55 protein-coding genes and 1 other annotated feature (2 of these 56 only partly in view) are annotated in these 57671 nt (G+C 41.3%); of the genes, 15 read left to right on the forward strand and 40 right to left on the reverse strand.

Annotation, left to right across the window (positions count from 1 at the left end; genetic code table 11):
• From MHI41_RS16095 to MHI41_RS16160, 14 genes are all read right to left on the reverse strand, one after another.
• Window positions 1-702 carry the 5' portion of a YvcK family protein gene (locus MHI41_RS16095; RefSeq protein WP_035389612.1) on the reverse strand. 258 nt of this gene lie to the left of the window's left edge, so 702 of the gene's 960 nt are visible here — the first part of the coding sequence; the start codon lies at window positions 700-702; its stop codon lies beyond the left edge, outside the window.
• The gene (rapZ, locus tag MHI41_RS16100; RefSeq protein ID WP_255234207.1) at window positions 703-1590 is read right to left on the reverse strand and encodes an RNase adapter RapZ; all 888 of its coding nucleotides are present in this window, start codon (window positions 1588-1590) and stop codon (window positions 703-705) included.
• Between the two features lie 39 nt (window positions 1591-1629).
• A complete protein-coding gene (locus MHI41_RS16105; RefSeq protein ID WP_008348133.1) occupies window positions 1630-2094 on the reverse strand; it encodes an 8-oxo-dGTP diphosphatase in 465 nt (154 codons plus the stop codon).
• Window positions 2095-2451: 357 nt separating this feature from the next.
• On the reverse strand, window positions 2452-3402 hold the full coding sequence (gene trxB, locus MHI41_RS16110; protein ID WP_024719880.1) for a thioredoxin-disulfide reductase: 951 nt from the start codon (window positions 3400-3402) through the stop codon (window positions 2452-2454).
• 234 nt (window positions 3403-3636) lie between these two features.
• Window positions 3637-5010, reverse strand: coding sequence for an NlpC/P60 family protein (locus tag MHI41_RS16115; protein ID WP_167403837.1), 1374 nt, complete (start codon window positions 5008-5010; stop codon window positions 3637-3639).
• 364 nt (window positions 5011-5374) lie between these two features.
• Window positions 5375-6835 (reverse strand): tetratricopeptide repeat protein, encoded by a 1461-nt coding sequence (locus MHI41_RS16120; protein ID WP_060781450.1) that lies wholly within the window; start codon window positions 6833-6835, stop codon window positions 5375-5377.
• A gap of 130 nt (window positions 6836-6965) precedes the next feature.
• Complete coding sequence (hisIE, locus tag MHI41_RS16125; RefSeq protein ID WP_076821147.1) at window positions 6966-7595, reverse strand: bifunctional phosphoribosyl-AMP cyclohydrolase/phosphoribosyl-ATP diphosphatase HisIE; 630 nt, start codon at window positions 7593-7595, stop codon at window positions 6966-6968.
• Window positions 7592-8350 (reverse strand): imidazole glycerol phosphate synthase subunit HisF, encoded by a 759-nt coding sequence (hisF, locus tag MHI41_RS16130; RefSeq protein WP_342494303.1) that lies wholly within the window; start codon window positions 8348-8350, stop codon window positions 7592-7594. The genes hisIE and hisF overlap by 4 nt, the downstream gene beginning before the upstream one ends.
• Window positions 8347-9084: a 1-(5-phosphoribosyl)-5-[(5-phosphoribosylamino)methylideneamino]imidazole-4-carboxamide isomerase gene (gene hisA, locus MHI41_RS16135; RefSeq protein WP_008348146.1), complete on the reverse strand. Its 738-nt coding sequence runs from the start codon at window positions 9082-9084 to the stop codon at window positions 8347-8349. The genes hisF and hisA overlap by 4 nt, the downstream gene beginning before the upstream one ends.
• Window positions 9081-9719: an imidazole glycerol phosphate synthase subunit HisH gene (hisH, locus tag MHI41_RS16140; protein ID WP_019743396.1), complete on the reverse strand. Its 639-nt coding sequence runs from the start codon at window positions 9717-9719 to the stop codon at window positions 9081-9083. Before hisH ends, hisA begins: the two co-directional genes overlap by 4 nt.
• On the reverse strand, window positions 9719-10303 hold the full coding sequence (hisB, locus tag MHI41_RS16145) for an imidazoleglycerol-phosphate dehydratase HisB (RefSeq protein ID WP_017368110.1): 585 nt from the start codon (window positions 10301-10303) through the stop codon (window positions 9719-9721). Before hisB ends, hisH begins: the two co-directional genes overlap by 1 nt.
• On the reverse strand, window positions 10300-11589 hold the full coding sequence (gene hisD, locus MHI41_RS16150; protein ID WP_050826641.1) for a histidinol dehydrogenase: 1290 nt from the start codon (window positions 11587-11589) through the stop codon (window positions 10300-10302). Before hisD ends, hisB begins: the two co-directional genes overlap by 4 nt.
• Complete coding sequence (gene hisG, locus MHI41_RS16155) at window positions 11586-12233, reverse strand: ATP phosphoribosyltransferase (protein ID WP_007500071.1); 648 nt, start codon at window positions 12231-12233, stop codon at window positions 11586-11588. Before hisG ends, hisD begins: the two co-directional genes overlap by 4 nt.
• On the reverse strand, window positions 12226-13401 hold the full coding sequence (locus MHI41_RS16160; RefSeq protein WP_017368113.1) for an ATP phosphoribosyltransferase regulatory subunit: 1176 nt from the start codon (window positions 13399-13401) through the stop codon (window positions 12226-12228). Before MHI41_RS16160 ends, hisG begins: the two co-directional genes overlap by 8 nt.
• Before the next feature lie 233 nt (window positions 13402-13634).
• On the opposite strand from MHI41_RS16160, the gene MHI41_RS16165 reads away from it, so the two are divergent.
• A complete protein-coding gene (locus MHI41_RS16165; protein WP_058213565.1) occupies window positions 13635-14426 on the forward strand; it encodes a C39 family peptidase in 792 nt (263 codons plus the stop codon).
• A 78-nt stretch (window positions 14427-14504) separates the two neighbouring features.
• On the opposite strand, the gene MHI41_RS16170 is transcribed toward MHI41_RS16165, so the two are convergent.
• The 8 genes from MHI41_RS16170 to hprK all read right to left on the reverse strand — a co-directional run bounded on the left by MHI41_RS16170 (window position 14505) and on the right by hprK (window position 20317).
• Complete coding sequence (locus MHI41_RS16170) at window positions 14505-15137, reverse strand: DsbA family protein (RefSeq protein WP_268449991.1); 633 nt, start codon at window positions 15135-15137, stop codon at window positions 14505-14507.
• A gap of 56 nt (window positions 15138-15193) precedes the next feature.
• The gene (locus MHI41_RS16175) at window positions 15194-15835 is read right to left on the reverse strand and encodes an NAD(P)-dependent oxidoreductase (protein ID WP_025208036.1); all 642 of its coding nucleotides are present in this window, start codon (window positions 15833-15835) and stop codon (window positions 15194-15196) included.
• An 87-nt stretch (window positions 15836-15922) separates the two neighbouring features.
• Complete coding sequence (locus tag MHI41_RS16180; protein WP_003213266.1) at window positions 15923-16351, reverse strand: Rrf2 family transcriptional regulator; 429 nt, start codon at window positions 16349-16351, stop codon at window positions 15923-15925.
• A 69-nt stretch (window positions 16352-16420) separates the two neighbouring features.
• Window positions 16421-16939, reverse strand: coding sequence for an acyltransferase (locus MHI41_RS16185; RefSeq protein WP_017368116.1), 519 nt, complete (start codon window positions 16937-16939; stop codon window positions 16421-16423).
• Window position 16940: 1 nt separating this feature from the next.
• Window positions 16941-17591, reverse strand: coding sequence for a pyrophosphatase PpaX (gene ppaX / locus MHI41_RS16190; protein ID WP_017357895.1), 651 nt, complete (start codon window positions 17589-17591; stop codon window positions 16941-16943).
• Window positions 17588-18532, reverse strand: coding sequence for a nucleoside recognition domain-containing protein (locus tag MHI41_RS16195; protein WP_025208037.1), 945 nt, complete (start codon window positions 18530-18532; stop codon window positions 17588-17590). Before MHI41_RS16195 ends, ppaX begins: the two co-directional genes overlap by 4 nt.
• Window positions 18533-18548: 16 nt before the next feature.
• Window positions 18549-19373, reverse strand: a complete 825-nt coding sequence (lgt, locus tag MHI41_RS16200; RefSeq protein ID WP_017368118.1) for a prolipoprotein diacylglyceryl transferase — start codon at window positions 19371-19373, stop codon at window positions 18549-18551.
• Window positions 19374-19384: 11 nt separating this feature from the next.
• On the reverse strand, window positions 19385-20317 hold the full coding sequence (hprK, locus tag MHI41_RS16205; RefSeq protein ID WP_003212943.1) for an HPr(Ser) kinase/phosphatase: 933 nt from the start codon (window positions 20315-20317) through the stop codon (window positions 19385-19387).
• Between the two features lie 176 nt (window positions 20318-20493).
• Here hprK and nagA point away from each other — a divergent pair, with 176 nt between their 5' ends.
• The 3 genes from nagA to MHI41_RS16220 are packed head-to-tail and all read left to right on the forward strand — an operon-like array spanning window position 20494 to window position 23153.
• Window positions 20494-21684, forward strand: a complete 1191-nt coding sequence (gene nagA, locus MHI41_RS16210) for an N-acetylglucosamine-6-phosphate deacetylase (RefSeq protein WP_342494304.1) — start codon at window positions 20494-20496, stop codon at window positions 21682-21684.
• On the forward strand, window positions 21684-22409 hold the full coding sequence (gene nagB / locus MHI41_RS16215) for a glucosamine-6-phosphate deaminase (RefSeq protein WP_019743405.1): 726 nt from the start codon (window positions 21684-21686) through the stop codon (window positions 22407-22409). The genes nagA and nagB overlap by 1 nt, the downstream gene beginning before the upstream one ends.
• A gap of 18 nt (window positions 22410-22427) precedes the next feature.
• On the forward strand, window positions 22428-23153 hold the full coding sequence (locus MHI41_RS16220) for a GntR family transcriptional regulator (protein WP_342494305.1): 726 nt from the start codon (window positions 22428-22430) through the stop codon (window positions 23151-23153).
• A 27-nt stretch (window positions 23154-23180) separates the two neighbouring features.
• Here MHI41_RS16220 and MHI41_RS16225 read toward each other — a convergent pair whose 3' ends face one another.
• The 5 genes from MHI41_RS16225 to MHI41_RS16245 all read right to left on the reverse strand — a co-directional run bounded on the left by MHI41_RS16225 (window position 23181) and on the right by MHI41_RS16245 (window position 29156).
• Window positions 23181-27035 (reverse strand): metallophosphoesterase, encoded by a 3855-nt coding sequence (locus MHI41_RS16225; protein WP_342494306.1) that lies wholly within the window; start codon window positions 27033-27035, stop codon window positions 23181-23183.
• Between the two features lie 94 nt (window positions 27036-27129).
• Window positions 27130-27516, reverse strand: a complete 387-nt coding sequence (locus tag MHI41_RS16230; protein ID WP_007500042.1) for a phage holin family protein — start codon at window positions 27514-27516, stop codon at window positions 27130-27132.
• Complete coding sequence (locus MHI41_RS16235) at window positions 27517-27711, reverse strand: PspC domain-containing protein (protein WP_008348183.1); 195 nt, start codon at window positions 27709-27711, stop codon at window positions 27517-27519.
• A gap of 6 nt (window positions 27712-27717) precedes the next feature.
• Window positions 27718-28809 (reverse strand): DUF4097 domain-containing protein, encoded by a 1092-nt coding sequence (locus MHI41_RS16240; protein ID WP_007500040.1) that lies wholly within the window; start codon window positions 28807-28809, stop codon window positions 27718-27720.
• A gap of 11 nt (window positions 28810-28820) precedes the next feature.
• Window positions 28821-29156 (reverse strand): membrane protein, encoded by a 336-nt coding sequence (locus MHI41_RS16245; protein ID WP_017357888.1) that lies wholly within the window; start codon window positions 29154-29156, stop codon window positions 28821-28823.
• A 197-nt stretch (window positions 29157-29353) separates the two neighbouring features.
• Here MHI41_RS16245 and MHI41_RS16250 point away from each other — a divergent pair, with 197 nt between their 5' ends.
• A complete protein-coding gene (locus MHI41_RS16250) occupies window positions 29354-29584 on the forward strand; it encodes a hypothetical protein (protein WP_342494307.1) in 231 nt (76 codons plus the stop codon).
• A 32-nt stretch (window positions 29585-29616) separates the two neighbouring features.
• Here the strand turns inward: MHI41_RS16250 and uvrA are convergent, their stop codons facing one another.
• From uvrA to MHI41_RS16265, 3 genes are all read right to left on the reverse strand, one after another.
• On the reverse strand, window positions 29617-32493 hold the full coding sequence (uvrA, locus tag MHI41_RS16255) for an excinuclease ABC subunit UvrA (RefSeq protein ID WP_342494308.1): 2877 nt from the start codon (window positions 32491-32493) through the stop codon (window positions 29617-29619).
• 7 nt (window positions 32494-32500) lie between these two features.
• The gene (gene uvrB, locus MHI41_RS16260) at window positions 32501-34486 is read right to left on the reverse strand and encodes an excinuclease ABC subunit UvrB (RefSeq protein ID WP_035389639.1); all 1986 of its coding nucleotides are present in this window, start codon (window positions 34484-34486) and stop codon (window positions 32501-32503) included.
• A gap of 290 nt (window positions 34487-34776) precedes the next feature.
• On the reverse strand, window positions 34777-35022 hold the full coding sequence (locus MHI41_RS16265) for a CsbA family protein (protein WP_008348197.1): 246 nt from the start codon (window positions 35020-35022) through the stop codon (window positions 34777-34779).
• Between the two features lie 285 nt (window positions 35023-35307).
• On the opposite strand from MHI41_RS16265, the gene MHI41_RS16270 reads away from it, so the two are divergent.
• The 8 genes from MHI41_RS16270 (at window position 35308) to MHI41_RS16305 (ending at window position 46508) form a co-directional block, all read left to right on the forward strand.
• A complete protein-coding gene (locus tag MHI41_RS16270; RefSeq protein ID WP_342494309.1) occupies window positions 35308-37833 on the forward strand; it encodes a PEP/pyruvate-binding domain-containing protein in 2526 nt (841 codons plus the stop codon).
• Window positions 37834-37923: 90 nt separating this feature from the next.
• The gene (locus tag MHI41_RS16275) at window positions 37924-38496 is read left to right on the forward strand and encodes a TetR/AcrR family transcriptional regulator (RefSeq protein WP_008348201.1); all 573 of its coding nucleotides are present in this window, start codon (window positions 37924-37926) and stop codon (window positions 38494-38496) included.
• 40 nt (window positions 38497-38536) lie between these two features.
• Window positions 38537-39871, forward strand: coding sequence for an MFS transporter (locus MHI41_RS16280; protein WP_342494310.1), 1335 nt, complete (start codon window positions 38537-38539; stop codon window positions 39869-39871).
• Window positions 39872-40139: 268 nt separating this feature from the next.
• Window positions 40140-41123 carry a YncE family protein gene (locus MHI41_RS16285; RefSeq protein ID WP_073412842.1) on the forward strand — a complete coding sequence of 328 codons (984 nt, stop codon included), beginning with the start codon at window positions 40140-40142 and terminating at the stop codon, window positions 41121-41123.
• Window positions 41120-41806: a response regulator transcription factor gene (locus MHI41_RS16290; RefSeq protein ID WP_025208049.1), complete on the forward strand. Its 687-nt coding sequence runs from the start codon at window positions 41120-41122 to the stop codon at window positions 41804-41806. The genes MHI41_RS16285 and MHI41_RS16290 overlap by 4 nt, the downstream gene beginning before the upstream one ends.
• Window positions 41803-43221 carry an ATP-binding protein gene (locus MHI41_RS16295; protein ID WP_025208050.1) on the forward strand — a complete coding sequence of 473 codons (1419 nt, stop codon included), beginning with the start codon at window positions 41803-41805 and terminating at the stop codon, window positions 43219-43221. Before MHI41_RS16290 ends, MHI41_RS16295 begins: the two co-directional genes overlap by 4 nt.
• Window positions 43222-43369: 148 nt before the next feature.
• On the forward strand, window positions 43370-45484 hold the full coding sequence (locus tag MHI41_RS16300) for a glycosyltransferase family 39 protein (protein WP_282833371.1): 2115 nt from the start codon (window positions 43370-43372) through the stop codon (window positions 45482-45484).
• A 31-nt stretch (window positions 45485-45515) separates the two neighbouring features.
• Window positions 45516-46508 (forward strand): glycosyltransferase family 2 protein, encoded by a 993-nt coding sequence (locus MHI41_RS16305; RefSeq protein ID WP_046344569.1) that lies wholly within the window; start codon window positions 45516-45518, stop codon window positions 46506-46508.
• 48 nt (window positions 46509-46556) lie between these two features.
• Here MHI41_RS16305 and MHI41_RS16310 read toward each other — a convergent pair whose 3' ends face one another.
• Together MHI41_RS16310 and MHI41_RS16315 are read right to left on the reverse strand one after the other, a co-directional pair.
• Window positions 46557-47906 carry an amino acid permease gene (locus tag MHI41_RS16310; RefSeq protein ID WP_008348215.1) on the reverse strand — a complete coding sequence of 450 codons (1350 nt, stop codon included), beginning with the start codon at window positions 47904-47906 and terminating at the stop codon, window positions 46557-46559.
• Between the two features lie 75 nt (window positions 47907-47981).
• Window positions 47982-48206: a binding site (T-box leader), on the reverse strand.
• 91 nt (window positions 48207-48297) lie between these two features.
• Window positions 48298-48972, reverse strand: coding sequence for an NAD(P)H-dependent oxidoreductase (locus tag MHI41_RS16315; RefSeq protein WP_008348217.1), 675 nt, complete (start codon window positions 48970-48972; stop codon window positions 48298-48300).
• A 221-nt stretch (window positions 48973-49193) separates the two neighbouring features.
• Between MHI41_RS16315 and MHI41_RS16320 the strand changes: the two genes are divergently transcribed.
• Entirely contained in the window at window positions 49194-49559 is a 366-nt protein-coding gene (locus MHI41_RS16320) for a winged helix-turn-helix transcriptional regulator (RefSeq protein ID WP_008348218.1), read from the forward strand.
• Between the two features lie 9 nt (window positions 49560-49568).
• On the opposite strand, the gene MHI41_RS16325 is transcribed toward MHI41_RS16320, so the two are convergent.
• From MHI41_RS16325 to MHI41_RS16335, 3 genes are all read right to left on the reverse strand, one after another.
• Entirely contained in the window at window positions 49569-50741 is a 1173-nt protein-coding gene (locus MHI41_RS16325; RefSeq protein WP_008348219.1) for a PDZ domain-containing protein, read from the reverse strand.
• Window positions 50742-50824: 83 nt separating this feature from the next.
• Window positions 50825-51178 (reverse strand): swarming motility protein SwrAA, encoded by a 354-nt coding sequence (locus MHI41_RS16330; RefSeq protein ID WP_007500014.1) that lies wholly within the window; start codon window positions 51176-51178, stop codon window positions 50825-50827.
• A 344-nt stretch (window positions 51179-51522) separates the two neighbouring features.
• A complete protein-coding gene (locus MHI41_RS16335; protein ID WP_048001937.1) occupies window positions 51523-52971 on the reverse strand; it encodes a S41 family peptidase in 1449 nt (482 codons plus the stop codon).
• A 153-nt stretch (window positions 52972-53124) separates the two neighbouring features.
• Between MHI41_RS16335 and MHI41_RS16340 the strand changes: the two genes are divergently transcribed.
• Window positions 53125-53865 carry a sulfite exporter TauE/SafE family protein gene (locus tag MHI41_RS16340; protein WP_017368130.1) on the forward strand — a complete coding sequence of 247 codons (741 nt, stop codon included), beginning with the start codon at window positions 53125-53127 and terminating at the stop codon, window positions 53863-53865.
• A gap of 48 nt (window positions 53866-53913) precedes the next feature.
• Here MHI41_RS16340 and MHI41_RS16345 read toward each other — a convergent pair whose 3' ends face one another.
• From MHI41_RS16345 to MHI41_RS16365, 5 genes are all read right to left on the reverse strand, one after another.
• A complete protein-coding gene (locus MHI41_RS16345; protein ID WP_342494311.1) occupies window positions 53914-55176 on the reverse strand; it encodes a peptidoglycan DD-metalloendopeptidase family protein in 1263 nt (420 codons plus the stop codon).
• A 114-nt stretch (window positions 55177-55290) separates the two neighbouring features.
• On the reverse strand, window positions 55291-56181 hold the full coding sequence (gene ftsX, locus MHI41_RS16350) for a permease-like cell division protein FtsX (RefSeq protein ID WP_024719915.1): 891 nt from the start codon (window positions 56179-56181) through the stop codon (window positions 55291-55293).
• Window positions 56174-56860, reverse strand: a complete 687-nt coding sequence (gene ftsE / locus MHI41_RS16355; RefSeq protein ID WP_008348229.1) for a cell division ATP-binding protein FtsE — start codon at window positions 56858-56860, stop codon at window positions 56174-56176. The genes ftsX and ftsE overlap by 8 nt, the downstream gene beginning before the upstream one ends.
• Window positions 56861-57242: 382 nt before the next feature.
• On the reverse strand, window positions 57243-57572 hold the full coding sequence (gene cccB / locus MHI41_RS16360) for a cytochrome c551 (RefSeq protein WP_007500002.1): 330 nt from the start codon (window positions 57570-57572) through the stop codon (window positions 57243-57245).
• A 48-nt stretch (window positions 57573-57620) separates the two neighbouring features.
• Window positions 57621-57671, reverse strand: partial view of a YitT family protein gene (locus MHI41_RS16365; RefSeq protein ID WP_060781471.1) — the end only. 798 nt of this gene lie beyond the right edge of the window; the window shows 51 of its 849 coding nt (coding positions 799-849); its start codon lies beyond the right edge, outside the window; the stop codon is at window positions 57621-57623.

Consider the following 57671-nt stretch of genomic DNA (forward strand, 5'->3'; position numbering starts at 1 on the left):
ATGATCAGCTGCACTGTAGGAAAGCGTTTCCCCCGGCTGTGTCATGACATTGCAAATATAGACTTTTTTCGCCTTAGATCGAATCACTTCTTCTCCAATATGCGGTACAAGCAGGTTGGGCAAAATACTGGTATACAAGCTGCCAGGTCCAATAACGATTAAATCAGCCTCTCGAATGACTTGAATGGATTCTGGGAGCGGCTCAATCGTATCGGGTGTAAGAAAGACTCGTTTAATCCTTTCACCGTAGGTCGGGATCTTTGATTCTCCTGTCACCACTTGCCCGTTTTCTAATTCCGCATGAAGAACAACACTTGAATTCGCTGCTGGCAATACTTTTCCTCTCACATTTAAGACCTTGCTCATTTCTGTGACGGCATGAAAAAAATCACCGGTTATATTCGTCATAGCCGCAAGAATGAGATTGCCGAGAGAGTGGCCTGTTAAGTCATTTCCTTTATTAAAACGGTGCTGAAATAAATCTTCTACAAGCGGTTCGACATCAGAGAGTGCCGCAAGTACATTTCGAATATCGCCTGGAGGCGGAATATTCAAATCATGTCGCAGTCTGCCTGAGCTGCCTCCATCATCAGCTACCGTCACAATAGCGGTAATATCCACTGGCTTTGTTTTTAGCCCTCTGAGCAAAACAGATAAGCCAGTGCCCCCGCCAAGAATGACCACCTTTGGAAGTGTCGTCATCTATTTTCTGCTTCTCTTTTCAATGTCCCGGTGAGTGACATGAGTATAGTAGTCATTTTTAAAATACTCCGATAAGTAGTTCGCTAGCGTCACTGATCGGTGCTGTCCGCCTGTACAGCCAATGGCAATAACAAGTTGGCTTTTTCCTTCTCGTTTATAGGACGGAAGCATAAAGCTGAGAAGGTCGATTAATTTCTCCGTGAACTTTTGCGTTTCACTCCACTTCATGACATAGGAGCGTACTTCTTCATCATTTCCGGTCTGTGGACGCATACTCTCAATATAGTAAGGATTCGGCAGAAATCTCACATCAAATACAAGATCAGCATCAATTGGCAGACCGTATTTAAAACCGAAGGACATCACATTCACTGTAAACACCTGCCCTTGGCTCGTGGCAAAGTGTGCGACAATTTTTTCTCGAAGCTGTTTCGGTTTTAAATCCGATGTATCAAAAATCATTTGAGCCCGGCCTTTTAACTCCTCTAACAGCTCACGCTCCATAGCAATCCCTTCAAGCGGCAAACCTGTTGTCGCAAGGGGATGAGAACGTCTCGTTTCTTTATATCTTGAGACAAGCACCTTATCGTTTGCATCTAAAAATAGAATCCTTGGTGTGATCCAGCCGATATCACTCATCTCATCTAAGGCAGCAATTAAGCTATCAAAAAATTCGCGGCCGCGCAAATCCATCACAAGGGCCACCTTGCTCATCTTCGAATTCGAATCCTTCATAAGCTCTAGAAACTTCGGTAAAAGTGATGGCGGTAAGTTATCCACACAAAAGTAACCTAAGTCTTCAAAGCTTTGGATGGCAACGGTTTTCCCCGCACCTGACATCCCTGTAATAATCACAAGCTGAATATCATCTTGTTTGTGCGTATTCATGCCTGCTCCCTCTCCTTCTTTATGAAAACGGTTCATTTATTAGTCTCCTTGAGGATCTAATCGATAAGCAATCAGCTCAAAATCTGGTGTATACGTAAAAGTGCCGTGGAGAAGTCCTTTCCCTTTCAACATGAAGTCAAGAATATGAGAATCTCCTGGAGCCATCGGCAAGCTGGGCACATCTTTTACATCATGCCATTTTAAAATGCCTTCCTCCGACTCTGATACGTTTTTTCCTGTAAAGGAATCTGCCATAAAGGTGAACATCATCCACTCTTGAACGATTTGATCGCCTTCTTTTATGATAAAGGTAAACACGCCTTTTAGCTGCGGATTTAAAATATAAATGCCTGTTTCTTCTCTAAATTCTCGAACGACTGAATCCTTGACCGATTCTCCGCTCTCCATTTTGCCGCCAGGTGCTACCCACCAGCCTCGTCTTGGCTTTTGCAGCAAGAGAACTTGATCTTCGTGATGCAGCACACAATTGGTTACTCGTTGCATCAGCTGTCACCTACTCTTTTATGTCTTTTTCTTATTATACAGGTTCATCATGACTCCCACAATGAACATGCCCGTTCTTCACTGAAAACAGACAGGTTTTCGTATGAATATGGCGACGGGCACTTTCTCTATTCTTTATTTTACAACATGTAACGGTTCTCCATGCGTCATTTGTGAACATCTCGTGAATTTCTGATTTTAAGCAAAAAAAAGGACACGGATTCACATCCGTGCCAAACATGTATTCCTTATAAAAGGGGGTCAATTACTAGTTTCATCATAACGGATAATTGTTTCACCCGTGTTACATTCCAGTTAAAAGCCCGTGACGCAATATTAAGGATTTACGACAGCTGTTTATTTCATTGCTTTTAGCTTTTCAGCAAGCTCTTCTACATAATGCTGTGCACTCTGTGCTGCAATACTTCCATCACCTGTTGCTGTGACAATTTGACGAAGGGTTTTTTCACGAATGTCGCCAGCTGCGAAGATTCCTTCAACTTTTGTTTCCATTCTTTCGTTTGTCTCGATGTAACCCTCTGCATTTGTAATTCCAAGATTTTCAAATGGTTTAGACAGCGGCAGCATACCGATGTAGATAAAGACGCCATCTGTTTTGAAGTCTTCTTCCTCACCTGTCACGGTATCAATTAATGTCACACTGCCGACTTTCCCGTTTTCTTCATTGATTTCTTTAACGGTTTTGTTCCACATAAAGTCGATTTTTTCATTATCAAATGCACGTGCTTGTAAGATGCTTTGGGCACGCAGTTTGTCGCGTCTATGGACAATAGTGACTTTAGACGCAAAGCGAGTGAGGTAAACACCCTCTTCTACTGCTGAGTCTCCTCCGCCAATCACGACAAGCTCTTTGTTTTTAAAGAAGGCACCGTCACATACAGCGCAGTATGATACGCCGCGACCGCCAAGTTCTTTTTCGCCTGGTGCACCAATTTTTTTGTATTCAGCACCTGCCGCAATAATGACAGAGCGTCCTTTGTATTCTTTTGAACCAGCTTTGACGATTTTGTACTCTTCACCATCTACAATTTCTTTAATATCGCCATACGCATACTCGGCACCGAATTTCTTTGCATGCTCAAACATTTTATTTGAAAGTTCCGGCCCTAAGATGCTTTCAAAGCCCGGATAGTTCTCGACATCTTCCGTATTCGCCATTTGGCCGCCTGGAATTCCTCTTTCAATCATCAGTGTTGAAAGATTTCCCCGTGATGTATAAACAGCGGCTGTCATTCCGGCAGGACCCGCTCCAATGATGATCGTATCGTAGATTTTTTCTTCTGACACAACTGTCACTCCCTCTTCAATTGCTGCTAGCATTTCTTATTAGAATGCCCTTGGGTGATGCTTCCATTCATGACAGAGAGCATCATTTCCACTCTTAGCTTTTATTCCTTACCCATATCCTATTAAATCTGCGGATAATAAGCGAATCATTTGCTCATATCTTCAAAAAAAGAAAAAGCTTCCTTAAACTGCTGTTTAAGGAAGCCTGTTTACGGTTATATAGTAAGTAATGATTTATTCAACGACTCTTCTTACAACGCCATTGAATGCTTTTTTCCAGTAAACGTTGCTCATAGAGTCAACTGAAACACCGCGAGAGCTGTTATCGTTCAAGAATGTACCGTTTCCTAAGTAAATACCAACGTGTCCATTTACTTTATACGTATCAAAGAACACAAGGTCTCCGCGTTTCATGTCAGATGCACTTACAGCTCTTCCTTTACCTACAAGCGTATCTGTTGTTGTACCGCCAACTGGTCCAAGGTTGATGCCTGCTGATGCAAATGCCCAGCGAACGAATGAAGAACAGTCAAAACGACGTGCGTCAATATCGGCTTGTGATCTGCCGCCGCCCCATTTATATGGAGATTGTCCTACAATGGTAGAACCTGTGCTGATCGCACCTTCGATTCCGCCTACGTTATTGCTGACAGGTGATCCACCGCCAGAAGATGGCTTCTTGCTCGGTGAACTGCTGCTATTGTTATTTGAAGATCCACTGTTATTTGAAGAAGAACCGCTGTCGTTATTAGAGCTGTTGTCTTCAGCTTGAACAGCTGCTTGACGCTGCTGTTGTCTTTGTGCTTTTTCTTCTTTTGCTTTTTGAGCAGCTTCTCTTGCTTCTTTTTCAGCTTGTTTTTGAGCAGCGATTGTTGCGTCTTTTTCAGATGCAATGCTGTTTGCCTCAGTATTTAACTCGCTGATTTGAGAAGAAGCACTTCCTTTTTGCTTTTTCACTTGCTTGAATAGCTTGTCTTTCTCATCAAGCTGTTTATTTAAGTCAGTTTGAAGTGTTTCAAGCTTTGCAAGCGTCTTTTGAACATCTTCAAGCTTTGTGTTTAATTCGTTTTCAGACTTTTGTAATTCCGCTTTGTCTCTTTCTTGTTCTTTAATGATTTCGCTGTCTGCGTTGATTAATGTAGATACAGCACCTGCACGACTGATGAAATCGCTAAAGCTTTTTGCTCCTAGTAATACATCTATGTATTTCGTAGAACCACCGCTTTCTTGAAGCGCACGTACACGCTTTTTCAAGAATTCGTTTCTTTCTTCGATACGTTTTTCTGTATCAGCAATTTCTTTTTTCAGTGCTTTGATTTCTTTTTTTGTTTTTTCGTTTTCTTTTTGTTTTTCTTCGATTTGATCACTTGTTTTTAAAGCTTTTTCGTCAATTTCTTTTAGCTTTAGCGCAAGTGCCTCTTGTTTTGCCTCAAGCTTTGAAAGCTCTTCTTTTTTCTTTTGAAGATTCTTGTTTACCTCTGACTGCTTGCTGTCTAGTTCTTGTTTCTTTTGTTCAAAGTTCTGTGCATTTGCTTCATGAGTAAATGGAATAAATAAACCGCTCGCTCCAATCACCGAAGCTAAACCGAAAGTAATAAACTTTTTCACGTATAGTTCCTCCTTTGACAATTTCCCAAGCGACATGAGAAAGCAGCAAATTCTCTGCGACCAATCTGTGCTTCCTGTGTCTTTCTTCCTGATGATTCAGTCAGATGTTGACCAGATTGTTTCTATCACTAGGTGTTGCATTATGTATAGTAAAATATTTAAATATATGTCTTTGTTTTAATCCACGAGTTTCATTATACATGACACATCGACAAAATGAGCTAATATTTTTATTACATTTATGTTTCAAATAGATGTCGAGATTGTCATACTTCGCCAAATCCTAGCAAATCCCACCTTTTTATCCAAGAAAAAAGCATGACCTTTTCGGCCATGCTGCTGTTATCTGAATCTATTTACCTATTCAAACCATGAACGTACAAATAACATTCTCATATTTTGACAGCGTTTGAACGCTGATCTGAAAAGAAGCTGCGATCTCTTTTTTGCTGACAGCTGATTCTTCTTGTTCATTCATCCATAGATAATAAGAAGCTGCTGCCCATGCACTGGCATTGTTCTTCTCTACGCCTGAAGCGCGTGCTTGCTGAATAATATGGAATAACCAAAAATATGGCATGTGGCTATCAGGCTGCACAGCTTCTTCCAAAGCAGATGCCGCCTGTTTTGCGAAGACCGCATCTTCTGAAAACGATCGTTCTTCCATTTGACCTTCATATAAAAGTAACTCAATAAACTGCTGTTCAAAGGCCGTTTTCGCAGCGCGGGAATCCAGAACAGATTGCAAGACGTCACGTTCACCTTTTTGTTTGCTGACATAGTAGGCAGTGAGTCGTTCCTCAATTGAAACCATTGGCTCAGACTCCTCTGGTTTGTCTTGCCACGGCTTGATTTCATCTGCATCAATATCTTCTTCCACCATCTTATCCCAGACGGTTTGCGCCAGTGTTTTGTGACCCGTATAATAGGCCGCACTTGCTAGCCAGTATAAAAACGTACTATCGCCTTGGAAACCTGTTTTATACAAAGAATAAAGCCATTTAAATGCCCATTCAAATTCTCCAACAAGGGCAAATGTCGCGCCAAGCTTATAACGCTGTTCACTTAATATTGGATACACGTGCGTTAATTGCTTCGCTAACAGATTGACCTTTTCTTCTTCTTTTTCATAATGATAGAAAACAAGCTGATTACAAAGGGCATGCAGATTACCGGGATTTTCATGAAGGACCCGGTTCAACATTTCTTTTGCCTGATCGATTTGGCCAGAATAAAAATAGGCCAAAGCGAGATTATTATACGCTGACCAAAACTCTGGATACTCAACAATCATCTGTTCCAGCATCTCAATTGCTTCATCCAGCCTGCCGCTTTCTAGCAAATGGTTGGCTTGATCCTGCTTTACAATCAGATCATCCTGATCATAAGGAAAATCTTCATCAACATCGTCACTCATATCAAGCAGATCGAGGAGATCGTCATTTTCATCTGCAAATTCCCCGTCTTCTTCCAGCGCAGCATAAGCAGTGGCGCATCTATATGCCTCTTGAAACAAACCGAGATTCGCATAATTATTGGCTTTAAAGTAGTGACACTCTGACATATTCTCATCCAAGTGTTCAAGGATAAAATCAAGCAGTTCATTTGATTGTTGGTAATGACCCATTTCAGTATAAATAATGGCAAGCTGCGACAGCATTTCTACATTTTCAGGCTCAAGTACGATGGCCCGCTGTATCAGCTTACTTGCCCTAGACAGATTTCTTTCTCTATATGCTTTTAGACCTTTATGAAAAAAGTAATGCCCATCTTGGAATAGCTGGACGACTTGTGTGTGATTATTTTGAGAAGTGTATTTACTCACCGATACCCTCCATTTCGAACAGTGTACCGTGTGTAGTATAACATACTTCATGAGTCGTCACATAGAACAAAAGGAAAGGAAGGATTTGTTTTTCATTTAAAAGCAAAAAGCCGGGGGTACCCCCAGCTTTTCATTCCCCTTGATGGCGCTTTTTCAATACCTTTAATACATCATCAAGAGGCAGCTGCTGTTCACGTAATAACACAAGAAGGTGATAAAGGAGATCTGCTGTTTCCCATTTCAATTCTTCTTGATCACGGTTCTTCGCTGCAATGATGACTTCAGAAGCTTCTTCCCCTACCTTTTTCAGGATTTTGTCGACTCCTTTTTCAAAGAGATAGGTTGTATAAGCTCCTTCTGGCATTTCCGTCTGCCGCTTCGCAATGACCTGTTCAAGTTCATTTAAAATGGCAAAGCGGTCTTGTTCTCCCCTTTGCTGTTTCACGCCCTCTTCCGAAAAACAGCTATAGCTGCCTGTATGGCAGGCTGGACCGCTTGGTGTCACTAGAACAAGCAGGGCATCTTGATCACAGTCATAGCGAATAGATGTAACACGCTGGGTGTGTCCAGATGTGGCTCCTTTGTGCCAAAGCTCATTTCTCGACCGGCTAAAAAACCATGTTTCCCCTGTCTCTAATGTTTTTTCATAGGATTCTTGATTCATATACGCCAAAGTAAGAACTTCCTTGCTTTGAGCATCCTGTACAATGGCAGGAATGAGACCTGCATCATTAAAGGTTAATTCGTTTGCCTGTTTCATCTTACCTTCACCCCGTGTTCTCTCAAATATGTCTTCACCTCTTGAATAGAGGTTTCTTTATAATGGAAAATAGAGGCTGCGAGTGCGGCATCAGCTTCACCTTTTGTAAAAGCCTCCAGCATATGCTGCGCATTGCCAGCACCTCCTGAAGCAATAACTGGCACTGTGACTGCTTCTAATACAAGCTTCGTCAAACGATGCTCAAAGCCCGTTTTCTCACCATCGGCATCCATGCTAGTCAGCAAGATCTCGCCTGCTCCTCTTCGCACGGCTTCTTTCGCCCAGTCACTCACTTCTAAATCCGTTTGACGGCGTCCTCCGTGCGTATAGACCATGTATGCTTGTTTCTCTTCATCGTATTTCGCATCAATCGCAACAACTATGCACTGTGAACCAAAAAAGTCGGCTCCTTCTGTTATTAGCTCCGGTCTTAAAACAGCCGCTGTGTTCACAGACACCTTGTCTGCCCCCGCTCTTAATATACGCTTCATGTCATCAAGGTGGTTAATCCCGCCGCCCACCGTGAACGGGATAGCGAGAGTGGATGCCACTTGTTTGACCACATCCACCATCGTTTTTCGGCCTTCATGAGAGGCAGATATATCAAGAAAGACGAGTTCATCCGCACCTTCCTCGTCATAGATCTGCGCTAATTCGACCGGATCACCAGCATCCTTCAACCCTAGAAATTGGATCCCTTTGACCACACGCCCTTCCTTTACATCAAGACATGGAATGATTCGTTTTGTCATCATATGCTGTCAAGCCCTTCAAACGCTTCAGCTAAAGTAAATTGCTTTGTGTACAGCGCCTTGCCAATGATTGCACCAGACACACCTGTCTGCTTTTGTGCTGACAGCTTTTGCAGATCACTCACTGCACTGACACCACCTGAGGCAATGACTTGTTTGCCAGTTGCTTCTGCTAATCGAACCGTACTTTCCACATTTGGACCAGACAGCATGCCATCCATTTGAATATCCGTGAAAATGAAGACCTCTGCGCCTTCCTTTGCCAGTTCCTGACCAAGTTCCTCCGCCTTTACTTCCGACGTTTCAAGCCAGCCTTCAGTCGATACAAAACCGTTTCGTGCATCAATGCCAATGGCGATTTTCTCCCCATATTGCGCCAGCATTTTTTTCACAAAAACCGGGTTCGACACCGCTGAACTGCCAAGAATGACTCTCGATACGCCATTGTTTAAATAAAATGCAACATCTTCTTCTGTCCGAATGCCGCCGCCAATTTGGACATTCACATCTAATGAGGAAGCAATCGATAGCACATGCTCGTGATTCACGCGTTTTCCTGCTTTTGCGCCATCTAAATCAACGAGATGTATCCATTTCGCTCCTTCATTTGCAAACAGTCTCGCCATGTCTAACGGTGAATCTCCATAAATGGTTTCTTGGTCATAGTCTCCTTGCACAAGTCGTACACATTTGCCATTTCTCATATCAATTGCTGGATATAATGTAAAATCACTCATTTGCTCACCCTCTGTTCGTTTGCTAATTGAATAAACTGTTTCAGCAGTGCCATTCCTGTTGTACTGCTTTTTTCAGGGTGAAACTGCGTTCCAAACACATTCCCCTTCCCAACAACGGCAGGTACTTGCACACCATAGGGTGCACTTGCCAATAGGTCTTCTGGATTCATGCCGCTCACATAATAAGAGTGAACAAAGTATGCAAATCCTTCCGGCACACCTTCAAACAATGGAGAGGGCTGATGAAATGTGAGCTCATTCCAGCCCATATGAGGCACCTTCAGCCTTTGTCCATCCTGATCACGATCCTTCAAAAGAACGACACGTCCTTTTAAAAGGCCTAGCCCTTTTGTTTTTCCTGCTTCTTCACTTTCTTCAAACAACAACTGCATGCCAAGGCAAATGCCAAATAACAGCTTTCCTTCCTGCACGACTTGGTGGATAAACGCCTCAAGTCCTGTCTGTCTTAACAGCTGCATCGCATCACGAAATGAACCGACTCCTGGCAAAATATACGCATCTGCCTTTTTCAGCTCCTCTGCTTCAGAAGACACGATATAAGACGCTCCTGCTCGTTCCAGTGCTTTTGATACGCTAAACAAATTTCCCATTCCATAGTCAATTACGCCAATCATTAGAGCATCCCCTTTGTCGACGGAATCCCTTTCACACGCGGATCAATGGTTGTTGCTTCATCTAAGGCGCGTGCCATCGCTTTAAAAATGGCTTCAATCATATGGTGGGTATTGGTTCCATAGTGAACGATCACATGAAGATTTATTCGTGCTTCAAGGGCAAATTTCCAAAGAAACTCATGAACCAGCTCCGTATCAAAGGTGCCGACCTTCTGACTAGGGAAATCGGCTCTCATTTCCAAATGAGGACGATTGCTTAAATCCACGACTACTTGAGCGAGTGTTTCATCCATTGGAACAAAACTAGAGCCGTAGCGCTTGATTCCTTTTTTATCACCGAGCGCTTCTTTAAACATCTGCCCAAGCACAATGCCAATATCTTCTGTTGTGTGGTGATCATCGACATCTGTGTCTCCTTTTGCATCTACAGTTAAGTTAAAATGTCCATGCTTCGTGAATAAGTCGAGCATGTGCGTCATAAAAGGGACATCTGTCTGAATATCTGCTTTTCCTTCGCCATCAATCTCTAGCGCTAACGAAATGTTCGTTTCATTTGTCTGTCTCGCTGTTTCCGCCTGTCTCATTTTGATTCCTCCCGCTTTCTCGCTTCAATCGATCTGGCATGTGCTTCAAGCCCTTCTAATCTTGCAAAAGCCGCAATGCTTTCCCTATGTGTTTCAAAGGCTTCTTTGCTATATGAAATGATGCTCGTTTTCTTTTGGAAATCTGTGACGCCGAGCGGACTAGAAAATCTTGCCGTCCCGTTTGTTGGCAGCACATGGTTCGGTCCTGCGAAGTAATCCCCTACCGGCTCTGGACTGTAACGCCCTAAGAAAATTGCTCCAGCATGCTTGATTTGACCAAGTAGTGATTCTGGATACGCCGTCAGCACTTCTAAATGCTCTGGGGCTAACTGGTTCACGATATCAACTGCACGATCCAAAGATTCTGTCACGTAAATATAACCATGGTCTTGAATAGATTGTGCTGCAATTGATTTCCTTGGCAAAGTATCAAGCTGCGCTTGCACCTCCGCTTGCACTCTTTCAGCCAATCCTTTAGATGGTGTCACCAAAATACTGGATGCCAATGCATCATGCTCTGCCTGTGAAAGCAAATCAGCTGCCACCTCATGTGCAGTTGCCGTTTCATCTGCTAAAACAGCAATTTCACTTGGACCCGCAATCATATCAATGTCTACTTGACCAAATACTTCCCGTTTGGCAAGTGCTACATAAATATTTCCTGGACCGGTGATTTTATCAACAGGCTGAATACTTTCCGTTCCATATGCAAGAGCGGCTATCGCCTGAGCACCGCCCATTTTGTACATTTCTGAAATGCCCAGCTCCTTCGCAGCTACTAGCACAGCGTCAGACAGACGGCCGTCATTTCCTGGCGGTGTCACAAGGACAATTCGCTCAACGCCGGCAACAAGTGCCGGGATGACATTCATTAAAACAGATGATGGATAAGCGGCCGTTCCCCCTGGGACATATACACCGACCGCATCAAGCGGTGTTACTTTCTGACCTAGCATTGAGCCGTCCTTTTGGTGATAAAACCAAGAGGAGGTCAGCTGACGCTCGTGGTATGTTCGAATATTCCGGATCGCCGTTTGGATGATTTGGATCATCTCCGGGTCCAAACGTTCGTAGGCTTTTGTCTTTTCATCCTCCGTCACAAGTGGCTGTTCAATAGAGACACCGTCAAATTGCTTCGTGAAAGACCGTACGGCTTCGTCACCATTTTTTCTCACTTCTTCGATAATCCGCTGAACAGCCAGTCGCTGCTCTTCCGTTCCTGTATCTAGAGAACGCTTGAGTGAGAGAGTGTCTGTCTCACCTTCTTGTATGTAGGTGATGTTCATGATGTTTCCTCCCCTTCTCCTTCGATGATTCTTGCCAGACGCTGCGCCATTTCATCGATTACCGCATCCTTCATTCGATAGCTCACAGGATTGACAATAAAACGTGACGTAATGTCACAAATATGTTCCGTTTCGACAAGCCCATTTTCCTTAAGTGTTTGACCGGTGGAGACAATGTCAACAATTCGATCGGCAAGTCCGATGAGCGGTGCTAATTCAATGGAACCATTTAGCTTAATGATCTCCACCTGCTCACCTTGTTCTCTAAAATAAGAAGAAGCGACATTTGGGTACTTTGTGGCCACACGCGGTGCGACACCGCCCCAGCTGGCTCCCGGCAAGCCCGCTACAGCTAAATGACATTTGCTAATGTTTAAATCGAGCACTTCGTACACATCCCGTGCTTCTTCAAGCATGACGTCTTTCCCTGCAATGCCCACATCCGCTACACCGTGCTCTACATATGTCGTCACATCCATTGGCTTCGCTAAAATAAAGCGGAGATTTTCTTCCGGTACATCAATGATTAATTTTCTTGAATCTTCGAATTCCTCCGGCAGCTGATATCCAGCCTGTCTTAATAGCCCTGCTGCTTCTTCAAATATCCGCCCCTTTGGCATTGCCATTGTCAACACTTTACCCATTTTGCTCTTCCTTTCTAGCGCCGATAAAATAAGTCACTTGCTCAAATGCCTTGGTCATGGCATCGATATTTTCAATACCTGCTAAGTCTTGGAGAACAATCCTTTTGCCTTTTGTCCGCTCTTTTTCTGCAAAATCAAATGCTTCAAGCCGTTGTTCTTTACTAAAAATCACAGCCTCTTGGGGCTCATTTATTTCTTTTGCGTCGAGTGCCTCAAGAAGACGGTCTAATCGAAGTCCGAAGCCTGTAGCGGGTGCGGGTGCATCAAAGTGAGCAAGCAATTGATCATACCTTCCTCCACTTCCGATCACAGACCCAACATGATCTGCAAATACTTCAAACAAAATTCCCGTATAGTAGCTCATATGACTGACCATGCTTAAATCCAAACGGATATATTCTGTACAGCCGTAATCTTCAAGTGTCTCCCACAGCGCCTTTAACTCCGCCAGCACTTCTTTTCCCTCTTGTGAGACCACAATTTCTTCAGCCTGCTGGGTCACTTCTTGACCGCCGCGCAGCTCTAAAAGCTGGAGCAGCCTTGTTTTATCGATGGATGAGAGAGGCAATTGTTTGACATGCTGCCTGTAGCCCACATAATTCTTTTCATATAAAAATCGGCGCAATACGTTCGCCCGCTCTGTATTCCCTAGTACATCTAAAAACAAGGTCTCTGCCAAAGCCACATGCCCAATCGCAATTTTGAAGGATTGAAGTCCGGCATTTTTTAATGCAAACACAACAAGCGCTATGACTTCAGCATCTGCACTAATCGAACCATCACCGATCAATTCAATACCGACCTGCTCAAATTCAGAAGGTCTTCCGCCTTCTCTTTCCTGTGCCCGAAACACGTTAGCTGCATAACCGACTCGAAGCGGATACGCCTGTTCGTGAAGCTTTGAAGCCGCCACTCTCGCAATTGGTCCCGTCATATCAGGTCTAAGCACAAGGGTTTGACCATTTTGATCAAGAAGCTTAAACAGCTGCGTATCTGTAATCGCCGATTGAACACCGACTGTATCGTAAAATTCAAGAGTTGGCGTTTCCATTAAACGATAACCCCAGCCATTCATGACCTCTGTTAAAGAATGCCTGACTCTTTTCTTCGTCTCATACAATCCTGGTAATGAATCTCGCATACCATATGGTTTTTCAAACATGAACATGTTCTTCCGCACCTCCAACACATTAAAACAAAAAATTCCGAATCCTTTAGTTCGCTAATATGATAATATGCTAACAAAATAAAGTGATTAAATCAATCATTTTTATTTTCCCCTTTTTTTCCTTAATCATTTGTTCATATATTACATTAAAATGACACCTAATCCTTTTTGGTCTCTTTGCTTTAGGAACATGCTATAATACTTAAAAATATTGAATAACACAGGAGATTACAGTGAAATTCATCCAGACATTAATCTTAACTTTGTTGTGCGCATGTCTTGTTTATTTCGGCTTTATTTACGTTTCACAATTCGACCAAGTCAAGAAAACAACGTCACCGCAAGAAGCCAAAGAAAAAGAAAATGATACCGCACTAGCAGCAGAAGAAACACGTTCTACGAAGAAAACAGAAACGACACATTCTAGTTTAAAAGGAAATAAAAAAGCCATGGACGTCATCCTCTTTAATCAAATGGATGCACCAAAGCTTTATAACGGATGCGAAGTCACGAGCTTAGCCATGCTTCTTCATTACAGCGGCTATGAGCATATAACGAAAAACGCATTGGCAAACGAGATTAAGCGTATCCCACTCAATTATGAGAATGGCTTAAAAGGAGACCCTCATGACGGGTTTGTAGGCGATATGGAGAATGGGCCAGGTCTTGGTGTGTACCACGAACCCATTTATCAGCTTGCGAAAAAATATGCAGGTAATCAAGCGGTGGACTTGACCGGCAAGCCAGTTAAAAAAGCCATTTACCAATCACTTGAAAAAGGTTATCCTGTCTGGGTCATTACCACTTCGACCTTTGCCAAAACAGATAACATTGAAACATGGAATACACCAAATGGGAAAATAGATATCAGCTTTAATATGCATAGCGTCGTCATCACTGGCTATGACAAAGATCATGTCTACTTAAATAATCCATACGGAGAAAAGAATCAAAAAGTCGATCGTGAACAGTTTGAGGATTCTTGGAAACAGATGGGCAGCCAGGCGATTATCATTAAAGCATAAACCACTTCTCCCATTGAAGAGAATGCACACATGCATCAAAAACATCCTCCATACGAATGGAGGATGTTTTTGAATGATTTATTTTTTTAGTATTTCCTTCAGACGGTCTTCAAGCTTTTCAGCCGTCATCGCACCCCCACCAAGGCTGATGTATTCATCCCCTTTTTTTAGTAAAAGTGTAGGATAGCCATTCACGTTCAATTGCTGAACCTTTGCAAAATCGGCATACGCATCATTGATCGTTTCTGTCTCATTCATTCGTTCAACCAATACATCAGGGTCAAGTTGGTGTTTCATAGCGATATCTCTATAAGTTTCTTCATCACTTAGGCTTTTTCCGTCTTGATAAAAGGCCTTTTGCATAGATGAAGCCAAGTACAATGCATGCTCTGGTGCGATGGATCTTAATGCTGAAAATCCAATTGCAGCAGCCTCAGAGTCTAAAATGAATGTTCCGTTTTCTAGCAACTCTTCGTAACGGTCTCCAAATTCGACACCTGTCAGCTGACTGATACGCTCGTTTGCTTCTGAAATGTGTGGATAATTCTTTATCGGTAGACGACGCTCTCCTACAAATAAACCGCCCGATACAAGTGTCAGTGGTATCTCAGGGTGATTTTCGTGTAAAGTACGGATGCTGTTTGAAAACCCATAACACCAGCCACAATACGCATCCCATACATAGATAAAAGATTTTTCTTGATCATTCATAAGACAGACTCCTCACTCATCGTTTTTTAGCGACAATGAAACGCATGTTATTCCACTTATTCTGCTTCAGAAACCACAGTAAAACGTTCTCCAACATGAGCAGCTTGTTCTATCTCATCGACAAGCGCAACGGCGTAGTCAGCATAACTCACATAGCTTTCACCCTTCGAATTGACTATAAGATGGTCTTTGCCTTTCACATAAGCACCTGTCCGTTTGCCTGCTGGATCAAAGAATGCAGCTGGACTAAGAAATGTCCATTTTACTCCTTCGGTCTTTTGAAGATCTATTAAATTTTCTCCTTGCTGTGAAGCAGTAGCAAAGTATTCCTTTGGAAACTCCGGTGTGTCCATCAGTCTAGTTGTTTTGGCCTCATCTACAAATAAACTTCCAGCACCTCCCACGACGATTAAACGCGTTTCTGGTGTCTCTTTCAAGAGATGAATGAGTTTTTTCCCTGCTTCTACATGAAGGTGCTCTTGTCCTGCTGGCGCACCAAATGCGTTTACGATCACATCAAAGCCTTTGACGTCTCCTGCCTCTAAGTGAAAAACATCCTTTTCTAAAACAGCTGCTGATGAATTAGTCACTTTTTGTGCATCTCGAACGATTGCCGTTACTTCGTGCCCTCTCGATTGAGCTTCTTTTAAAATGTGTTGTCCTGCTTTACCTGTTGCGCCAATGATTCCAATGTTCATGTAAATTCCTCCTACAATATAAGGTTATTTTGATCACTTAAGATGTAACCAATATGGTTACAACAGAGGTAAAAAAAATTGAATAGATCATCCAATTTTTTTGATTAAAACCTGCGTTAGTTCACTTAATTTGATCTCAGCAAGCACTTGCTCCATCGCACTTTGAGCACGGCACAAAATTAATTCTAGTACAGCTTGAATATTTGCACCGATCGGACAGTCAGGGTTTGGGCTTTCATGAATTTGAAACAACTCTCCCTCATCCACCACTTCAACCGCTTTATACACATCGAGCAGTGTAATGTCATCCTCACTTCGGTTTAATTGAGAACCGCCTTTGCCAAGACTCGTTGAGATTAGGCCTGCTTTTTTGAGCTTACTCATGATACGGCGAATGACCACTGGATTTGTATTGACACTTCCTGCGATATCCTCCGATGTCTGTAATGATCCTTTTTCAAGTGATAGCAAGGCCAGAATATGGACAGCGACAGTAAATCTGCTGCTGATTTTCATGTTTTCTCACCTCTGTTGTAATCATTATAGTTACACCATGTTAGAATGTCAACAAAAAAGTCTGCCGAGCTACTCAGCAGACGTAGATTGACGTGCTTCCATTTCCTCTTTTGTATATATCATCCGCATTGGATTACCTCCAACAAAGGAGCCTGCCGGAACATCTTTGTTCACAAGAGTTCCTGCCGATACAATCGCACCATCACCAATTGTCACTCCAGGTAGAATCGTTGAATTTGCCCCAATTAAGACTTCATCACCAATATAGACTTCCCCAAGCCTATACTCTTTAATCAAATACTCATGGGACAAAATGGTCGTGTTATAGCCAATCACACTATTTCGACCGACAGTGATTTTCTCAGGAAACATGAGATCGACCATCACCATTAAAGCAAACGCCGTATCCTCCCCGACTTTCATTCGAAGGAAGGTGCGATAAATCCAATTTTTCATTCCCATAAAAGGCGTATACCTTGCCATTTGAATAAAGATAAAGTTTTTCACAACCTTGAGAAAGGGGACCGTCCGATAGACTTGTCTAAGCGAATTGACCCCTTTGACAGGATAACGATCTGTTTTTCTCAACTTAATCAGCTCCAACAATCGCCAAGAGATCACTCATTTTCTGCAGCATATAATCAGGTCGATGCTTTAACAGGGCTTCTTCTCCCTTAATAGACCAAGCAACACCTGCTGTTTTCGTCCCTGCCGCTTGACCAGATAAAATGTCGTGATAGTTATCGCCAACCATGATCGCCTCATGCGGATCACTGCCGAGCTTGGATAATGCCAGCTGAACTGGTTCTGGATGTGGCTTTTCATTTTGTACATCATCAAGTGTGACAATGACCTCAAAAAAAGGCTCCAAACCAGTCAGCTTTAATCCCATTAAAACCGTATCACGTATTTTTGTAGTCACAATACCAAGCTTAAACCCTCGATCCTGAAGAATTTTCAACGTATCTAACACCGTCTCGTACTCCGTCACAAGCAGGTCATGCTGTTCATGATTAAACGTTCGATACATCTGAATCATGTCATCTGTCAGATTCGGATCCATTGCAGAGAATGTATCAAATAATGATGGACCAATGAAATGAAGGATATCCTCACGGCTGTATTGACCAGGGTAATAATGATCAAGCGTATGCTGAAATGAAGCAATAATTAATTCATTTGTATTGATTAATGTGCCATCTAAATCAAATAGCACTGTGTTAATAGTTGATTGGTTCATATGGCTTCCTTTCTAACAGCTGTATGTTCGCGCCTCCGCCAGATATAGCTGATGGCAGCTGTCAATAAAATAGCAGAAATAAGGCGAATAAGAAGAAGCGGCCAGACTGGAATACCTAAAGGAATGAAAATGAGTGTATCTTCGACCACCGCATGACACGCCACAAGGAAAATGAAAGCAAGCGTTAAATCCTTTTTGCTGACACCGTCCTCTTCCACTGCCTTCATCATGACGCCTGCCCCGTAGGCAAGACCAATGGTTAAACCAGCCACCATCGTCATAGACGTATTTTCTTTCATTCCAAGCATTCTCGTAAAAGGAGACAGCCACTTAGACAGCGTATGGAGCCACCCTAAGTCTCTCATAAATTGAATGATGATCATGAGAGGAATGACAATACAAGCCAGCTGCAGCACACCAAGAACAGCTTTCTGTAAAGCAAGAAGTACGATCATATACCAGCTAGAAGGCACATCAGCCGACTGAGCAGCTGTCAGCAAACCATATTGCGCCGGCTCCTCGCCTCCCTGCCAAACGAGGTGAATGACAATTGCTGACACGACGGCAAGACTGATTCTCACCAGCAAAATGACAGACACCCGCAGCCCAACCTTCGCCGCCACTGTTGATTCGATGATCAAGTTGTGACAAAAGGAGAGCATGACCGCTAAAATGAACACTTCCTTCACAGGCAGCTCTAATGTCAAGATGGCTGCAATACCCGCATACAAGTTCAGCATATTTCCTAAAACAAGCGGAATGGCCGCTTCCCCTGAAAGACCAAACAGGCCCATAAAAGGACGGATGAATTGTATCATCCAATCCATCACAGGTGTATGCTGCAAGATACTAACGAGAATGGTAACCGGAAAAATGACTTTTCCAAGTGTCCAAGTTGTCGATAACCCTGCTTTCAAGCCGTTTTTCCATGTCTCACCCATCTCTTATCCCCCTTGCTTAATTTGATGAGTTGTTCTCTTTATACCGTATAGATGCATATCCCTTGATTCTTCTAAACACAATCAGCAAAACAGCCACTGCAAATATGGCAATCGAAATCATCTGTGCAATTCGAAGATGCTCAGTCAGCATTAAGCTGTCTGTTCTCATTCCTTCAATGAAGAAACGGCCGATTGAATACCAGATTAAATAAGACAAGAAAATTTCGCCTCGACGCAATGATGTTCTACGTAATAAGATTAATATCAAAACGCCTGCGATATTCCATAATGATTCATATAAGAACGTAGGGTGATAGTAGGTCCCGTCAATGTACATCTGATTAATAATAAACTCAGGCAGGTGCAAATTTTCTAAAAAGGCTCTTGAAACAGCCTCACCATGCGCTTCCTGATTAATAAAGTTCCCCCAGCGCCCGATGGCTTGCCCTAGTAAAATACTAGGCGCTGCGACATCGGCGATTTTCCAAAAGGACACCTTTCTCACTTTAGTAAAGACAATCGCTGTCAGCACCGCCCCTATCAGTCCGCCATGTATGGCAATTCCACCATTCCAAATCTTGATGATTTCATTTGGGTGCTGCTGATAATAATCCCATTCAAAGGATACATAATAAATTCGTGCACAAATAATGGCGATAGGAATGGCAAATAAGATGAGATCAATAAACATATCTTTATTGATGCCTCTTTTTTCACACTCCCTTAATGCGAGCCAGAGTCCAAGCAGAGCTCCGACCCCAATAATCACACCATACCAATGAACCGAAATAGGTCCGAGCTGAAAAGCAATCGGATCAATTGGTTGAATTGCTTCATTCATATAGACAGCTCCTATTCATCCTGGCCATTGTCTTCAATGACATCGGCAAGTTTACTTGTAAATTGTTCCGCTGCATTATGTCCCATTCGTTTCAATCTGAAGTTCATAGCAGCTACCTCGATGATGACCGCTAAATTTCGTCCCGGACGTACAGGGATGGTCAGCTTTGGTACATCTGTATCGATGATCCGCATTTTTTCTTCCTCAAGTCCTAAACGGTCATACTGTTTGCCTTGTTCCCAAAGCTCAAGGTTCATAACAATCGTAATTCTCTTATAGCTTCTGACAGCGCCCGCTCCAAATAAGGTCATCACATTAATAATGCCTAATCCACGGATTTCTAGAAGGTGCTCAATCAGCTCTGGTGCGCTTCCAACTAACGTATCCTGATCCTCTTGCCTGATTTCCACGCAATCGTCTGCAACCAGCCTGTGTCCTCTCTTCACTAATTCTAAAGCCGTTTCACTTTTTCCTACGCCACTTTTTCCAATTAACAGTACACCTACACCATATACATCTACGAGTACGCCATGAATCGCAGTCGTTGGTGCAAGCTTGCTTTCTAAGAAGTTCGTTAATCGACTCGAAAGTCTTGTCGTTTTTAAGCTTGAGCGTAAAACCGGCACTCCATTTTCATTTGAAGCTTCGATCAATTCCTTTGGTACTTCACGATCTCGTGACAAAATGATGGCAGGGGTAATATCTGTACAAAGAGACATCATTCTCTGCTTTCGTTCGCGTTCTGGGAGCTGTTCAAAAAAAGAAAGCTCTGTCTTCCCTAAAAGTTGAACTCTTTCTTTTGGGTAATATGTAAAATATCCAGCCATTTCAATACCTGGTCTGGAAAGATCACTGATTGTAATGGGACGATTAATCCCTTCTTCCCCACTTACCAGTTCAAGATGAAATTGTTCCATTATGTCCTTCGTACGAACTTTCGGCACGCTTCTTCCTCCTTTTATCACAGGCGTTTCAGAAATACAGCTCTATTTTATCACTTTCAATGATGAACCCAAAACAGTATTTTATCCTGATCCTGTTTCACCACATTTACTGGTATAGACAACTATACTTAAAAAAGGTAAACTGAATCTAACGACGAGAATAAGGGGGCACAATCATGAGCAGTTCTTTATTGCTCTCTAATATTCATATTGTGACAAAGACAGAAATCATTGAAAACGGTTTTGTCGGTTTACGCGATGGCAAGATCGACTATATTTCAACATCACCACCGACAGGAAATTATGAAAAAGTATATATTTCCCGGGAAAACTTTTATTTACTCCCCGGAATGATTGATATTCACATTCATGGGGGATATGGTGCAGATATGATGGATGCGACACCAGAAGCCATGAATACACTTGCTGATCACTTACCCGCAGAAGGAACGACAAGCTTTTTAGCAACAACCATTACACAAAATCATCAAGAGATTGAGCAAGCACTTAAAAATGTCGCACAGTGGAGACCCTATAATAAAAAGCAGGCTGGAAGTCAGGCACAATGTTTAGGCATTCATCTAGAAGGTCCTTTTATTTCTAAAGATAAAGCTGGTGCGCAGCCAGCTCAATGGATTACACAGGCTAACCTTCCTCTTTTTGAGAAATGGCTGAGTGCATCTGATCAGCTGATTCGAATTGTCACTTTTGCACCTGAGGAAGATACTGATTTTGCATTTCTTTCCCTGCTAAAAGAAAAAAATATCATTCCTTCTATTGGACATACAAATGCTCCTCATGACATGATTGAACTAGCAGCAAAGCACGGTGCGCGTCATGTCACGCATCTTTATAATGCGATGAGTTCATTTCAGCATCGTGAGCCCAATGTTGCAGGGGCTGCGCTTACAAACGAAAAGCTTTTGACTGAGCTGATTACAGATGGCATTCATTCACATCCTCTTTCCGTAAAGCTTGCGTATTTGGCAAAGGGAAGTGAACGTTTGATCATGATTACAGACTCAATGCGTGCAAAAGGACTTGGAGAGGGGACCTACGAATTTGGCGGGCAGACTGTGACAGTCGGCGGTGAAAAAGCATTGCTGGCAGATGGAACACTTGCAGGATCGATTTTACAAATGAAAGATGGGGTCAAACGTATGAGACAGATCACACAATGCGGATGGACAGAAATTGCTCAAATGACCTCAACAAATGCAGCCACTCAGCTCGGGATCGATCATCAGCTCGGTTCGATCGAAGTTGGAAAACTGGCAGACTTGGTCATTTGGGATGAAGCTGGCGAACTCATGATGACGATCTGCCATGGACAAATCGTTTATGAAAAAAAGGAGGCCACACACTGATGAACATCATCGAATTTGCAGATAAAGATCAATTAGGAAAAGCAGCAGCTGCTTTCATTGCACGTACCATTGAATCAAAAACAGATGCGGTTCTCGGTCTGGCAACTGGCGGTACACCAATTGACACTTATAAAGAGTTAATTCAGTTGCATCAAACAGAACAATTGTCTTTCAAACAAGCAAGAACAGTGAATCTGGATGAGTACGTGGGAATTGATCCAAATCATGAAAATAGTTATATGACTTACATGAAGCGTCATTTATTCGACCATATTGATCTCCCATCAGATCAATATTTCCTCCCCAATGGTGCTGCTTCTCACTTGGAAGAAGAGTGCTTAAGGTATGATCAGCTCATTGAAGATTTAGGGGGCATTGATCTTCAGCTACTTGGTATCGGACAAAATGGACATATCGGGTTTAATGAACCTGGTACTCCCTTCGACTCAAAGACGCATGTCGTCCAATTAGATGAACACACTCGCCAGGCCAATGCAAGATACTTTTCTTCTATTGATGATGTGCCTACACATGCCATTACAATGGGAATTGCAAGCATTCTTTCAAGTAAAAAAATTCTCCTTCTCGCATCAGGAAAATCAAAAGCGGACGTGATACAATATTTAGAACGAACAGAGATTCACCCAGACTTCCCTGCATCTGCTCTAAAACTTCATGAAGATGTGACGATTTTTATTGATCGAGAAGCTGGTTCACTACGCTAAACACGAGAGGATTTTCACATGTTTATTGATAAGCAGTCACCTATCCCCATGTACCATCAGATTATGGAGAACTTGAAAAAGCAGATTGAGGATGGAACGTTAGCACCTGATACACTCATTCCTTCTGAAAGAGAATATGCCGAACGCTTTGGTATTAGCCGAATGACTGTCAGACAAGCCTTATCGAACCTTGTGAACGAAGGATATTTATACCGGCAAAAAGGAAAAGGAACATTTGTTAGCCGAAAGAAGTTTGAACAACCGCTTCAGGGCTTAACAAGCTTTACAGAAGATATGCGTCAACGTGGGTTCAACGCTTCAAGTCAGTTGATTGATTTCAAAAAAGTCGCATGCCCAGAGCACTTGCTGCAATCATTACAGCTGTCGAACAGTGAAGATGTTTATGAATTAAAACGAATCCGCCTTGCAAACAATGAACCTATGGCTATTGAAACGAGTTATATACCTGAAAAATTTGCTGGCGAGCTCACAAAGGACCATTTAACTGGATCTTTATATGAATATATAGAAAGGAACACAGGTCTAACCATTGCCCATGCCAAGCAGGAGCTTGAAGCCAATGTTGCTTCAAAGGAAGAAGCTGACCTGCTGTCTATTTCATTAGGGGACCCTGTCCTCTCCATTGTAAGAACAACTTATTTTCAAAATGACCTTCCATTCGAGTATGTCATGTCCGTTTATAGAGGGGATCGATACAAACTCACTCACACAATGGAAAGATAAAACTGTGCTCCTGAAAGCACAGTTTTTTTATTTCCTAAGAAATGTTGATTGATCATCATTTTTTGTATGAATTTTCCATATAGGCGAAATCGCTTTCCCTTCGAACCGGTCTTTTGCGACAGTGTACCAATAATATTCTTGATTTGGCTTTAACCCTTTCCATTCAAAGCTTGCTTTTTTACCACTTTTCACACCTTTGACCTCTCCAAGAAGAACGTTTGTGTAGACATTCAATTCAAAATAATTGGTTTTAACGGATTTCATTTTAGGTGTTAAATCCACATCAATTGAAAATTCATCTTGATCTCCATACGTTTTTGGATCATAGAAATGTTCTTGATTCAAGTAGGGTGAATATGTGGTGAAATGAAGTTTATTTTTTTCTTGATCCGCAGTGATCAGCCGCATAAAACCTTGACCGCCTTCAGGACCTGACTGGTAATCTGCAAGGATTTGATATACTTTTCTGTCCACTTTTCCATCATGATCATCGTCAATCTCATCTACTTTTCGACTGGCTCCGTGGTAGTGGCCGCTAAATACCGCGACAATATTCGGGTGACGCTTTACCACTTGATGGAAGATCAAATCTCCAATTGGGCTTCGATTGCCGCTCACTAACAAATACTCATGGAAATTTAAAATGACAATTCGATCTGGATGTTCAGAAATGACTCGATTTAACCAGTCAATCTCATTTTGCTTGATCCCCCAGCCCATATACACCATCATATAATCATTGCCACCAGCAGAGATAAGATCATAATGACCTCGATTGTTTTGATAGGATTCACCGTAATACGGCTTGTCTTCAAAGCGTTTCGCTCCAAAATACCTCCCATATTCCCTATAATGGCCGTCTTTGTGCCTGACATCATGATTACCAGCTAATACACCGTAAGGAATCTGATGCTTATCTAACACACGCATAAATGTATCGGCACGATTCCACTGCTTGTCCTTTGAATCATCCACAATATCACCTGTATGGAACACATATTGAATATTTAATGGGTCCCTTTGATCTCTGATCCACTCGACCATTTTTTTGAAGATATGAGGATAACTTCTGGCATAATATTGAGTATCAGACATCCACACCATCTTATAAGGCTTTAACGTCTTACTGATCTCATCTTGTACAAGCAAATCAAACGTTTGATTTTTCATATACTGTCTGACTGACAGCAGCCCTTTCAGGTAAAATTCCTTTTCATCCTTGGCAAAGTGATGAGTGATTTTATCCCACTTTTCTTGCTGATGATTCCAAGCGTACATCGTTACCTTTCTCCCTGATAATGAGCTTCCTTTCCATACAGCTTCGACAACATCCTTTTCACGTACATCGTGATGAACCTTGATTTGAAAGCGATGATAAGGAAAATGCTGTAGATCTTTCGTTTCCACTGATTTACCATCAGCAAATGCAATGCGATTTCTTTCTCGATCAGAAAAAATCATTTCCCCTGTTTCATTTAAATGTTTTGGCGGCTCTGTTTCCGCTGCATATTTGAAAATCTTCATGGACGGATGCAGCGATGTATATTGATAGGCACGGTAAAAGGAGTAATCTAACTGATCATTAGTAGGATCATTGGTTAGCACTGTTTGCTTAGATGATTCCTTTTTTGTCCTATCTGACACTCTCTCTGGCGTTTCAGGGTGTTCATGTACCGTCTTAAAAACCTTTTTCAAAGTTGATTTGTTTCCAGCGGCATCTTTTGCTTTTATCTTCAATGTGTGCTCCCCAGGTTCTAATTCGCTAGAGGACGTTTGATAAGGCAAAGAGATGGGTTTTCCATCTAAATATGCCTTCATCTCCGCTATATCACTCCAACGATCCGTCACCTTTGCCTTTAACGTAAAGACGCCTTTATATTGGTCATTTGCCTGTATATTACTCTTGATTTTCGGACCCGTGTTATCGACTTTCACACGTACAGATTGAGATTCGTCTGCAGTTTTAGCCTGAACAACATGTACTCCTTCTTTCAGCCTTCTTGTATCCCACTGAATATAGCTTGAAGCATATGCTTGCTTCGGGATTTGAAACTGAAATGCTCTTACCTTCTTAGCGCTGCCACCGTCGCCCATTTTCCATTCCTCATGCTGGCTCGCATTTAGAGGCAGAATTTGAGTTCCATTCGATAAAATCATCTGGACATTTTTCAATTCAAAATCATCGTGATTTTCTCCAGGAAATCGGTCAAACGGCGATGACTTCGTCCCAGCATGGAATGATATCGTTTGTGGACCTGCCTTTTCTAAGTGTTTTTCTGGTATTGGTATTGTATAGGTGCGATACACTTTTGTCGAATCATCAAAAATGGAAAGTAAGTGCTTACCTATAGATACACCATTCTTAAAATATAAATTTGTCCCTTTGACATCAAATGCAAGATATGGATCTGCTTCAAGTGCAGGGAATACTTGTCGAATCGGTTTTCCATCTATCATTAATTGTATGCTTTTTTTCTGATCTGCTGTTGCTTTTAAGTGAAATACGCCAGAAACCGTATCTCCTTCTTCTACATTCAATCGAAGGCCGTGAGCTTTGCTTACTTGTTCCACATCAATTGTTTTTTTCATTGTCATTGCTTGATTTTCGCCGTCTGACGCTTCAATCTGATATTCCAATCGTTCTTTACCGATGAGCTCAGGTGAATAAATAATATGGTGAAACAGCCGATCATTATGATCCTTTTGAAGCAGCACCTCTTTAAAATCTTCATGACGATTGGTTCGATATCGCAATTTGACCGTTTTGACGGACTGATCATCCTGCACATCTGCTCTCATTTCAATGCCTTCAGTTGGTTTTATCGGTTGATTGTCTGTCATATCTTCAATCACAGGTTTATGAACATCTTGTGATATTTCTTTTTTTTCAGTTGGAACTTGTGCTTTTAACACTTTTCCGGGTGTCGGCTCTTCCTCCACTTTCGAGATCAGCTTCATTTGTGTCGTACCATCCATTGGATACTTGAACAGTAACGATCTGTGCTCGTTAAACAATGAAGGCTTTAAACGATAGGATGCCGACGATACCTCTTCTCCTATATTTGTTGTGATAGAAACAAGGCGGGATTTAGAATTGGACAATCCTTTACTCTCAATGACCGATAGATGCTCGCCCTCTTTTAAATGGCTTTTGTACATCGCATTAAAATCCGCTACCGTTAAATGCTCCTGTCCTTTTTTTCTAAGCCAAAATACGTACGGTTTTCCAGGAGAAATGGTGATCGGACTTGTGTGGAATGAATATATATCATCCATCTCCACGCCTTGCGCTGGATTGCGATAGCGAAGCTGATAATGTCGAAGTGAAATGGGTGCATGTGTTGTGTTATACACCTCGATGAATTCAAAAGCATCCTTGCCTTTGCGGTTTTTTGAATTCACCACGATTTCTGTCATCAATAGCTCAGGAATTTGTGAGAGATCCTCTTCAAATCCGTTTAAGTGAACAGCTTGTTCGGTTGTTTTGATGACAGACTTCTGCGTCAGGAATTCTGTATAGTAATGAACTGTTGGATTCCACAATTGATCTGTCGGGATTTTCGCTGTAAATTCTGGTTTCATCCCCGGCAATCGTTCCATTGGGATCAATCGATATCCCAGTTCATCACTCTGTTTATAGTACAAGTTTGCAGACAAAATTTGCTCTGACTGACTAATAGATGCCCGAAATTGAAGATCACGGTTTTTTCCTTGAACCGGACGGACATCTACTTGAAATTGATCAAAGATAAAAGGTGAAAAGGGCTTATTTCGTATGTTCACTTGTGTTTGTGTCAAAGATCCTGCTGAAGCAGGCTGACTGAAACAAAAAAGAATGCTCAAAAAAAGCAAAAGAATGATTTGTCTGCTCACATTCACCATCGTGCACCGCCTCCCTTCGGATATTGTGTCTCCTGAAGACGGTTTTTATGACAGATGGAACGGGGAAACGATATAAATTCTCACAAAAAAACCGTTAGCTTTTTTTCGCTAACGGTTCCACGATTCCTTTTTGTATGAGCAAATGGAAAATGGATAAAATGACAGCCATCCAAATGGCCGTTCCAAACCCATCAATGTTAAAACTATCTCCCATAAAGCTTGAGGTCATCATCAGTGTGATGGCATTAATGACAAAGAGGAACAATCCTAGTGAAAGTACTGTCACTGGCAGCGTTAAAATGATCAAAAACGGCTTCACTAAAATATTGAGCAAGGACAAAATAATACTTGCTACAATCGCAGCGCCAAAACCTTCAATATACACACTACCAAGGCCTGGCAGAATGCCTGAATCAAAATATCCAGCAATGACGATTAAAAGTAATGCATTGACGAAAATACTAACGATCCATCTAAGCATTTAGTTAGTGCCTTCTTCCGGAACAACAAAATACCAGATGAAGTAGATCAAGAATATCGGCATAAATGCTGTCATAAATCCGATGATCACCGTTAAAATACGAAGCAGGGATGCATCGACACTTAAGTATTCAGCAAGTCCACCAACAACACCCGCTATTTTTTTATCTGTCGCTGAACGATAAAGCTTCTTCATGTAGAATCACTCCTTGTCTGATTGGTGCTTTACTTGGATTGAGCCTGTTTTTGTTTCTGCAAAAATGGATATATTGTGCTCCGCCTGTTGATTGGCTTTGATCATTTTCTCTTTTTGCAGCGTTTCATTTTTCTCTTTAATCATATTTGCATCAAGCAGTTCATGAGAGATCGATCCGAGATTGCTTTTCAGCTCCGCAGTCACTGCACAAGCACGCGGAATCTGAACGTCCACACTGCCTGTTGTCGTTTTTGCATAGATCGAACGGCATTTCTCATCTGACAGCTGAACAGCAATGTTCCCATTGAAGCTCTGTGCATCAATTGATTCACTTTTCCCACGCAGGTCAATGAGCCCATTAATGGTTTCTACTTCAATCATACCACACTCGTGATCAGCCAGTTTGATTTGTCCATTTGCTGTTTCAATTCCGACTTTTTCTGCTTGTAAAGAGGCAAAAGAGACGACGCCATTTGTTGTTTTTGCAGCCAGTTCTTTTGTCTTTAGCTTTTCCCCGCGAATCGGTCCATTAAACAGTTTGACTTTGATCTTATCGTATTGGATACGAGGTACATACAGGGTGACATTGACCTTCATGGTCTTCTTTTCAGTTCGGATAAAAAATTTGTCCCCTTCAAGCCCGCAATCCAGATGTTGAAGAAATTGCTGTCTGGCCTGCTCTCCATCCTCTGCACGGTAAATTTTCGCATGACACTCTGCCCGAACATCCCCATCATCCCAAGGCATCAAATTGAGACTGCCGTTTGCCAATTGTATATCTAAATGGGACAGTGCAGCGTCTTTGAATTGAAAAATGTGTTCAACGTCGACGGACTGTCCAAAGTTCAAATCAAGATCTACATCTTTGACCTTTTTCACCGCCGAATCTAACCATCCAAACAGCTTGGCACCGAGGTTTTCAGTACCAGTTCCTTTATTCTCTGTGCCAGCTTTTTCTTCATGAAAGGTATGATCAGCCGTTGATTTTTCTAGTGAAATGGACTGATTTTCTTCTAGTTTTTCAAGCAGCGTAATCGCTTCTTTTGCAGATAATGTCCCGTCTTCTACTAATTTTAAAATGCGTTCTTTTTCATTCATACAAAGCCCTCCTACGATTTAATGGATTGAAGCACTTTAATACCTTGAATGATATTCCAAATGACAGAGATCAAAAAGCCAATGGCGACTAAAAAGGACAAGATGAGTACGGTGAACACTGGGATGAGTGAGTCGCTTGCCTGTGTCGTCAATAAAAAGGGGATAGATCCAAAAACCAGCAGCACACACGCTGCGACTGGCAAAACATGTGACCACAATGCACGCAGCGAATGCCGTTTCGTTTCCTTTTGATCCACTACAAAATATGCCACGATTGGTACAATAAACGGCATGAAAAATACACTAAAATAACAAATAGATGCAATGATCGACTGATCTCTGTTCATATATATTCGCTCCTTCATGATGAAAATTCCTTTCTAACTCATACGTTTATGGCGTATAAAAAGTTTCAAACTCATTCGATTTACATATGACCTTAGACACAAATTATTTCTTTTTGCACCTAAGTATAGATTCTTCATGGATTACCCTTTAAAATATGTTGAAAAGATGGTGATTATCATTATAGGGGGTAATTATTTTGACAGATCATCATAATGCTAACCACACGGCACAAACGCTTTTAGACCTTATACAGAAACAGAAAAGCATGAACAGCGATATGATCAAGGAGCTAGAGGCCATTCATCCGTCTCATCCGAAGTATGGTGATATCCGTTATTTAAAAGTACTGCTCGATAGTAGCAGCACTCATATTTTAAAGGATTTAATGCACCTCAGTAACTTAATGCCAAAGGAAGATGTGCAATAAAAGGAAAACCCCTCTTTCGGAGGGGTTTTTCTTTATGAGGATGTCACACTTTCTGTTTCTTTGACTAACTGTTTCATTCGCTCACGATCACGCTCTAAAATCGGTTTTAAGTATCGACCGGTGTAAGAAGCTGCTTCTTTAGCAATGTGTTCAGGTGTGCCTGAAGCAATAATCGTTCCTCCACCAGCACCGCCTTCTGGTCCTAGATCAACAAGGTAATCGGCAGCCTTAATAATATCAAGGTTGTGCTCAATGACCAATACCGTATCCCCGTTTTCGACCAAGCGCTGGAGCACTTTTAACAACCTAGCAATATCATCCACATGAAGACCCGTTGTCGGTTCGTCTAAAATATACAAGGATCTTCCGTTTGAACGGCGGTGAAGCTCAGATGCCAATTTCACGCGCTGCGCCTCTCCACCAGACAATGTCGTGGCAGGCTGCCCAAGTGTAATGTATCCTAATCCAACATCAAAGATCGTTTGCAGCTTCCGCTTAATTTTCGGGATATTCTCGAAAAATTGAAGTGCGTCCTCTACCGTCATTTCAAGCACATCGGAAATATTTTTTCCTTTATACGTGACCTCTAGAGTCTCGCGGTTATAACGTTTCCCGTGACACACTTCACAAGGCACATATACATCAGGTAAAAAGTGCATTTCAATTTTAATAATGCCATCTCCACGACACGCTTCGCAGCGTCCACCTTTCACGTTAAAGCTGAATCGCCCTTTTTTATAGCCTCGTACCTTCGCTTCATTGGTTTGCGCAAAAACATCCCGCACGTCATCAAATACACCTGTATACGTAGCAGGATTGGATCTTGGTGTACGGCCAATTGGAGATTGATCAATATCAATGACTTTGTCTAAGTGATCCATTCCTTTGATTTCTTTGTGCTGTCCTGGCTTCGCTTTTGCTCTGTGCAGTTTTTGGGCAAGGGATTTCAATAAAATTTCATTCACAAGTGTACTTTTCCCTGATCCTGACACACCCGTCACAGCGGTAAAGACACCTAAAGGAAACTTCGCATTCACGTTTTTAAGATTGTTTTCTTTTGCCCCTTTAATTTCAATGAAGCGCCCGTCAGGCTTTCGTCTCTCAATCGGAAGCGGGATGAATTTCTCACCAGATAAATATTGTCCAGTCAACGATTTTGGGTCCTTCATGACTTCTTCTGGCGTTCCAGCTGAAATCACTTCTCCTCCATGAACCCCTGCTCCTGGTCCAATATCAATGAGATAATCAGCGGCAAGCATCGTATCTTCATCATGTTCTACGACAATCAGTGTGTTTCCGATATCACGCATGTTTTTCAATGTCCCAATCAACCGGTCATTATCCCGTTGATGCAGACCAATCGATGGTTCATCTAAAATATAAAGAACGCCTGTCAGTCTTGATCCGATTTGTGTCGCCAAACGAATCCGCTGCGCCTCCCCGCCTGATAATGTGCCAGCAGACCGGCTTAATGTCAGATAATCTAATCCGACATTATTTAAGAAGGATAAGCGCTCTTTGATTTCACGTAAAATGAGCTGGGCAATCTGCAAATCTTTCTCAGACAACTCAATTTTATCATAGAAATCAAGGGCATCAGATACAGACAAATCGGTCATTTCTCCAATATGTTTGCCATTGATGAGAACCGCAAGCGTTTCTTTTTTCAGGCGATATCCTTTACAGGTCGGGCATGGCTGATTGGCCATATATTTTTCCATTTGCTCCCGAATATAATCGGAGCTCGTTTCCTTGTAACGCCGTTCAATGTTACGAAGCACACCTTCAAACTCGATTTCATTTTCACGGACCTGGCCAAAATCATTTTCATATTTAAAATAAACCAGCTCAGAGCCGCTGCCATATAAAATTTTATCAAATAAATGCGTCGGGATATCTTTTACTGGAATATCCATGTCAATTCCATAGTGTGTACATACGGCCTCAAGAAGCTGCGGGTAATATTGTGAGCTTTGAGGCTCCCATGGGGCAATGGCATGCTGACGTAAAGTCAAATCCTTATTCGGAATCACAAGCTCTGGATCTACTTCTAGTTTAGAACCAAGCCCATCACAGCTTGGGCAGGCACCGAAAGGGCTATTAAACGAGAACATTCTTGGCTCAAGTTCCCCAATAGAGAATCCGCAGTGCGGACAAGCATGATGCTCACTAAATAACAGCTCCTCTTGTCCAATCACATCAATCATCACACGACCTTCACCAAGTCGGAGTGCCGTTTCAAGAGAATCAGACAACCGTGCCGCCACGCCTTCTTTCACGACAATTCGATCAATCACCACTTCAATGGAATGCTTTTTATTCTTTTCAAGCTCGATCTCTTCTGACAGGTCCTCCATCTCGCCATCAACTCTGACTCGAACGTAGCCCTGCTTCCGAATTTGATCAAGTACTTTCACGTGAGTTCCCTTACGTCCAGATACGACCGGAGCAAGCACTTGTAGTTTCGTTCGTTCTGGATACTCTAAAATGCGGTCTGTCATTTGCTCAATTGTCTGTGATGTAATTTCGATCCCATGAATAGGACAAATCGGTTTTCCGACTCGAGCATATAATAGACGCAAGTAATCATAAATTTCTGTAACAGTCCCAACGGTTGATCGAGGGTTCCTGCTTGTCGTTTTCTGGTCAATACTAATCGCTGGAGAAAGCCCTTCAATCGCATCTACATCTGGTTTGTCCATTTGACCGAGAAATTGACGTGCATAGGCTGACAGTGACTCAACATACCTACGCTGACCTTCTGCATAAATGGTATCAAAGGCAAGCGATGATTTTCCCGAACCAGATAAACCCGTAATGACCACTAGCTGATCGCGCGGGATATTGACATCAATATTTTTAAGGTTGTGGGCTCTTGCCCCTTTCACCTCTATTCGTTCCATAGCCATCAGGCATTCATCCTTCCGCTTTTAGCTCTAGCAATAGATCTCTTAATTCTGCTGCTTTTTCAAAATCAAGCGCTTTTGCTGCATCTTTCATTTCCATCTCGACGTTTTCGATCACTTTTTCTCGTTCTTTTTTGCTCATTTTTGACAACTTTGGTGCTGCTTTTGTTTCGTATTCTTCCGAATCCTCATGTACTTTTGTTGCCTTGATCACATCTCGAATCTTCTTATGGATCGTTTGCGGAGTGATACCAAATTTCTCATTATACGCTTCTTGCTGCTCACGTCTCCGCTTTGTTTCTTGTATGGCAATGTCCATTGATTTCGTCATATTGTCTGCATACATAATAACCCGGCCTTCTGCATTTCTTGCAGCACGGCCAATCGTCTGGATGAGGGATCTTTCTGAACGTAAAAAGCCTTCTTTATCCGCATCTAAAATCGCCACGAGCGACACCTCTGGAATATCCAAACCTTCTCGAAGAAGGTTGATCCCAACAAGCACATCATATTTTCCGAGACGTAAATCACGAATAATCTCAATCCGCTCTAGTGTCTTAATTTCTGAGTGCAGATAATTGACCTTGATTCCGATTTCTTTCAGATAATCTGTCAGATCCTCAGACATTTTCTTCGTTAAAGTCGTCACAAGCACACGCTCATTTTTCTCAACCCTTGCATGAATTTCCCCAATTAAGTCATCGATTTGTCCTTCAATCGGGCGGACTTCAATGATTGGATCAAGCAAACCGGTTGGACGAATAATTTGTTCCACAACCTCTGGCGTTTTCTCAAGCTCGTATGGGCCAGGTGTTGCGGATACATGCACAATATGGTTAATGTGCTTTTCAAACTCATCAAATGTGAGTGGTCTATTATCAAGTGCTGACGGCAGACGGAATCCATGATCAACAAGCACTTGTTTTCTTGCCTGGTCCCCATTGTACATGGCGCGAATTTGCGGGATGGTCACGTGTGACTCATCGACAACAATCATAAAATCATCCGGAAAATAATCAAGCAATGTGTAAGGTGTAGAACCAGGCGGACGTAAGGTGAGATGTCTTGAGTAGTTCTCAATCCCTGAACAAAAGCCCATCTCTCTCATCATCTCTAGGTCATACCTTGTCCGCTGCTCAAGACGCTGTGCTTCAAGCAATTTTCCGTTTTCACGAAGCTTTTCCAACTGTTCCTCAAGCTCTTTTTCAATATTAATAATCGCTTTTTCCATCTTTTCTTCTCTTGTGACGAAGTGAGATGCTGGGAAAATAGCGACGTGGTCACGATCACCGAGAATTTCTCCAGTGAGAGCATCTACTTCACGAATACGTTCAATTTCATCACCGAAAAACTCCACTCTGATACAATGCTCATCTCGTGAAGCAGGAAAAATTTCAACGACGTCTCCTCGAACTCTGAAGGTTCCGCGCTGAAAATCTATATCATTACGAGAATACTGAATATCCACAAGCTTACGCAGCAGCTGATTTCGTTCAATTTCCATTTCAGTTCGTAAAGACAGCACAAGCTCTCTGTATTCTTCAGGAGAACCTAAGCCATAAATACAGGACACACTGGCAATGATGATGACATCTCTCCGCTCAAATAATGAGGATGTGGCGGAGTGTCTTAGCTTATCGATCTCATCATTAATGCTAGCATCCTTTTCAATAAATGTATCAGTTTGAGGCACATACGCCTCAGGCTGGTAATAATCATAATAACTCACAAAATATTCAACAGCATTATTCGGAAAGAATTCCTTAAACTCGCTGTATAATTGTCCGGCAAGTGTCTTGTTATGCGCAATGACAAGTGTTGGTTTGTTCACTTCTTTGATCAGGTTGGATACAGTAAAGGTCTTTCCCGTACCTGTAGCACCTAACAGCGTTTGATGCTGTTTCCCCTGATGGATGCCCTCCACAAGCTTTTCAATGGCTTTTGGCTGATCTCCTTGGGGCTGATAGTTAGAAACTAATTCAAAGCGGTCACTCACATCAAAGCCTCCGTTTCGTTACGAAATCTATCTAATGAATATATTATCATAAAAGAACACAAAAATACGAACTAAAGTTCGTGTCTGATTTGATTTTTATTTCCAATACAACCATACCCTCTCTGCCGTGGCTCATAACCCTCTAAAGAAACCTTCCTTTCAGTATGGAACATTTTGGAGCGAGATATTCGATCAGCAGAAAAACCACAAAAAAGAAAGCTGCACTCACTAGAATCGTAAGCACAGCTCCTGCAATCAAAAACATTTTCTTTTCATCAAGAGGGATCACATCAATGATGTTTTTCAGCCTTCTCTCTTTTTTCGACTTCTTTCTTGGCCATAAACAATGCCCCGGCCACTAAAGAAATAATATCTAATCCTACGATAAAGTAGGTTTCTGTATAGCCTTTCATATACGAAGCAAATAAAAGCGCTGCTGTTAATGCAATGCCAACGTAATGATTATAAGTAACCTTTGAAAATAAAATAACGAGCAAGAAAGGAAAAACAAGTGCAAATATGGCTTTTGTAATCACAAAAACCCTCCCTCTACATGGTCTACTCCCTTGATTATAGTAAAGTTTGGCATAATGAACAATTCACAGTTTTCAATTTCAGCTTTTTTTCTTCTCGGGTGAAGACTTTTGATATAGATGAGGAGGGAAATTAGTGAAAACGTCCCCTTTCTAAAGATAGGTCTTTACGTCTTTGACAGTTACATCCAATAAATTCTATGATGAAAATGATAGTGCGCACTATCATTTTAAAAAACAAAAAGAGACAAATGAAACCATTGGCTATTTGGATAAGGGGGCATTCCCATGTATTCAGTATTATTTCATGCGGCTGAAGAATCCGCATCACTCGCAGGGGCAAAAGGCGTGAATTTAATTAAATTAAACAATCACGGACTGCCAGTTCCAGATGGATTTATTATTAAAACGAACAGCTTTGCAAGCTTTCTTTCATATCACAATTTCCATCCAACTGATCAAAATCTTGCCCGAAAAATCACAGAAGCTTCGTTTCCTTCACAAATGGAGACAGAATTACTTTCATCCTTTCAATCATTGTTGAAAACATATCCATCCGCTGCAGTGCGATCCTCTTCTGTTGCGGAAGATCTCGAAGGCGCCTCCTTTGCAGGTCAATACGAGACCTATTTAAATATCAAAACAAATGAAGAATTCTTGCAAGCCGTCAAAGAATGTTGGTCGTCTTACTTCGCAGCAAGAGTCACAGAATATAAGGAAGAAATGATTGAGAACGAGGAAGAGATGCCGCTCATGGCTGTTGTTGTACAAGGATTGATCCATTCTGACATCTCTGGTGTCATCTTTAGTGAGAATCCTGTATCAGGAAAAACAAACGAAGTCATGATGACTGCAAGCTATGGACTAGGAGAAGCCATCGTCTCCGGCCTTGTGACACCAGATACATTTATTGTAAACAAAGAAACGTACTCTATTGAAAAATCACTAGGAACAAAAGAAGTCCAAATTGTCCCCTGTCAAGAGGGCGTCATTGAACAACCCGTAGGTGAGGAGATGGCTGGCCAATTTTGTCTTCAAGATGATCAATTGATCCAAATCACGAAAATGACAAAACAAGTAGAAGAACTTTATGGACATGGAGTAGATATCGAATTCGGCATGTCAGATGGTACTTTTTATTTACTTCAAGCAAGACCGATTACTGCTTCTTTTTCCAATACAGCAAATGGCTCCTCAGGTGCAGCCTTTCAAATGAAACCTGAAGAGCTGCAAGACTTCTGGATCTCAATGGACGATCATATGCCTGGACCCACAAGTCCTCTTTTTTCAAGTTTGATCATACCTGCTTTAAAAAACGGGATGAAGAAAAACGGAGAGAAGTATCAAGTACCAGACCTTAATATTAAAGATATCAAGCTTTATAGAGGCCATTTGTATTCTTCACCGTCTATGCCAGAAGCGTCAGAGGAACCAGTTTTTGACGAGAGCCTATTCGAACTGTTTCCTCGTTTAAGCGAAAGAATGTATCGCATTTTAAAGCAAAACTTGTTCCCATTATACGAAAAACTTGATCGGCAAATCACTCAACCGCTAACAATTGATGAAGCCATTAATGGCTTTCAAGAATTAAAGGAGATTTATCTAAGAGCGTATGACGACCATTTTGATATTGTCATACCTCAAGTCATTCTATCAGCGATCATTGAAGACATGCTTGTCACATATACTGGGGATCAAACACAAGTCGTTCTGCTGCATGAAATGATGATAGGTGTGATGAACAAGTCTCTTGAAACAGATCAAAAGCTATCTCACTTGGCAAAAGACGTTCTTCAAGATTCCGAGCTTCTTCAGGCATTTAAAGATCATTCAACGAATGCTGAACTATTATATGCACTCAATCATACAGAAAAAGGGAAAAACTTCATTTCCAACGTAGAAGCTTTTCTCCAAGTCTATGGTTGGCGGTCTGTTAAAAGCCATGATTTCACAGAGGAAACATGGGTGGAAAATCCTGAATTTGTCTTGGACATCATTAGAAACAACATTCGGTACCAATCTGATTTTGATGAAGAATTTGCACAAGCCGTGATCAAAAGGCAAGAAACGTATGAAGAGTTTATCAGTCAAGTGACAGATGAAGCGTTTAAAACAAAATTTGAGGAACTTTATCATTTTGCGCTCCATGCAGCCAATATTCGAGATGATCATCACTTTTACATTGATGCCATGTTAGATGCAAAAGCGAGACTCTATCTCTTAAAAATTGGTGAACTTCTTGTTCAAAAAGGAGCGATCCCTCATCAAGAAGACCTTTGGTATCTTTACGATGATGAAGTACTCAATGCGCTCACAACTTCGACCACATACGATTCGATCATTCAGCAAAGAAAAATTGAAATGAAGGAAAATGAATCCATCCAACCACCAGCATATACAGGAACGCCTTCTGAAGCTGAATTGCAGCAAGTAGAAAGAATGCTTGGTTCGCTAAGGGAAAATGAAAACAACACAGACGATGCAATCTATGGAATTGGTGCATCTAGCGGCATTACTTCCGGAAGAGTCAGAGTCATTACATCTGCTGATGAATTTTCACAATTTGAAAAAGATGACATTTTAGTTTGTAAAACAACGACACCTTTATGGACCAGCTTATTTAGAGACGCAAAAGCAGTCATCACCGATTCTGGCGGCATTTTGTCCCATTCCGCTATTATCGCTAGAGAATATATGATACCTGCTGTATTAGGTACACGGATCGCAACTGAAAAACTAAAATCCGGTGACCTCGTGACAGTAGATGGAGCCAATGGCCGTATTCAGTTATTAAAGCAGCATTCACGGGCATAGTTGTCACTGTTTGGATCATATTGGCGGTCGTAGATTTTATCGGTATACTTACTTTGTTGCAAACACATTCATAACCTGAGGTGAGTATGCTTGTTAAAATCAACAAATCAACGAATCATTCGCGCAACAATGGAATTATTGTCTGAAAAGGGCTATCAAAAAACAACGACAAAAGAAATTGCGACAAAAGCGAATGTAAGTGAAGCGACAATTTTTCGTAACTTTAAAAACAAACGCGGCGTGATTGCTGCCATTATGAAAATGAAATCAACACCGACCAAAACCCTTGAAGCAGAATTTAAAGACGATTTATACACCGATTTAAAATTTCTCGGTAGCTATTTCCTTGAAGATTTGACTTCAAAAAAAGAATTTATCTATATCAGCATGAGAGAACCCGCTATGTTTAAAGATTTAACAGACCATGAAAAAATTTATCCTCAAGAATTGAGAGACATGCTGATTCATTATTTCAAAAAAATGAGTGCTCAGCATCGTGTATTAGAAGGAAAAGAAGACATCTATGCTGATATATTTATTAGCACGTATTTTGGTTTTTTCATTCAACAGCTAGAGCAAGACATTCAGCTTGTTTTAACACAAAAAGAAGACTTTATTGAGACATGCACACACATTTTCATGAGAGGAATTTCCCCCACTTAATTGGGTGAAATTCTTCTTTTTTACAAAGGTGGTAAACACATTGAATCTTAAAAAAGAGAACTTGATCATTTATTCTTTGCTGCTTGGAGCTATTTTAGTTCCAGTCAATTCAACCATGATCGCAGTCGCTCTATCATCCATATCAACTTATTACGATCAATCCATATCAAACATTACTTGGGTGGTCACGATTTATCTAATTGTCATGGCAGTCACTCAACCTATTGCGGGTAAGCTGGGAGATATATACGGCCACCGCAGCATGTATTTAGCTGGTGTGATACTCTTTTTGATTGGCTCCATTGGATGTGCTTTCGCACCTAATCTTGCTTTTCTTATTAGCTTCCGATCAATTCAAGCGGCAGGTGGAGCTATATTAACACCGAACAGCATTGCTTTAATTCGAGCAACAGTATCACATGAAAAGCTTTCTAAAACTATGGGGTTTTTCGGTTTTGGAGCGGGAATTGGTGCCGCACTTGGACCTTTTATCGGCTCTATTCTCATTCAGAGCTTTGACTGGCATTCCATTTTCCTAGTGAATATACCATTTTTGATTCTCACACTTGTGACAGGCGTTTTTATGATTCCGAAGATGAAACATACACGTTTACAAGCCAATGTAGATATCATCGGTTCGTTATACTTAACAATCGGGATCGCCACACTCATTTTGTTTACTAAAAGCCAATTATTAAACGAATACATGATCTATGGCGTTCTAGCGGTCATTTCCATTCCTTTATTTTTCAAACACGTACGGAAAGTTACAAATCCCATCATTGATTTGACATTATTTAAAAACAGTACCTTTACGAACGCTAACCTTTCTATCATGCTTAGTAATTTTGTGATGTACGCGATTCTTCTCATTATGCCGCTGTTTATGGAGCAAAAACTCGCACTTTCTCATACACAAAGCGGGATTTTCCTTTCGATCTTTTCACTCTGTATGTCGATTAGTGGATTACTCGGGGCAAAGCTCCATCCAATAAAAGGTGCCAAAAAAATGATTCGATTTTCATTTCTCTGTCTTACTTTATCCGGTGTTATGCTGATCACACTAAGTAGCTACCCAAATTTACCACTCCTTATCATCACATTAGTCGCTGGAGGGATCTCATCAGGTATTGGCATGACTAGCATGCAGATGGCTTCTTTAACATCTGTTGATCAGAGTTTATCCGGCTCTGCATCTGGGATTTTTTCTACCTTTAGATATTTCGGAAGTATCATTTCATCTACTTTAATTGGTATATTAAGTGGTTTTCAATCTTTATTTATCGTATTAATGGGCGCAGGTATTCTTGGTTTCCTCCTCTCTCATCGTCTAAAAACGAAACCCACTTCTCATTCATCTGAACACTCTGCTTAACGACTCCCTTCGCTCTATTTAGGGCGGGGGAGCTATGATTATTTGTTACTGTAACCGATTATGAATACAATGATCAAACTGTGAAAATGATCTTTTACTCATGAAAAAATGTCATATAAATAGACGAAAAAGAAATTTCAGCTTTCATTTACCTCTACTTCCCCACCTAAAAACTCCTTTTCATATCTTCCAGCATTCATAACTTCGATTTTTTTTCACAATTTTTGTGTTATGCTTTTTGAAAATAGAGCACCAAAGGAGCAGAAGGATGAAACGAGTGAAATATTTTTTAATATGCTTGTCAGCTCTACTATTTTTCCTAGCAGGCTGCGGAAAAGACCAGCAATTTACGCCCCCTGGCAGCTCTCAATCAATTGCTGTCATTTCTCAACTAAAAAAAGCCTCCTTTTCAATCGTTGATTTACAAAAAAATAAAATTGTCTCTTCCGTTGATTTAAAACATCCTCTCACTGATCTTGTTCACATCAACAAAGACGTGATCATTGCATCAAGTAAGGAAGGACAATCTCTTATAGAAATCAATTTAAAAAAAGGAACAGCAGCAGACTATATGGATGTGAATAAAGGTCTGACTTCACTTGCGTATGATGCGGATACCAACACTTTACTTGTGACCGATTCAGAGAAAAATGTCGTTTATTTTATCGATACAGTGCACAAGAAAATAAAAGCAACTGTGAAGACCGGGACATTACCCTCTTCTATGGCGTTGTCTTCTTCAGGAACGTTGTTTGTTTTAAATGCAAAAAGTCATTCTGTTTCAGTCATTGATATTGAAAAGAAAAAAAAGATACGAACGATTTCCGTCCTAGAGCGGCCATCTGGCATTCATTTTGATGGGCATTCCATTTGGGTTGGAGGACACGGTAAACCGGGCACATTAAATAAGAGCATTTTTGCTTACGACCCTAAAACAGGTAAAAAACAGCGAGAAATCAAACTAGGTGTTATGCCAGTCGCATTTTTTTCAGAAAAAAACTCTTCTACTTTATATGTATTATGTCATGGAGACCATACACTATATAAAGTAAATATCGAGAAAAACAAACTGCTTTCCTCTGTTGAGACTGGTCAAAATCCGAATTATATCACTGCTGATTCCTCATCTATATATGTCAGTAACTTAGATGACAATTCAGTATCCGTCATCGACAAACATACATTTATGTTGAAGAACCGACTGAACATCCCAGCAGGACCTTATGCTATCATGTTGGAGGAAAAGAAATGAAAGAACAGATGAATATTTTAATAGTAGATGATGAATTAGATATGCTTGAGTTAATCGGATCCTTTTTGCAGAGACAAGGCTTTCACGTGATAACTGCAAATAATGGCACGGGCGCCTTACATCAGCTTGAAAAAGAGGCCATTGACCTTGTTGTATTGGATATTATGATGCCAGATATGGATGGATTCGAAGTCTGCCAGCGCATTAGGCAAACCTCTCAAATCCCCATTTTATTTTTAACAGCTAGAAGTTATGAAGAGGATCGCATTAAGGGGCTGGAAATTGGCGCAGACGACTACATCATGAAGCCTTTTAGTCTACGTGAGCTTGCAGCTAGAATTGAAACGACATTAAGACGAATTAGAGGTCTTTCTTTAAAGCGCAGTCGAATCATGATTGGTGACTTGGAGATCGATCAAGATGGCAGACAAGTCTATCTCAAGCAAGAGCCCATCAATTTAACAAGAAGAGAATTTGATTTACTTATGTTTCTTCTGCTCAATCAAGGCCAAGTCTTTTCCCGTGAACAGCTCTATCAAAAATTGTGGGAATCACACTCACCTAGTGGCTCTTTAAGAACAGTCGATACACATATTAAAACACTAAGACTGAAATTAAAGGAAGCGGAACGGTATATTAAAACCGTTTGGGGTGTCGGCTATAAGTTTGAGGAGGACAAATGAAGCCATTATCTATTAAAAGGAAAGTGCTTTTCTTAATCCTTTCCGTTATAGGAATCGTTGCTGCCTCAGCTCTTGCCCTGACTTATTACTTATACCAGCACTTATATATAGATAAGCAGATTGACTCTTTAAGTTTACAAGGAAAGAAGCTGGCAGAAATCTATCACAAACACGGGAAAGACACATATTTTACTGACAGAATGAAGTGGGCAAATGACTCAAGTCAGGCAAGTGTTATTTTTACTGATGATCCTATGGAGCTTTCAAGCGGTATTCCTTTCGATACGAATACAAACGATAACCTCATTACGTTTAAAGAACGCCAAAAGCTTCTTCAGGGGAAAACAGTTGTGTTAATTAGAGAACACCCCCAATTTCATCAAGATATTCTCGGGATTGCCATCCCTGTGTTCTCAAACAAAAATGATTTATCAGGAACCATTTTCCTCTCTATGCCTTTATCTGATGTGTATGAACCGTTTGTTCAAATTCGATTAACGCTTGGCATCTCTATTTTAATTATCCTGCTTTTGATTTTCTTTATTGGATATAAAAGTTCTAACAAAGTCGTAAGGACGATCAATCAAATGAAAGAAATTGCAATGGAAATGGAATCTGGTGATTTTTCAAAACGCATGGCTGTGACCAAAAAAGGGGATGAGTTAAATCAGCTGAGCCGTTCCTTTAATAAACTGTCCTCTACCTTAGAAAAAGTTGAACAGCATCGCAGAGAGTTCCTTGCCAATGTCTCCCACGAACTGAGAACGCCTTTAAGTTATATGAAAGGCTATGCTGAAGGAATTGAAGAAGGCATTATTGATCAAAAGAAAGGCATGCAGATTATTCAAGACGAATCCACACGATTAAGCCGGCTCGTACATGACCTTCTTGATCTCGCACAGTTAGAGGGGGAATCTTACCCACTAACGATGGAGCCGATCGTCTTTGCGCAGCTTATTCATGATGTTCTTGATCAAATGACATTCATTGCTAGTCAAAAGAGAATCTCGTTCAACCGAGAACTTGAAGAGGACTGTATTATTTATGGTGATAGCGATCGACTTGAGCAAGTCGTTCGTAATTTATTGGACAATGCCATCCATTACACGCCTTCAGGAAAATCGATTTCGATTGAATTATTCGTTCACCAACAAACTGCTGAATTGAGAATTACAGATGAAGGCAGCGGAATTCCAAAAGGAGATCTCCCTCATGTCTCTGAGCGTTTTTATCGAGTGAATAAAGCACGCACAAGAAAAGATGGCGGCTCTGGTCTTGGACTAGCAATTGTTTATCAAATTATAAAAAAACATCGTGGCACTTTCGTTCTTCAATCTGAACAAGGAATAGGTACGACCGCTATTATACAATTACCAAGTGCAGAGAGCACCGAAACTCCGCCTGTCTCCTCATAAAATAAGATGACATCTTAAACCAAACAGCTCTTTTCTAGAGCTGTTTTTATTCAACAGAAAAATAAAGAATTGGCCTTTTTTTATTAACAATTTATTCATATTTGCTTGTTACACTTTTTTCAAGTTAAGAAAAAGGAGTGACAAGCTTTTGATTAGACGCTTTCAGAAATTTGATCTTTATTTATTTTTCATATTGATTTTATCTGCCATTTTAAACATTTATAACATTTGGAACGACGATACGGTGAACGCTTATTATACAGCGGCGGTCACAAGTATGATGCAAAGCTGGCATAATTTCTTCTTTGCTTCGTTCGATCCCTCAGGTTATGTCACGGTGGATAAACCACCGCTCGCCTTCTGGCTGCAAACGATCAGCGCCAAAATTTTCGGCCTGCATGGCTGGAGTGTGATCTTACCCCAAGCTTTAGCTGGCATTGGATCTGTTTATTTAATCTACCGCCTAGTCAAACCTACATTTGGCCAGGCTGCAGCAAGACTGTCAGCACTCATTATGGCGTGTACACCAATCGCAGTTGCTGTATCTCGTACAAATAACATTGACAGCTTACTCGTCTTTATTCTTTTACTCGCAACAGCCATGATGTTCAAGGCTGTGAAACAGCAGAAAGTGCTTTGGGCGATTGCTTCTTTTGCAATGATCGGTGTCGGTTTTAATACAAAAATGCTACAAGCGTATATGATTGTACCGGCTCTCGTCCTGTTTTACATCATTGCCTATCGAACGACATGGAAGAAAAAGTTGTTATCGCTGATGATTTCGATGATTGTTCTTTTAGGTGTATCTGCTTCATGGTCTATAGCGGTTGATCTCACTTCCAAAGACAATCGTCCTTATATGGGATCAAGCCAATCGAACTCAGCACTAGAATTAGCCTTTGGTTACAATGGTCTGCAGCGGTTGACTGGTCAACAGTCTGGCGGAGGCGGAGGCACAAATCAGGGTGAGGGACAGCCACCTTCACAGCAGGGTGATCAGCAAAATGACAATGATTCATCCACCATGCCTCAGCCGCCATCAAATGGAACTCAAAACAACTCAGACAATTCAAACCAATCATCCAGTCAGGAACAGCCTTCAATGCAAGGACCACCAAGCAATGCAAACGGCACAACACCACCTGATATGCCTTCAGGCGGTAATGGTAATGGACCGCCAAATGGCGGGGGCGGAAAAATGGGAAATGGTTCTGGCATGTTTGGAACAGGAACAAAAGGGCCATTACGTCTGTTCCAATCTGAACTGTCCGATCAAATCAGCTGGCTGCTTCCATTTGCGCTCTTTGGTGCGATTGGTATCTTCTTCTCGACAGCCTTTGAAAGAAGACGTCTCAATACAAAACAAAAAGAAACACTATTTTGGTTAGCTTGGCTTATACCCGTTGCTGCATTTTTCAGTGTCGCAGGATTCTTCCATCACTATTATTTAATCATGCTTGCACCGCCAATTGCTGTATTAGCAGGAGCAGGATGGGTTTCTATGACTCAATTGTTCCAAACAGGAACTGGCTTTAAAAAATGGTTGCTTCCAATTGCGATATTCGTCACAACCGCATTTGAAATCTTTATCCTATCCACTTTTACAAGCACAATCGGTCTTGGATTAAGCATTGCAGTCGGTATCATTGGTATTGGAACGATCCTTTCTCTACTTTTGATAAAAGGGAAAGAAAAACTAAAACAATTCATGTCTCTCATTGCCATCCTTGGGATGCTGATCACACCACTATACTGGGCAAGCACACCTCTTCTTTACGGAGGAAACAGTATGCTGCCAGAGGCTGGTCCTCAGCTTGCAACTTCAAGTGGCAGCATGAGTTCACAAGTCAATGAAAAGCTGATCAGCTATCTTGAGAAAAACAATACGGGAGAAGAATTCCTATTCGGGACAACAGATGCAACCACTGCTTCGCCTTACATTATTAAAACAGGAAAAGCTGTTATGGCATTAGGTGGATTTAGTGGATCTGATAACATTCTCACGCTTAATGAATTCAAACAGCTCGTTAAAGACGGCAAAATCAAATACTTCTATCTTTCTGGTATGAGAGGCGGTAGCTCTGACATTCTCACTTGGATTCAAAAAAATGGAAAAGAAGTAACTGCTTCTAAATGGCAGAACAGCTCTACATCCAAAACGAACCAGCAAACAGACAGCCAACAATCCGAACAAAATGATCAGTCAAATGGACGAATGGGCGGAATGGAGAGCGGTACTCTTTATGAACTATCCGTTGATTAATTCATCTATTAAAAGGGAGGAACGATGACTGATGGAAAAGAACATACAATACTCTGTTGTAGTCCCAGTGTATAATGAAGAACTTGTGATCCATGAATCGTATCAGCGCCTCAAGACCGTCATGGATTCGACGGGAGAAGCATATGAGCTTCTCTTCGTCAATGACGGCAGTATGGATCGAACAGCTGAACTGATTAAAGGGTACTGCCAGACTGATCCGCATGTGAGACTTATTGATTTTTCTCGTAACTTTGGGCATCAAATTGCCATTACAGCGGGAATGGATTATGCAAAGGGAGAAGCTGTCGTAGTGATTGATGCGGATTTACAAGATCCACCTGAATTGATTTTAGACATGATTGAAAAATGGAAGGAAGGCTATGAGGTCGTATACGCGGTCCGCACGCAACGAAAAGGCGAAACAGCTTTCAAAAAGTACACGGCTTCCCTTTTCTACCGAGTGCTACGTCAAATCACCGAAGTAGATATTCCTATTGACACCGGCGACTTTAGATTGATGGATCGTAAAGTGTGTCATGAAATGAGAAAAATACGCGAGAAAAACCCATTTGTCCGCGGATTAGTGAGCTGGGTTGGCTTCAAACAGGTTGCGGTAGAATATGTTCGGGATGAGCGGTTGGCAGGAGAAACAAAGTACCCTCTCAAAAAGATGCTCAAGCTCTCGATGGATGGGATCACATCTTTTTCTTACAAACCTTTAAAGCTGGCCAGCGTGGCAGGCATTGTCCTTTCAGCTATTGGCTTCATTTCGATGTTTCTAGTTTTATATTTAAAGCTTTTTACAAACAGCACCATCACCGGCTGGAGTTCATTAATTGTCATTCAGCTATTCTTTAGCGGGATCATCCTCTTTATGTTAGGCATGATCGGAGAGTATATCGGCCGAATCTACGATGAAGCCAAGGACCGGCCGCTTTATATCGTCAGGGAGAGCTATGGCCTTCAGGCAAAGCCACATCCCGTTCAATCCCCTGTTCATTTTAAGCAATATAAACAGCATTAAAAAAAGCGTGCGAGACCCTTCAGAAGGTCCTGCACGCTTTTTAATAAATTAGACGGCTGTTTCAAACCGTTTTCTGTTAATAAAGAAAGAAAGTGTAATGATTAAATAAATGCCCATTGTGACCAGCGTTTGAACAATTGGTGTATTGAATACAACGCCGACAAAAATGGCCATGATCGCAATAACGGAAAACCACGTTGTGAAAGGATACAGCTTCACGCGATATCCGCCTGGCTGTGCGACGCTTCGAGATTTCAAATGACCGACGGCAATGATAAACCAGATGAATAGAACTGTGTAACTTAAAGAGCCCATCAAGTAATTAAACGTTTGACTTCCTACAAAAAGAGAAATCAATACAGCTGCATACAAGGTAGATGTACATACAAGGATAGCTCGAACAGGCACCTGCTGTTTTGACAGCTTGGAGAATCCTTTCCATACACGGCCATCCATTGCCTGTGTATAAAGCACCCGTGATGAAGCATACAAGCCAGAGTTCATAGAAGACAAAATCGCTAGTAAGATAATGCCGTTCATGATGTCACTGGCATACGGTACTCCGATCGTTGCAAACACTGTCACAAATGGACTTACTTGCTCATTGTTTACTTGATTCCAAGGGATTAAGCTGACAATGATAAAGAACGGCAGTACATAAAAACCGATGATGCGTACAAAGGTACTTTGAATGGCCTTTGGGATGACTTTTTCAGGGTTTTTTGTTTCTGCTAAAGTGACCCCAATCATCTCCGTCCCACCATATGAATACACGACAACCAGCATTGCTGCAATTAATCCGCCAGTACCATTTGGGAAAAATCCACCGTGATCCGTTAAGTTAGACAATCCAGGTGCTGCATGCTGTCCGAATGAGACAAATAGCATGGTGAATCCAATGATAATAAATAAGATGATGACAGCAATTTTAATAGAAGCTAACCAATACTCTGTCTCAGCAAACATTTTGACTGAGCAAACATTAATGATTGTGACTACAAGTGAAATGATTAACACAAGCATCCAGATTGGTACTTGTGGGAACCAGTACTGAATAAAGATGGCCGAAACAATCGCTTCTGCTGCAATGTTCAGCACCCACATTTTCCAATAGATCCAGTCTAAGAAATAGGCCGGATATTTTCCTAACACAGGTTCAATCAAGTCACGGAATGTTCTTGCTCCAGGTCGTGCAACGGTCATTTCGGCAAGTCCTTGCATAATAAATAATAAAATAAGACCACCAATCATGTATGCCAAAATGACAGCAGGACCCGCAATATCAATGGCAGAACTGCTTCCTTTAAACAGACCAGCACCGATGGCACCGCCAAGCGCAAGCATCATAATATGCCTTGATGTCATTGTTCGTTTTAACTGCACATGTTCCTTTTCCATTTTCTATAGCTCCTTTAAATTTGAATCTTCAGACAAATATTAGATAAAAGCATATAAAAAGGCCAGCCATCTCCTGGAAGAGACGACTGACCTTGCAACCGCGTTACCACTCTTATTGATTCAGCCATGGCTGAATCCAACTTAAAACCCGATAACGGAGGTCACACGTAAAGACTTACTATTCATTCAGTCTTACCGCTCTTTGAGCGAGTTCAATGATTCGTTTTACTGCGTTGCACCGACCCGCAGCTCTCTTAAAAAACGGATGTTCATTTACTATTCTCAAGTCAAAGCGTTTATAGTCAAATTTGTATATTCGTCAAAGATTTTATTTTTTAAATATACTGACTAACCACGCAATTGTCAACAGCCTTTTTCAGACAAACAGCGATTAACGAATCCAAACAGCTACTTCATCCATCGGGCGACGTGTTTTGCCGCGTTTTGGCTCAGTGACACGATAACCAAAGGCTGCCATGACAGAGATGTCGTATTGACCATCCTCCAGTAACCCTTCTTCTTCTAAGATACGATGGATGTGATCGTAGCTAAATCCTTCAACTGGGCATGAATCAATGCCGATCTGTGCCGCAGCTGTCATCATGTTACCTAAGGCAATATACGTTTGTTTTGAAGCCCAATCAAATAATGTACGGTCATTTTCTAGCAGATGAAGATCGTTCTCTTGGAATTCTCTGTAGCGCCCCTTGACCATTTCAAACGTTTCGTCTGTCATTCCTTTGATTTGCTTGTTGATGTATTCTGCATATGCTGAATCATAGCGGGCATCTGTTCTTGCCAAGATGATCACAAAATGGCTGGCAGTTGGAAGCTGCTTTTGCGCCCCCCATGTATACTCTTTTAATTTTTCTCTAAATGCTTCATTTTGAACAACGAGGAACTTCCAAGGCTCAAACCCTACAGAGCTTGGAGAAAGTCTTCCTGTTTCTAAAATAAATGCAAAATCATCCTCTGGAATCTTTTTCGCTGGGTCAAACTCTTTTGTCGCATGACGGAATTCATACGCCTCAATGATTTCTTTTTTTAACTGCTCTTTGTCTCGCATGTTATTCATCCTTTCTAATGAACAGGTGTGTTCCCACAATCCAATTTCTTTCCATTCCCTCATAGAAATTGTTATGATAGGAAAACAAACAACCCGAATGTGTGATGTCCTATCTCTATGGTAAAAGAAAAGCTTCCATTGATTCAAGTACGCACATTTTTGTTCGTTAGGTACAAACATGTTCGTTTATGACCATTTTCGTTTAAGAAAGGAATGTTGAGATGAGTGCACCATCCAATCCAGTCAGTATTGTGAATCATGGCTGTCCCGTGTCTATCACTACAAATGTCATCGGAGGGAAATGGAAAGGCGTCATCCTTTATCATTTGACTTGCGGTCCAAAGCGTTACAACGAAATACTTCGGCTTCTGCCAAGAATTTCGCAGCGTGTCCTGACGTTGCAATTACGAGAACTTGAACAAGACGGGATTGTTCACCGTGAAGTCTATGAGGAAGTTCCTCCTCGTGTCGAGTATTCACTGACTTCTCTTGGAAATACGTTAAAGCCCATTATCTTTGCCATGCGTGAATGGGGCGAATCCTATGGGAGAGAAACGCGCCCAAAAGAAAAAAGCTGCCATCTCTAGCAGCTTTTTTTAAGATGAAATCGCCGTTGGCTCTTGCTGTGGATCGTCCTTCACAAACAAGATACCAAGCTGGTGATGCTCCCCTTCGTAAGAGGCGCGTTTCTCAAACCTTGTCTGACCATTGAGACCAATGATCTCAAGCTTTGTCAGAGCACGATTGGTTTGTAGTGCTTCATAAAATTCTGAAACGGTTTTGATCTCGATTCCATTGACCTTTGTAATAATTTCTCCGATCTCAAGCTTTAAATCAGCCGCAGGGGTATTCGGTATGATACCAAGCACCATAAGCCCTTGATTCCGCTTAGAGAAAAAGAATGGTGCAGCGTTGTCATTCGCCCTCTGCTTCCATGATAAAAAGGCTCTTCCTGCAATCGCTAGAACAACAGCTCCCCACGCAATCGGCTCAAACCAAATACTTGCCGCACCTACTGCAGCAACAGCTAGACCGAGCATCATAATTCGGCGTGACGTAATTTGAATACTCACAATTGGCAGCGATCCTTGAATACGCTGGCCAAAGCCGATGATGTACGGGATCACAATAAATGAAAAGCTTTGATCGTGCACTTGAAGCACAGGCCACCATGGCAGAGAAGAAGTCCATTCACCTGCCGGCATCAGCAAAACAAGTGGTAGAAGCCACAGACGGTTTGCTCGCTGCTGGCCGATCAAAAGTCCTCTCGCACTCATCACCATTGCAGGCGATGTACGTAAATGCGCCGTTCGATAGGCTAACATGCCTTCGGTCATTAACAGTAGCCCTAACAGGATCACAACGGCTGATGCATTCATCATTGAAAGCTGCGGCAGCCAAGAATGGCTCACTTGAACAGACATCAATCCAAATGCCGCAATAAAACTGAAACCGAGTGTGTATGCAGACGAAAGCGCACTCGCCTTAAAGAATAAAGAGAAAACGATGGTCATCGCTGCAATCAGCACGATGAATCCAGGCGGAAGGGAAATCCCTAAGCCTACAGATATGATCGATAGACAAATTCCTGGAACCCATCCCTTTGAATATGTAAATTTCAGTTCATCGTAAACATCTTCTATTCTTGTTTGAAACGCTTTTCTCTCCCGCTTTACGCGGATGTAGCCATATAATAGGCTGATTAATACCATAAAATAAAAAAGAGGATGGATTAAAAACAGACCGACCGCTTTTAATCCGGCTCCCATCCACTCCGAGCTCATTATCGTTCACCGCCCAAGTCAAGCATTTTCTCTTATTCTATCAAATAAATCGATGCTTGACATCAGGTTTATTTCTCCTGATTCATCCAAAGTGTGACATTCGACAGTGAAAAATCTTTTAAATAGTGATTCACATCTACATCTAGTATGCCGCCGAGAAGCTGCATGGACCTCTTGATGTCGGTTAAGTTTATACCAAGTCTCTTATGATTATCCATTAAATAATTGAAGTATATCTCAGCACAGTCTTCATCGATCTCGTCGACTGATTCTACCGTTGTGTAATTGACCAAGTACCTGCTTAACAGCATGAGTAGACTTAATGCCTTTGTAGCCGAAAACGTCACATCTTTCGTACGACTCTTAAGCTCCTCTACCAACTCGTAATATTTTTTCTCTCTCACAATACTTGCCCTTTTCAATTGTGTACCCCCATTTACTAGTTCTTTTAAGAAAAGCGCAAACCTCGGTACAGCTCAATGCTTAAGCTGAATATCCGCAAAAAATAAAATATTTAAAATGAGTGCTACTTTTTATTGTAAGAATTATTTATGTAACATACAACTTTCAAAAGTTTCATTTTCATGACATGTTTAAATCAACAGAAAGTCTCTTATATAAATATGTTATCGGGTAAATTCGAAGGAATGTTATGTTTTTTGTAAAATAAATGAATATATTTCTCGATATAATATATTTTTAAGAATAAATTATTACATGTTCGTAACACTTATGAACCAAAAAAAAGAGGCATTTATTCGCCTCTTTATTTTTTGAGATATAGTGCTTTTAGTGCAGTTTGCAGCTGAAGATCATTCTTTTCATAAGATTTCACTTCATCTACCATCTTGTTCATCATTTTCGCTGTCTTTAAATCAATCACACCTGATTTATCGAGATTGTATGTGCTTTGAAATGCGAGTACAGCTTTTTTCGTTTCTTCGTCAAAATATCCATCTACTCTGCCAGGGTCAAATGATAACCCTTTTAACAATGTCTGTGCTTGTCTGACTTCTTCATTGTTCATATCAAGCTGAAGCGGTTCTTTCAGCTGGAGCGGGCCAACGGTGAAGTAATCTGGTTGATGAATCGCAATGGTCGGCACAACGCCTTTTTTGTGAATCCAATTCCCTTTTGGTGTCAGCCACTTATACAGCGTTAATTTAATGTTACTTCCATCTCCCATTGGTACCGCCTGCTGCACAGTTCCTTTACCAAAGGAAACGTCACCTACCACTTCATACTTCCCTGCTTCTTTCATGGCACCAGCCAGAATTTCAGAAGCGGATGCACTTCCTTTATCAATTAAGACATTGACCGGGTATGGTTTTTGTTCTTTTCGTTTTGAAAAATATCGTTTTCGATCGCCATTCCGTTCTGCAATTTGAATATATGGCTGATCCTTTGTGATAAAATGTTTCAAAATGTCTTCCACACTTTGTAGATAGCCGCCAGGATTTCCTCTCACGTCCAGCACAAGGCCTTCCATGCCCTTTTTTTCGAGCTTATTCAAGCTTGCCGTGAAATCCTTCGCCGTATCTTCAGAGAAGCTAGAGATCGCAATATAGCCTGTTTTATGACCATTGACCTCTTTCATTGAAGCCGTTACGGTTTCAAGCGGGATTTCTTCTCGTTTGATATGGAATGTTAGCTCTTTTTCAATTCCATTTCGTCTGATTTTCAAGGCGACAGACGTTCCTTTTTTTCCTCTTATTTTCAGTACAGCATCGTTTAGGCTTTTTTCTTTCATCGTCTCACCGTCAATGCTGATGATTTCATCTTTCGGTTTCAGACCCGCCTTTGCTGCAGGGGATTTTTTAAAGGCAGAGACAATGATAATCTTTCCTTCATCCATTCCAACTTCTGCCCCAATTCCTTCAAATGAGGAATCAAGTGAATCCGAAAATTGCTTTGCGGTTTGCTTGTCCATGTATACTGAATACGGATCATTTAAGGTTGAAAGCATTCCTTGAATGGCACCTTCAAGCAGCTTTTGACGATCCACTTCCTCTACATATTCATTCGAAATGAGGTCATAGGCTTTCTCAATTTTCTCCATTCCGTTTTCCTTCGCTCGATCACTTGATTGAGCTTGTCCAGCCACTGCAGCAGCCGCTTTCGGTGACTCCGCTTGAGTCGCCTCTTTATGCGTCATAACCCCTGCACTGATGATGAGAATGACACTTGCCATGATGGATGCGATTTGTTTTTTCATATTTGGCCTCCTTCTTCAACTCTTCCTGATGACCTGAGTTATTATATGCCAGAAGAAGGGATTTCATGTAAAGACATTCTCCTAAGGAGGCTTGACTAATCATTTCATTAGGTGTAATTTTTATTTTGTTACGATCGAGAAGGAGTCTTCGCTATGTATATTATATTGACGATGCTTTTATTAGGAATTTTACTAGGGTTTGTAGGAGCTGGCGGGGCTGGTTTTGTCATCGCATTGCTGACGTTAATCTTTGATGTACCAATCCATACTGCACTTGGGACATCTTTAGCTGCTATGGCATTTACGACTTTATCTGGTGCATACAGCCACTACCGAGAAGGAAATATCCAGCTCAAATCAGGTTTGATAGTCGGTGCACTAGCATGTATTGCTTCATTTGCCGGAGCAAAAGTGGCTCCTTTTATTCCAGAGGATAGCCTGCACTATTTAACAGCTGGTATGCTCTTTTTATCTGCTGTTTTTATGATGATCAAATTGTTTGTCCTAAAAGAAGATGCTGAACAACAGCCGCTTTCTTCACGCCAATTGCTGATCAGGGGCATTATATTAGGCCTTGTATCAGGGATGCTTTCAGGGATGTTCGGTATCGGATCAGCACCATTTATTCAAGTGGGGCTTTTGATTTTGCTGAAGCTGTCTATTAGACAAGCTGTTGGCACAACGATGCTAGTGATTATTCCAATCTCTATTGGCGGTGGAATTGGTTATATTTCAGAAGGCTATGTTGACTTTATTCTGCTCGTTCAGATCTTAATCGGTACCGTATTAGGAGCTTTTATTGGGGCAAAATTTACACGCCTTGCGCCGAAACCTCTCTTAAAATCCGCTGTGCTTTTAACACCTATTATTGCCGGATTACTGCTGTTATTTTAATTTCATCTACATGAAAAAAGCCGATAACATGCTGTTATCGGCTTTTTGTTAGCGGATATATTGCGCTGGATTGACTGCATTTGATTTCGCGCCATTCCATAATCCTTTATGAATTTCAAAATGAAGATGCTGGCCATAAGACTGACCTGTGTTGCCCATATATCCAAGGAATTGACCTTGCTCGACTCTTTGACCTGTTGACACACTTCTTGTTGAAAGATGAGCGTATACCGTTTGATACGTTTGGCCATTGATGTTATGTGTAATGAACACCACGTTCCCATAACTCGACGAGTAGCTTGAGTTCGTGACTGTTCCAGATGCGGCTGCAACGACAGATACAGTGCCTTTTGCAGCGATATCTAATCCGTAATGCTGTCCGCCAGAACGTCCGCCAAAGCCTGATGAGAAACGGCCTGCAGCTGGTTTAATGAAACCTGAGCTACTTGCTGGTGTATCTGACACTTGATCAGATCCTCCACTTGGTGCAGGTGCACTTTTTTCAGCAGCTGCTTGTTCTGCTTTCTTCGCTTCTTCTTTTTGACGACGTGCCTCTTCAGACTTTACCGCCGCTTTTTGATTCGCTAAAATTTCTTGTTCATTTTCAAGCTTTCCTAGTTCATCATGTGCATGTTCTTTTTCTTCCGTTACATGACCAAGGACTTTTCCTTTTTCTTTTTGCTGTTTAGATAGGTCCTTTTTCAACGTTTCAAGCTCTTTCAAAGATGTTTCAAGTCCACTTAGCTGTTTATTTAGCTCTGCTTCTTTTTGCTCTACTAGCTCCAAATCATTTTCGTGTTCTGTAATCATGTCTTTATCTGCTTCGACAATGGTTGTGACAGCTCCCACACGACTGACAAAATCACTAAAGCTACGAGCACCTAGCAGCACATCTAAATAGTTGATTGTACCGCCACTTTTTTGCATAGAACGAATTCGATCTTTGAAAATCGCTTTCCTCTTTTCAATTCGCTCGTTGATGACTTCAATCTCTTTTTTTAGTTTTTTGATCTCTTGTTTCGTCTGTTTGACCTCTTTTTCTTTTTCAGCGACTTTTTCAGTTGCGGCACTTACTTTTTGGTCAATTTTTTCAATTTCTTGCTTTAGCTTTGATTCTTTCTTTTCAAGCTTTGCCAGTTCTGATTTCTTTTTCTTCAAGATTGATTCAGTCTTCGATGTTTTCTCTTCAATTTGTTGACGTTTTTGATCTAGGTCTTCGTATGCGAATGCACGATTTTCGTTCCCTGGAATGTATAGCCACGTTGTTCCAATAAACGCTGCCATTCCAGCCATCATCAGCTTTCTTTTCAAAACGATATTCCCCTCCCATGACAACTGCCTGCATAAAGAGTCGACCGGATGAATTGGATCAACCGGTCACATCTTCTATAGAATCTTCGAGTGCTGCCATCAATATAAATAGATTTATACTTTCAAGAATTTACGGATGGACGTTAAACTTCCCCACACACCGATAATGGCACCGATCAATAGAAGGATCAGTGATACTTGATAGACAAACGGATTGTATGGAAGCATTGAAATAAATGAACCTTGTACCCTTGGTGCCACCCAGCCGACAGCATATTGATACGTGCCAAGCAATACAGCGATTGGTATAATCGAGCCAAATACACCAAGTAGTAATCCTTCGATGAAGAACGGCCAGCGGATAAACCAGTTCGTTGCACCTACTAGTTTCATAATCTCAATTTCTTTACGTCTAGCAAAAATCGTAATCTTGATCGTATTGGAAATCAAGAACATCGCTGTAAATAAAAGCCCAATAATAAGTGCGATGCCGACATTACGCGCCACTCCGACAACATTAAAGAGTCGGCTGACCTCTTCTTTTCCATAAGTGACTTTATACGTCCCTTTTAGGTTTTCTAATTTCTTCGCTACTTTTGGTGTATCGTGGGGATCTGTTGTTTTCACAATAAACGCATCATTCAATGGATTTTCTTGATCAACCAATCCCATTGATTGTCCATTTTCACCAAAGCTTTTAATCAGTGCTTTTAGTTCATCATCCTTGGATGAGTATTTCACATCACTGATTTCAGGAATTTTCTCAATTTCTGCTTTTAATTCATCCTGCTGCTTTTGATTCGCAGTTAAATCGATGAGAACTTTTACTTCTACTTCTTTCTCAGCGTTCGATGCCATGTTATTCAAGTTGAGCATAATAACAAGAAAAACCCCAACTAAAATCAATGTGACAGTGACCGCACTAATTGATGCAAATGTCATCCACGTGTTTCTTCCAAGTGAACGGAAGCTCTCACGTAAATGCCGCGAGAGAGTTTTAATCATAAATTCCGTACTCCCCTCTTGCTTCGTCACGCACAATCATTCCATCTTCGATTGCGATGACGCGTTTCTTCATGCTGTTTACAATCTCTTTGTTGTGTGTCGCCATGACGACTGTTGTTCCGCGGTTATTAATCTCTTCGAGTGTCTTCATGATTTCCCATGAAGTATCTGGATCAAGGTTTCCTGTCGGTTCGTCTGCAATGACAACCTCAGGATGATTGACGATCGAACGAGCGATCGATACACGCTGCTGTTCACCGCCGGAAAGCTGATCTGGAAATTGACGAGCTTTGTGCTTTAATTGCACCAAATCAAGTACTTCAAGCACTTTTTTCTTAATAATACTTGGCTGTTCACCAATGACTTCAAGAGCAAATGCCACGTTCTCAAAGACCGTAAGACTTGGAAGCAGTTTGAAATCTTGGAATACTACGCCAATTTCTCTTCTCACATAAGGAATTTCTTTTTCCTTCATCGAGCCTAAATCTTTGTTATTAATTAAGATTTTCCCTTTGGTTGGCTTCTCTTCACGATACATCATTTTAATGAACGTGGATTTACCAGCGCCACTGGGACCAACAACATACACGAACTCTCCTGGATGGATAGAGACATTGATTCCATTGATCGCCTTTACACCATTAGGATAGATCTTATAGACTTCCTTCATTTCAATCATGTAATCACCTAATCTTTTCTTATTCGCTGTCAAACAGCTTATCATGATGTTCTGACACTTCTCGTCAAAAAACGTTATGTATGGTCACGCACATACCCTTCGATACGCACAAGCAATTTATGTCCTTTTCATCCAAAAAGATGAAAAAATTGAATGGTCTAAATTTCAACAACTCCAATTATACGTCATGAATCGACGCAATGGTATTACATTTATATTTCAAAACTTATAAATAAAAGGTAAATAGAGCAACCAAAACCGAAAAACGTGTCTTTTTACCCTTATTTTTTAAATAAAATTTAATATAATACGCTTTCATACTATCCAAAAGTCTTTTTCTACAAATAGAAAATAAAAAAACCTTGTCGATTAGACAAAGGTTTTATTTTTTCTCTGCAAGCCACTTGGCGACTTCTTTTGCTTGTTTTTCATCTACCATTCCACTTGGCATAGATCCTTTACCGTTCTGGGCAATATCTGCAATTTGGCTTTCATTATATTTCTTCCCGACTTCTTTCAGGCTTGGGCCGCCTCCGCCAGATAAGTCTTTTCCATGACAGCCAATACAGTTTTGCTGATAAATCTCTTCACCACTACTCACATTTGAAGCACTTTTACTGCCTTCTTTGTCACTGCTGCTTGAATTTCCTCCACAGGCCGCAAGTACAAAAAGCATAGCGACAAAAAGAAGCGTTAATCCGCTCTTTTTCATGTATTTCCCTCCCTTACAATCATTTGGTCAACGTTATTATATCCTTGTTTACGCCCTTTTAAAACCCTCACCAAGCACCTCTTTTGCATCCATGACGAT

It is taken from the genome of Bacillus sp. FSL M7-0307, from assembly GCF_038627835.1.
In the GTDB taxonomy this organism is placed as follows: Bacteria; Bacillota; Bacilli; order Bacillales; family Bacillaceae; genus Bacillus; species Bacillus altitudinis.

Bases quoted from the DNA above. Each gene is read 5' to 3' on its own strand.
- MHI41_RS16175 (WP_025208036.1), bottom strand. From the start codon at position 15,835: ATGAACATTGGAATCATTGGCGCAACAGGTAAAGCAGGACAACACATT.
- MHI41_RS16105 (WP_008348133.1), bottom strand. From the start codon at position 2,094: ATGCAACGAGTAACCAATTGTGTGCTGCATCACGAAGATCAAGTTCTC.
- MHI41_RS16285 (WP_073412842.1), top strand. From the start codon at position 40,140: ATGAAACGAGTGAAATATTTTTTAATATGCTTGTCAGCTCTACTATTT.
- hisG (WP_007500071.1), bottom strand. From the start codon at position 12,233: ATGGGTAAAGTGTTGACAATGGCAATGCCAAAGGGGCGGATATTTGAA.
- MHI41_RS16305 (WP_046344569.1), top strand. From the start codon at position 45,516: ATGGAAAAGAACATACAATACTCTGTTGTAGTCCCAGTGTATAATGAA.
- ftsX (WP_024719915.1), bottom strand. From the start codon at position 56,181: ATGATTAAAACTCTCTCGCGGCATTTACGTGAGAGCTTCCGTTCACTT.
- hisF (WP_342494303.1), bottom strand. From the start codon at position 8,350: ATGATGACAAAACGAATCATTCCATGTCTTGATGTAAAGGAAGGGCGT.
- MHI41_RS16315 (WP_008348217.1), bottom strand. From the start codon at position 48,972: ATGCGAGACAAAGAGCAGTTAAAAAAAGAAATCATTGAGGCGTATGAA.
- MHI41_RS16240 (WP_007500040.1), bottom strand. From the start codon at position 28,809: ATGAATGAAAAAGAACGCATTTTAAAATTAGTAGAAGACGGGACATTA.
- nagB (WP_019743405.1), top strand. From the start codon at position 21,684: ATGAACATCATCGAATTTGCAGATAAAGATCAATTAGGAAAAGCAGCA.
- MHI41_RS16320 (WP_008348218.1), top strand. From the start codon at position 49,194: ATGAGTGCACCATCCAATCCAGTCAGTATTGTGAATCATGGCTGTCCC.
- cccB (WP_007500002.1), bottom strand. From the start codon at position 57,572: ATGAAAAAGAGCGGATTAACGCTTCTTTTTGTCGCTATGCTTTTTGTA.
- MHI41_RS16170 (WP_268449991.1), bottom strand. From the start codon at position 15,137: ATGAATGATCAAGAAAAATCTTTTATCTATGTATGGGATGCGTATTGT.
- hisB (WP_017368110.1), bottom strand. From the start codon at position 10,303: ATGAGACAGGCGGAAACAGCGAGACAGACAAATGAAACGAACATTTCG.
- uvrA (WP_342494308.1), bottom strand. From the start codon at position 32,493: ATGGCTATGGAACGAATAGAGGTGAAAGGGGCAAGAGCCCACAACCTT.
- nagA (WP_342494304.1), top strand. From the start codon at position 20,494: ATGAGCAGTTCTTTATTGCTCTCTAATATTCATATTGTGACAAAGACA.
- MHI41_RS16235 (WP_008348183.1), bottom strand. From the start codon at position 27,711: ATGAAGAAGCTTTATCGTTCAGCGACAGATAAAAAAATAGCGGGTGTT.
- MHI41_RS16180 (WP_003213266.1), bottom strand. From the start codon at position 16,351: ATGAAAATCAGCAGCAGATTTACTGTCGCTGTCCATATTCTGGCCTTG.
- MHI41_RS16220 (WP_342494305.1), top strand. From the start codon at position 22,428: ATGTTTATTGATAAGCAGTCACCTATCCCCATGTACCATCAGATTATG.
- MHI41_RS16270 (WP_342494309.1), top strand. From the start codon at position 35,308: ATGTATTCAGTATTATTTCATGCGGCTGAAGAATCCGCATCACTCGCA.
- MHI41_RS16325 (WP_008348219.1), bottom strand. From the start codon at position 50,741: ATGGGAGCCGGATTAAAAGCGGTCGGTCTGTTTTTAATCCATCCTCTT.
- MHI41_RS16195 (WP_025208037.1), bottom strand. From the start codon at position 18,532: ATGGGTGAGACATGGAAAAACGGCTTGAAAGCAGGGTTATCGACAACT.
- hisA (WP_008348146.1), bottom strand. From the start codon at position 9,084: ATGAGTGATTTTACATTATATCCAGCAATTGATATGAGAAATGGCAAA.
- MHI41_RS16340 (WP_017368130.1), top strand. From the start codon at position 53,125: ATGTATATTATATTGACGATGCTTTTATTAGGAATTTTACTAGGGTTT.
- MHI41_RS16160 (WP_017368113.1), bottom strand. From the start codon at position 13,401: ATGTTCATGTTTGAAAAACCATATGGTATGCGAGATTCATTACCAGGA.
- ppaX (WP_017357895.1), bottom strand. From the start codon at position 17,591: ATGAACCAATCAACTATTAACACAGTGCTATTTGATTTAGATGGCACA.
- hisIE (WP_076821147.1), bottom strand. From the start codon at position 7,595: ATGAAACAGGCAAACGAATTAACCTTTAATGATGCAGGTCTCATTCCT.
- MHI41_RS16295 (WP_025208050.1), top strand. From the start codon at position 41,803: ATGAAGCCATTATCTATTAAAAGGAAAGTGCTTTTCTTAATCCTTTCC.
- lgt (WP_017368118.1), bottom strand. From the start codon at position 19,373: ATGAATGAAGCAATTCAACCAATTGATCCGATTGCTTTTCAGCTCGGA.
- MHI41_RS16230 (WP_007500042.1), bottom strand. From the start codon at position 27,516: ATGCTTAGATGGATCGTTAGTATTTTCGTCAATGCATTACTTTTAATC.
- rapZ (WP_255234207.1), bottom strand. From the start codon at position 1,590: ATGAATACGCACAAACAAGATGATATTCAGCTTGTGATTATTACAGGG.
- MHI41_RS16225 (WP_342494306.1), bottom strand. From the start codon at position 27,035: ATGGTGAATGTGAGCAGACAAATCATTCTTTTGCTTTTTTTGAGCATT.
- hisD (WP_050826641.1), bottom strand. From the start codon at position 11,589: ATGAACATCACCTACATACAAGAAGGTGAGACAGACACTCTCTCACTC.
- hisH (WP_019743396.1), bottom strand. From the start codon at position 9,719: ATGATTGGCGTAATTGACTATGGAATGGGAAATTTGTTTAGCGTATCA.
- MHI41_RS16245 (WP_017357888.1), bottom strand. From the start codon at position 29,156: ATGAACAGAGATCAGTCGATCATTGCATCTATTTGTTATTTTAGTGTA.
- MHI41_RS16290 (WP_025208049.1), top strand. From the start codon at position 41,120: ATGAAAGAACAGATGAATATTTTAATAGTAGATGATGAATTAGATATG.
- ftsE (WP_008348229.1), bottom strand. From the start codon at position 56,860: ATGATTGAAATGAAGGAAGTCTATAAGATCTATCCTAATGGTGTAAAG.
- MHI41_RS16335 (WP_048001937.1), bottom strand. From the start codon at position 52,971: ATGAAAAAACAAATCGCATCCATCATGGCAAGTGTCATTCTCATCATC.
- MHI41_RS16310 (WP_008348215.1), bottom strand. From the start codon at position 47,906: ATGGAAAAGGAACATGTGCAGTTAAAACGAACAATGACATCAAGGCAT.